Origin of the sequence: Shewanella amazonensis SB2B (genome assembly GCF_000015245.1) — a bacterium.
Taxonomy (GTDB): domain Bacteria; phylum Pseudomonadota; class Gammaproteobacteria; order Enterobacterales; family Shewanellaceae; genus Shewanella; species Shewanella amazonensis.
The window spans coordinates 2,112,471-2,170,141 of sequence record NC_008700.1; the positions used below are offsets into that span (position 1 = coordinate 2,112,471).

49 protein-coding genes and 3 tRNA genes (2 of these 52 cut by a window edge) are annotated in these 57,671 nt (G+C 51.7%); 30 read left to right on the forward strand and 22 right to left on the reverse strand.

Translation table 11 applies throughout. The features are described from left to right. The 5 genes from yfaE to ubiG form a co-directional block, all read right to left on the reverse strand. Positions 1-139 carry the beginning of a class I ribonucleotide reductase maintenance protein YfaE gene (yfaE, locus tag SAMA_RS09000; RefSeq protein WP_011759839.1) on the reverse strand. The gene continues 215 nt to the left of window position 1, outside the view, so 139 of the gene's 354 nt are visible here — the first part of the coding sequence; the start codon lies at positions 137-139; the stop codon falls past the left edge of the window. Then, positions 114-1,244, reverse strand: coding sequence for a class Ia ribonucleoside-diphosphate reductase subunit beta (gene nrdB / locus SAMA_RS09005; protein WP_041409762.1), 1,131 nt, complete (start codon positions 1,242-1,244; stop codon positions 114-116). Before nrdB ends, yfaE begins: the two co-directional genes overlap by 26 nt. A gap of 69 nt (positions 1,245-1,313) precedes the next feature. Further along, the gene (gene nrdA, locus SAMA_RS09010; RefSeq protein WP_041409764.1) at positions 1,314-3,602 is read right to left on the reverse strand and encodes a class 1a ribonucleoside-diphosphate reductase subunit alpha; all 2,289 of its coding nucleotides are present in this window, start codon (positions 3,600-3,602) and stop codon (positions 1,314-1,316) included. A gap of 415 nt (positions 3,603-4,017) precedes the next feature. Next, positions 4,018-4,659: an HAD family hydrolase gene (locus SAMA_RS09015; protein WP_011759842.1), complete on the reverse strand. Its 642-nt coding sequence runs from the start codon at positions 4,657-4,659 to the stop codon at positions 4,018-4,020. 10 nt (positions 4,660-4,669) lie between these two features. Further along, positions 4,670-5,383 carry a bifunctional 2-polyprenyl-6-hydroxyphenol methylase/3-demethylubiquinol 3-O-methyltransferase UbiG gene (gene ubiG / locus SAMA_RS09020; protein ID WP_011759843.1) on the reverse strand — a complete coding sequence of 238 codons (714 nt, stop codon included), beginning with the start codon at positions 5,381-5,383 and terminating at the stop codon, positions 4,670-4,672. A gap of 457 nt (positions 5,384-5,840) precedes the next feature. Here ubiG and gyrA point away from each other — a divergent pair, with 457 nt between their 5' ends. Beyond that, positions 5,841-8,546 (forward strand): DNA topoisomerase (ATP-hydrolyzing) subunit A, encoded by a 2,706-nt coding sequence (gene gyrA / locus SAMA_RS09025; protein ID WP_011759844.1) that lies wholly within the window; start codon positions 5,841-5,843, stop codon positions 8,544-8,546. 111 nt (positions 8,547-8,657) lie between these two features. Then, positions 8,658-9,752 carry a 3-phosphoserine/phosphohydroxythreonine transaminase gene (serC, locus tag SAMA_RS09030; protein WP_011759845.1) on the forward strand — a complete coding sequence of 365 codons (1,095 nt, stop codon included), beginning with the start codon at positions 8,658-8,660 and terminating at the stop codon, positions 9,750-9,752. A gap of 67 nt (positions 9,753-9,819) precedes the next feature. Here serC and SAMA_RS09035 read toward each other — a convergent pair whose 3' ends face one another. Beyond that, a complete protein-coding gene (locus tag SAMA_RS09035) occupies positions 9,820-11,010 on the reverse strand; it encodes an amino acid aminotransferase (protein ID WP_011759846.1) in 1,191 nt (396 codons plus the stop codon). A 470-nt stretch (positions 11,011-11,480) separates the two neighbouring features. Between SAMA_RS09035 and aroA the strand changes: the two genes are divergently transcribed. The 10 genes from aroA to SAMA_RS09085 all read left to right on the forward strand — a co-directional run bounded on the left by aroA (position 11,481) and on the right by SAMA_RS09085 (position 21,436). Next, a complete protein-coding gene (aroA, locus tag SAMA_RS09040) occupies positions 11,481-12,767 on the forward strand; it encodes a 3-phosphoshikimate 1-carboxyvinyltransferase (protein WP_011759847.1) in 1,287 nt (428 codons plus the stop codon). A gap of 151 nt (positions 12,768-12,918) precedes the next feature. Next, a complete protein-coding gene (cmk, locus tag SAMA_RS09045; RefSeq protein ID WP_011759848.1) occupies positions 12,919-13,614 on the forward strand; it encodes a (d)CMP kinase in 696 nt (231 codons plus the stop codon). Between the two features lie 100 nt (positions 13,615-13,714). Further along, on the forward strand, positions 13,715-15,382 hold the full coding sequence (gene rpsA / locus SAMA_RS09050; protein WP_011759849.1) for a 30S ribosomal protein S1: 1,668 nt from the start codon (positions 13,715-13,717) through the stop codon (positions 15,380-15,382). 76 nt (positions 15,383-15,458) lie between these two features. Beyond that, a complete protein-coding gene (gene ihfB, locus SAMA_RS09055; RefSeq protein WP_011759850.1) occupies positions 15,459-15,746 on the forward strand; it encodes an integration host factor subunit beta in 288 nt (95 codons plus the stop codon). Between the two features lie 121 nt (positions 15,747-15,867). After that, positions 15,868-16,170 (forward strand): LapA family protein, encoded by a 303-nt coding sequence (locus SAMA_RS09060; protein WP_049757992.1) that lies wholly within the window; start codon positions 15,868-15,870, stop codon positions 16,168-16,170. Position 16,171: 1 nt separating this feature from the next. Beyond that, complete coding sequence (gene lapB / locus SAMA_RS09065) at positions 16,172-17,332, forward strand: lipopolysaccharide assembly protein LapB (RefSeq protein ID WP_011759852.1); 1,161 nt, start codon at positions 16,172-16,174, stop codon at positions 17,330-17,332. Between the two features lie 27 nt (positions 17,333-17,359). Further along, a complete protein-coding gene (gene pyrF, locus SAMA_RS09070; protein ID WP_011759853.1) occupies positions 17,360-18,061 on the forward strand; it encodes an orotidine-5'-phosphate decarboxylase in 702 nt (233 codons plus the stop codon). A gap of 64 nt (positions 18,062-18,125) precedes the next feature. After that, positions 18,126-18,944 (forward strand): SDR family oxidoreductase, encoded by an 819-nt coding sequence (locus SAMA_RS09075; protein WP_011759854.1) that lies wholly within the window; start codon positions 18,126-18,128, stop codon positions 18,942-18,944. A 76-nt stretch (positions 18,945-19,020) separates the two neighbouring features. Further along, a complete protein-coding gene (locus SAMA_RS09080) occupies positions 19,021-19,566 on the forward strand; it encodes a DUF2058 domain-containing protein (protein ID WP_011759855.1) in 546 nt (181 codons plus the stop codon). 133 nt (positions 19,567-19,699) lie between these two features. Further along, the gene (locus SAMA_RS09085; RefSeq protein WP_011759856.1) at positions 19,700-21,436 is read left to right on the forward strand and encodes an acyl-CoA dehydrogenase; all 1,737 of its coding nucleotides are present in this window, start codon (positions 19,700-19,702) and stop codon (positions 21,434-21,436) included. A 148-nt stretch (positions 21,437-21,584) separates the two neighbouring features. On the opposite strand, the gene dacB is transcribed toward SAMA_RS09085, so the two are convergent. After that, positions 21,585-23,126, reverse strand: coding sequence for a D-alanyl-D-alanine carboxypeptidase/D-alanyl-D-alanine endopeptidase (dacB, locus tag SAMA_RS09090; RefSeq protein WP_198134306.1), 1,542 nt, complete (start codon positions 23,124-23,126; stop codon positions 21,585-21,587). A gap of 196 nt (positions 23,127-23,322) precedes the next feature. Continuing rightward, a complete protein-coding gene (locus tag SAMA_RS09095) occupies positions 23,323-23,508 on the reverse strand; it encodes a hypothetical protein (protein ID WP_011759858.1) in 186 nt (61 codons plus the stop codon). Positions 23,509-23,716: 208 nt separating this feature from the next. Here SAMA_RS09095 and SAMA_RS09100 point away from each other — a divergent pair, with 208 nt between their 5' ends. The 3 genes from SAMA_RS09100 (at position 23,717) to SAMA_RS09110 (ending at position 26,308) form a co-directional block, all read left to right on the forward strand. Continuing rightward, positions 23,717-24,043, forward strand: a complete 327-nt coding sequence (locus SAMA_RS09100; RefSeq protein ID WP_011759859.1) for a DUF1904 domain-containing protein — start codon at positions 23,717-23,719, stop codon at positions 24,041-24,043. Between the two features lie 11 nt (positions 24,044-24,054). Continuing rightward, positions 24,055-25,368, forward strand: a complete 1,314-nt coding sequence (pssA, locus tag SAMA_RS09105) for a CDP-diacylglycerol--serine O-phosphatidyltransferase (RefSeq protein WP_011759860.1) — start codon at positions 24,055-24,057, stop codon at positions 25,366-25,368. A gap of 181 nt (positions 25,369-25,549) precedes the next feature. Further along, the gene (locus SAMA_RS09110; RefSeq protein ID WP_011759861.1) at positions 25,550-26,308 is read left to right on the forward strand and encodes a tRNA-uridine aminocarboxypropyltransferase; all 759 of its coding nucleotides are present in this window, start codon (positions 25,550-25,552) and stop codon (positions 26,306-26,308) included. 10 nt (positions 26,309-26,318) lie between these two features. On the opposite strand, the gene SAMA_RS09115 is transcribed toward SAMA_RS09110, so the two are convergent. Together SAMA_RS09115 and SAMA_RS09120 are read right to left on the reverse strand one after the other, a co-directional pair. Beyond that, positions 26,319-26,395, reverse strand: a tRNA-Pro gene (locus SAMA_RS09115). A gap of 159 nt (positions 26,396-26,554) precedes the next feature. Next, on the reverse strand, positions 26,555-28,615 hold the full coding sequence (locus SAMA_RS09120) for a PhoX family protein (RefSeq protein ID WP_011759862.1): 2,061 nt from the start codon (positions 28,613-28,615) through the stop codon (positions 26,555-26,557). A gap of 156 nt (positions 28,616-28,771) precedes the next feature. Here SAMA_RS09120 and SAMA_RS09125 point away from each other — a divergent pair, with 156 nt between their 5' ends. Continuing rightward, entirely contained in the window at positions 28,772-29,101 is a 330-nt protein-coding gene (locus SAMA_RS09125; protein ID WP_011759863.1) for a hypothetical protein, read from the forward strand. A gap of 69 nt (positions 29,102-29,170) precedes the next feature. Here SAMA_RS09125 and SAMA_RS09130 read toward each other — a convergent pair whose 3' ends face one another. The 4 genes from SAMA_RS09130 to eco all read right to left on the reverse strand — a co-directional run bounded on the left by SAMA_RS09130 (position 29,171) and on the right by eco (position 33,627). Next, positions 29,171-30,253, reverse strand: coding sequence for a DUF3080 family protein (locus SAMA_RS09130; protein WP_083766409.1), 1,083 nt, complete (start codon positions 30,251-30,253; stop codon positions 29,171-29,173). A 252-nt stretch (positions 30,254-30,505) separates the two neighbouring features. Then, positions 30,506-32,098, reverse strand: coding sequence for a S41 family peptidase (locus SAMA_RS09135; protein ID WP_011759865.1), 1,593 nt, complete (start codon positions 32,096-32,098; stop codon positions 30,506-30,508). A 37-nt stretch (positions 32,099-32,135) separates the two neighbouring features. Further along, a complete protein-coding gene (locus SAMA_RS09140) occupies positions 32,136-32,813 on the reverse strand; it encodes a tRNA/rRNA methyltransferase (protein WP_011759866.1) in 678 nt (225 codons plus the stop codon). Between the two features lie 256 nt (positions 32,814-33,069). Further along, complete coding sequence (gene eco, locus SAMA_RS09145; RefSeq protein ID WP_011759867.1) at positions 33,070-33,627, reverse strand: serine protease inhibitor ecotin; 558 nt, start codon at positions 33,625-33,627, stop codon at positions 33,070-33,072. A 238-nt stretch (positions 33,628-33,865) separates the two neighbouring features. On the opposite strand from eco, the gene SAMA_RS09150 reads away from it, so the two are divergent. From SAMA_RS09150 to SAMA_RS09170, 5 genes are all read left to right on the forward strand, one after another. Then, the gene (locus SAMA_RS09150; RefSeq protein WP_232280530.1) at positions 33,866-34,951 is read left to right on the forward strand and encodes a cation diffusion facilitator family transporter; all 1,086 of its coding nucleotides are present in this window, start codon (positions 33,866-33,868) and stop codon (positions 34,949-34,951) included. 80 nt (positions 34,952-35,031) lie between these two features. Next, positions 35,032-35,460 (forward strand): MarR family winged helix-turn-helix transcriptional regulator, encoded by a 429-nt coding sequence (locus tag SAMA_RS09155; RefSeq protein WP_011759869.1) that lies wholly within the window; start codon positions 35,032-35,034, stop codon positions 35,458-35,460. Positions 35,461-35,605: 145 nt separating this feature from the next. After that, a complete protein-coding gene (locus SAMA_RS09160) occupies positions 35,606-37,696 on the forward strand; it encodes a prolyl oligopeptidase family serine peptidase (protein ID WP_011759870.1) in 2,091 nt (696 codons plus the stop codon). Between the two features lie 165 nt (positions 37,697-37,861). Further along, on the forward strand, positions 37,862-39,478 hold the full coding sequence (locus SAMA_RS09165; RefSeq protein WP_011759871.1) for a phosphoethanolamine transferase: 1,617 nt from the start codon (positions 37,862-37,864) through the stop codon (positions 39,476-39,478). A gap of 86 nt (positions 39,479-39,564) precedes the next feature. Next, positions 39,565-40,590: a GGDEF domain-containing protein gene (locus SAMA_RS09170; protein ID WP_041410309.1), complete on the forward strand. Its 1,026-nt coding sequence runs from the start codon at positions 39,565-39,567 to the stop codon at positions 40,588-40,590. Between the two features lie 69 nt (positions 40,591-40,659). Here the strand turns inward: SAMA_RS09170 and SAMA_RS09175 are convergent, their stop codons facing one another. The 4 genes from SAMA_RS09175 to SAMA_RS09190 form a co-directional block, all read right to left on the reverse strand. Beyond that, positions 40,660-43,395 carry an acetate--CoA ligase family protein gene (locus SAMA_RS09175; RefSeq protein WP_011759873.1) on the reverse strand — a complete coding sequence of 912 codons (2,736 nt, stop codon included), beginning with the start codon at positions 43,393-43,395 and terminating at the stop codon, positions 40,660-40,662. Positions 43,396-43,601: 206 nt separating this feature from the next. Further along, a tRNA-Val gene (locus SAMA_RS09180) sits at positions 43,602-43,678 on the reverse strand. A gap of 39 nt (positions 43,679-43,717) precedes the next feature. Further along, positions 43,718-43,794 (reverse strand) — tRNA-Val (locus SAMA_RS09185). A gap of 145 nt (positions 43,795-43,939) precedes the next feature. Further along, positions 43,940-45,301 carry an MATE family efflux transporter gene (locus SAMA_RS09190; RefSeq protein ID WP_011759874.1) on the reverse strand — a complete coding sequence of 454 codons (1,362 nt, stop codon included), beginning with the start codon at positions 45,299-45,301 and terminating at the stop codon, positions 43,940-43,942. Positions 45,302-45,326: 25 nt separating this feature from the next. Here SAMA_RS09190 and SAMA_RS09195 point away from each other — a divergent pair, with 25 nt between their 5' ends. Further along, a complete protein-coding gene (locus SAMA_RS09195; RefSeq protein WP_011759875.1) occupies positions 45,327-45,935 on the forward strand; it encodes a riboflavin synthase in 609 nt (202 codons plus the stop codon). Here SAMA_RS09195 and SAMA_RS09200 read toward each other — a convergent pair. Both SAMA_RS09200 and SAMA_RS09205 read right to left on the reverse strand, forming a co-directional pair. Beyond that, positions 45,929-46,129 (reverse strand): CPXCG motif-containing cysteine-rich protein, encoded by a 201-nt coding sequence (locus SAMA_RS09200; protein ID WP_011759876.1) that lies wholly within the window; start codon positions 46,127-46,129, stop codon positions 45,929-45,931. The two genes, SAMA_RS09195 and SAMA_RS09200, sit on opposite strands and share 7 nt — an antisense overlap. Then, positions 46,129-46,887 (reverse strand): SDR family oxidoreductase, encoded by a 759-nt coding sequence (locus tag SAMA_RS09205; RefSeq protein ID WP_011759877.1) that lies wholly within the window; start codon positions 46,885-46,887, stop codon positions 46,129-46,131. Before SAMA_RS09205 ends, SAMA_RS09200 begins: the two co-directional genes overlap by 1 nt. Positions 46,888-47,104: 217 nt before the next feature. On the opposite strand from SAMA_RS09205, the gene thrS reads away from it, so the two are divergent. The 4 genes from thrS to rplT all read left to right on the forward strand — a co-directional run bounded on the left by thrS (position 47,105) and on the right by rplT (position 50,235). After that, on the forward strand, positions 47,105-49,033 hold the full coding sequence (gene thrS / locus SAMA_RS09210) for a threonine--tRNA ligase (RefSeq protein WP_011759878.1): 1,929 nt from the start codon (positions 47,105-47,107) through the stop codon (positions 49,031-49,033). Between the two features lie 3 nt (positions 49,034-49,036). Next, on the forward strand, positions 49,037-49,576 hold the full coding sequence (gene infC, locus SAMA_RS09215) for a translation initiation factor IF-3 (RefSeq protein ID WP_041409771.1): 540 nt from the start codon (positions 49,037-49,039) through the stop codon (positions 49,574-49,576). 88 nt (positions 49,577-49,664) lie between these two features. Beyond that, a complete protein-coding gene (rpmI, locus tag SAMA_RS09220) occupies positions 49,665-49,859 on the forward strand; it encodes a 50S ribosomal protein L35 (RefSeq protein ID WP_011759880.1) in 195 nt (64 codons plus the stop codon). A gap of 16 nt (positions 49,860-49,875) precedes the next feature. Continuing rightward, the gene (rplT, locus tag SAMA_RS09225; RefSeq protein ID WP_011759881.1) at positions 49,876-50,235 is read left to right on the forward strand and encodes a 50S ribosomal protein L20; all 360 of its coding nucleotides are present in this window, start codon (positions 49,876-49,878) and stop codon (positions 50,233-50,235) included. Positions 50,236-50,365: 130 nt separating this feature from the next. Here the strand turns inward: rplT and trxB are convergent, their stop codons facing one another. Next, complete coding sequence (gene trxB / locus SAMA_RS09230) at positions 50,366-51,319, reverse strand: thioredoxin-disulfide reductase (protein ID WP_011759882.1); 954 nt, start codon at positions 51,317-51,319, stop codon at positions 50,366-50,368. A 184-nt stretch (positions 51,320-51,503) separates the two neighbouring features. Further along, positions 51,504-52,616, reverse strand: coding sequence for an alanine dehydrogenase (gene ald, locus SAMA_RS09235; RefSeq protein ID WP_011759883.1), 1,113 nt, complete (start codon positions 52,614-52,616; stop codon positions 51,504-51,506). 179 nt (positions 52,617-52,795) lie between these two features. On the opposite strand from ald, the gene lrp reads away from it, so the two are divergent. From lrp to SAMA_RS09255, 4 genes are all read left to right on the forward strand, one after another. After that, positions 52,796-53,299, forward strand: a complete 504-nt coding sequence (gene lrp / locus SAMA_RS09240) for a leucine-responsive transcriptional regulator Lrp (RefSeq protein ID WP_011759884.1) — start codon at positions 52,796-52,798, stop codon at positions 53,297-53,299. A 188-nt stretch (positions 53,300-53,487) separates the two neighbouring features. Continuing rightward, positions 53,488-56,274 carry a DNA translocase FtsK gene (locus SAMA_RS09245; RefSeq protein WP_011759885.1) on the forward strand — a complete coding sequence of 929 codons (2,787 nt, stop codon included), beginning with the start codon at positions 53,488-53,490 and terminating at the stop codon, positions 56,272-56,274. A gap of 75 nt (positions 56,275-56,349) precedes the next feature. Then, the gene (gene lolA / locus SAMA_RS09250) at positions 56,350-56,961 is read left to right on the forward strand and encodes an outer membrane lipoprotein chaperone LolA (protein WP_011759886.1); all 612 of its coding nucleotides are present in this window, start codon (positions 56,350-56,352) and stop codon (positions 56,959-56,961) included. A 62-nt stretch (positions 56,962-57,023) separates the two neighbouring features. After that, on the forward strand, positions 57,024-57,671 hold the 5' portion of the coding sequence (locus tag SAMA_RS09255) for a replication-associated recombination protein A (protein WP_049757994.1). 630 nt of this gene lie beyond the right edge of the window; the window shows 648 of its 1,278 coding nt (coding positions 1-648); it begins with the start codon at positions 57,024-57,026; the stop codon falls past the right edge of the window.

Below are 57,671 nucleotides of genomic sequence, written 5' to 3' on the forward strand. Positions count from 1 at the left end.
GACATTCTGAGAAGACACGGACTTTCTTGATCTCGAGCGCCTCCAGCAAAGACTGCTGCTGTCCATTGAACAGCAGCACAGGTTGTCCCTGAAGGCTGACGATGGGCGCCTTTTTAAAGATCAAAGTCGGAGAACTCATTTTCATCGACGGAAGCGTCAATCTGGCCTACCAGGTAAGAGGATACTTCCACTTCCTGCGGTGCCACCTGAACAGCATCGCTCTCGAGCCAGTTTTTCATCCACGGCAGCGGGTTGGTGGATTCTGGGTATGGCAGAGGCAGGTTGACCGACTTCATGCGCTGGTTTGTGATGTACTCCACGTACTGACACAGAATTTGCTCGTTCAGGCCAATCATGGAGCCATCTTTAAAGAGGTACTTGGCCCATTCTTTTTCCTGCTCGGCAGCGCGCAGGAACAGATCGTAGGCTTCCTGCTGACACTCAATGGCGATTTCTGCCATTTCTGCATCGTCCTTACCGCCCTGCATGATGTTGAGGATATGCTGAGTCGAGTTAAGGTGCAGTGCTTCATCTCGGGCGATAAGACGGATGATTTTGGCGTTGCCTTCCATCAACTTGCGCTCGGCAAAGGCGAACGAACAGGCAAAGCTGACGTAGAAACGAATGGCTTCCAGGGCGTTCACCGACATCATGCACAGGTAGAGAGCCTTTTTCAGGGCGCGTACAGTTACATCGACCACATGGCCATCCACCGTGTGGGTGCCTTCGCCGTGCAGATGGTAAATCTGGGTCAGCTTGATGAGCTCGTCATAATAGGCCGAAATATCGCCGGCACGCTTGAGGATCTCTTCATTGACGACAATATCGTCAAACACCGACGAAGGGTCGTTCACAATATTGCGAATGATATGGGTGTATGACCGTGAGTGGATAGTTTCAGAGAAAGACCAGGTTTCAATCCAGGTTTCCAGCTCTGGCAGCGACACCAAAGGCAGGAAGGCAACGTTAGGACTGCGGCCCTGAATAGAGTCAAGTAAGGTTTGGTACTTGAGATTGGAAATAAAGATGTGCCTTTCGTGATCAGGCAGCTTTCCAAAATCGATTTTGTCACGGCTTACGTCTACTTCTTCTGGTCGCCAGAAGAATGACAGCTGCTTTTCAATCAGCTTTTCAAATACTTCATAGCGCTGTTGATCGTAACGGGCAACGTTAACGGACTGGCCGAAAAACATAGGTTCGCGGGTTGCATCGTTGGGAGTTTGACAAAAAGTAGTGTAAGCCATGATTTCTCTATTCCGGTAAAAGGGGGCAAAGCCCCCTGTTAACACCAAATTTCCTTGTATTTGCCTGTGTTAAATCTTACAGGCACCACCGGCGCAGCCGTCGTCCTCTTTTTCAACCACAGCAATGTCATCATGCTGATCGGTCGCACCATCACGGGTGTTATGGTAGTAGAGGGTTTTGAGGCCCAGTTTGTATGCGGTAAGTAGATCTTTAAGCAGCAGCTGCATTGGTACCTTACGACCCTCGAACTTGGCGGGGTCATAGTTGGTGTTGGCAGAAATCGCCTGATCCACAAACTTCTGCATAATGCCAACCAATTGCAGGTAACCGTCGTTTGACGGCATTTGCCACAGCAATTCGTACGCGTTGCGCAATTCATCAAAGTCAGGCACGACTTGCTTGAGCTGACCGTCTTTACTGGCTTTCACCGAAATCAGACCACGGGGTGGCTCGATACCGTTGGTGGCATTGGAGATCTGAGAAGAAGTCTCTGACGGCATCAGTGCTGACAGGGTAGAGTTACGCAGGCCGTAGTGCTTGATATCGGCACGCAGTCCTTCCCAATCCAGATGCAGCGGCTCATCGCAAATCTTGTCCAGATCGCGCTTATAGGTGTCGATTGGCAGAATACCCTGAGAGTAAGTCGTCTCATGGAACGCCGGACAGGCGCCTTTTTCCTTTGCCAGATTCATCGAGGCTTTCAGCAGGTTGAACTGAATAGCTTCGAATGTCTTGTGGGTCAGGTTGTTGGCACTGCCATCTGAATATTTTTTGCCGTTTTTAGCCAGGTAGTTGGCAAAGTTAATCACACCAATACCCAGGGTACGACGGTTCATGGAGCCAAGCTTGGCTGCCTTGATGGGGTAGTCCTGATAGTCCAGCAGGCTATCGAGAGCACGTACCGCGAGGTCTGACAAACCTTCGAGTTCTTCAAGGTTCTCGATGGCACCCAAATTCAGTGCTGACAGAGTACAGAGTGCGATTTCACCATTGGTATCGTCCACGCTGTCCAGTGGTTTGGTTGGCAGTGCAATTTCCAGACACAGGTTTGACTGGCGGATAGGGGCAACGCTTGAGTCAAATGGGCTGTGGGTGTTGCAGTGATCCACGTTCTGCACATAGATACGACCGGTTGAGGCACGTTCCTGCATCATCAATGAGAACAGTTCAACGGCCTTAAGCGACTTTTTACGGATGCTCGGTTCTTGCTCGTACTTGGTGTACAGGCGCTCGAATTCATCCTGATTTTCAAAGAAGGCATCGTACAGGCCGGGCACGTCTGACGGGCTGAACAGGGTGATGTTCTCACCCTTGATCAGGCGCTGATACATGAGTTTGTTCAGCTGTACGCCATAGTCCAGATGCCGGATACGGTTGTCTTCAACGCCGCGGTTATTCTTCAGCACCAGCAGCGACTCTACTTCCAGGTGCCAAATTGGATAGAACAGCGTTGCCGCGCCGCCACGCACACCGCCCTGAGAGCAGGACTTCACCGCAGTCTGGAAATACTTATAGAAAGGCAGACAGCCAGTATGGAACGCTTCACCGCCACGGATTGGGCTGCCCAGGGCGCGGATACGGCCTGCATTCACGCCGATACCGGCGCGCTGACTCACGTACTTCACGATGGAAGAGGCAGTGGCGTTGATAGAATCCAGGCTGTCACCACACTCAATCAGTACGCAGGAGCTGAACTGGCGGGTAGGAGTACGTACACCGGACATGATGGGTGTAGGCAGCGAAATCTTGAAGGTAGATACTGCATCATAGAAGTCTTTTACATACTTCAGACGGGTCTCTTTTGGATAACCGGCAAACAAGCAGGCTGCAACCAGGATGTAGAGGAACTGGGCGCTCTCGTACACTTCGTGAGTGACACGGTTTTGAACCAGGTATTTGCCTTCCAGCTGCTTCACGGCGGCGTATGAGAAATTCATATCGCGCCAGTGGTCTATGTAGCTGTCTAAAACGTCCAGTTCTTCTTTGGTGTAGTCTTCGAGGATGTGGCGGTCATACTTGCCCATCTCGACCAGCTTGACCACGTGATCATACAGCTTAGGCGGCTCGAACTGGCCAAAGGCCTTCTTGCGAAGATGGAATACAGCCAAACGGGCGGCCAGGAACTGATAATCTGGAGACTCGGGAGAGATCAGATCCGCAGCAGCTTTAATAATGGTTTCGTGGATGGCTTCGGTAGGGATGCCTTCAAAAAACTGCAGGTGCGAACGCAGTTCTACTTCAGAAACGGAAACATTTTTTAAGCCCTTGGCGGCCCAGGTAACCACGCGATGGATTTTGTCGAGATCGATCTGCTCGCGTTCGCCACTGCGTTTTGTGACTGTCATGTTGCTATTCATTGAAGATAGGCCTTTATAGATTGGTATTGCCCTACATATCCATGTAAACAATCGTGCCATGCGCCCCGAACCAGCGCTTTGTACTGGCACAACAAGCGTTTCGGGGTGGACACCTCTAGTGTGTCTGATTGCTACCAATACACAAGATATGGTGCTTATTGAAAGTTAAGATACAAGATAGTGAGGTAAGAGGGCATTTGCAAGTAAGAATTCGATGAAGAACTTGTGGATATCTTGAGGAAAAAAACTAACGTTAGTGTCGACTAACTTCCTAGCTCAATTTCCGTGTGCCATGTCGTTAATATGACACTTTTTTGACCCTGTCAGTGAAACGAATCGATCGCTTATCTTGCAAGCGATCGATTCATGATCCCTTGACAGTCTCACTGCCAGCGTCCTCGGCGTCAAACCCGCCTTAAAGGTGAGCAATCAAATCCTGAGGTCGCTTCAAATGTATATCGATTGGCCAATCATGGGCTTCATCGAGTGATGAAAGATAACCCCAGGAAGCCAGCACTGAAACCATGCCGGCATTACGGGCCGCTTCCATGTCACGTTTTGCATCCCCAAGATATAAGAGGTGTTCAGTATGCCGGCCAAGATGTGACGCGCCAAGTAACATGGGAGCTGCATCGGGTTTCCCACGGGTGACCGTATCGCCACTGATAAGCGTGGAGCACTGATGTGCCAGACCGAGTCTGTCCAATAGCGGTCTTGCATAGCGGGCTGCTTTATTGGTGACTATGCCCCAGGGGATGTGCCTGCTCTCTAAATGTTCAAGTAACAGATTTATACCGGGAAAGAGCTTCGCTTCGGTGCCATTCACCTTGCCGTAGTGCGCTAAAAGCGCCTGCTGGATCTGTATGGCCACATCCTCATCAAGATCTGGCTTAGCGGCTTTTACCAAGGCAAGGCTGCCATGGGAAGCAACGGGGCGCATACTGTCCAGATCCGCCCTTGAGAAGCCAAAATCCGCCAGAGCGAGGTTGAGTGCCGCCACTAAATCAGGAGCTGTATCTACCAGGGTACCATCCAGGTCAAACAACACTCCGCCCATGGATACAGGCTCACTCAAGGGGCTTTACCGTAGCAATCATGTAGTTAACTTCAACGCTGCTGGTATAGCGGAAGGTACCCGTGATGGGATTGTAAGTCACACCTGTGGCATCTTTACAGAGAAGCTCGGTTTGGTCGACCATAGCGATAAGCTCAGACGGGCGAATGAATTTGCCATGATCGTGGGTCCCGACAGGTAACATTTTCAGCAGGTATTCGGCGCCGAGAATGGTTTCCACATAAGAGCGCAGGTTACGGTTAATGGTGGAGAAGAACACGTATCCACCCGGTTTAACCATGTCGCAACAGGCGGCTATCACCGAGAGGGGATCCGGAACGTGTTCGAGCATTTCCATGCAGGTGACCACATCATAGGCTTCTCTATTTACCTCTCTGTGCTCTTCTGCCGTGCAGCGCTCGTAATTTAGGGATACACCCGTCTCAAGGGCGTGTAATCTCGCCACTTCCAGGGGTTCATTGCCCATATCGATGCCGGTAACATTTGCACCGAGGCGGGCCATGCTTTCTGACAGAATGCCGCCGCCGCAGCCTACATCCAGCACTTTTTTGCCAAAGAGACCGCCTGAGGTTTGATCGATGTAGTTCAGTCGCAGCGGGTTAAGTTGATGAAGGGGTTTAAATTCGCCATCGGGATCCCACCAAGTGGCGGCCATCTTTTCAAATTTGGCGATTTCCTGAATATCGACGTTCAAGGCTTCTGACATAGCGTCCCCGGTAACCTTAGCTCAACCCACCAAAAAAGGCGTTTGGGCGGAATAAATCAAGTAGGTAGCGCCATTATATCCATTCCTGACAGTAAACGAAGCAGCAAGCAGTGGAGAGCATGGTTTTCGTGCAAATTTTTGAGTTTTCGCACCCTTGTTGCTGCATTTGGTCCAAAAATTAGCCAATCATGGAATAGAGCCTCAGGTGTCGTGCGGATCTTGTCTAACTACTGAGCAATCAGTTTGGTGGCTTAATCCATCTATCTAAATGAAAAATAGCGAATTATGTGGGTCGGATGTCTTGGCAACAGAGCTGCGTTGATCACAGTCTTAAGGAGATTTGGACGAGGGGGTTTCGACATTAAATTACTGTGTTAGAATGCCAAATCACGTTTGAAGGCTCGACAATGACACGGAAAACGACTTGTCAGCTAATTTTCAGGGGATCGAGCAGTTTATGACTGATTTGGCTTCATCTATTTCGCCAATTAATATCGAAGACGAACTCAAGAATTCGTACCTGGATTACGCCATGAGCGTGATCGTGGGTCGGGCACTGCCGGATGTGCGTGACGGCCTTAAGCCTGTGCATCGCCGTGTGCTGTTCGCGATGAACGAACTTAAAAACGACTGGAACAAGCCTTATAAAAAGTCGGCACGTGTGGTCGGTGACGTTATCGGTAAATACCACCCTCACGGCGACAGCGCTGTATACGACACCATAGTCCGTATGGCCCAGCCGTTCTCGTTGCGTTACACCCTGGTAGACGGTCAGGGTAACTTCGGTTCTATCGACGGCGACGCCGCAGCAGCAATGCGTTATACCGAAATCCGCATGGAAAAGCTGGCTCACGAGCTGCTCGCGGATTTGGAAAAAGAAACGGTAGACTTCGTGCCCAACTATGACGGCACAGAACAAATCCCTGCCGTTCTGCCTACCAAAATTCCCAACCTGCTGGTAAACGGTGCCTCCGGTATCGCCGTGGGTATGGCTACCAATATTCCGCCTCACAACCTGACCGAAGTGGTTAAAGGTTGTTTGGCGCTGATTGAAGAGCCTGAGCTGTCCATCGAACAGCTGATGGAGTACATTCCAGGCCCTGACTTCCCAACTGCCGCCATCATCAATGGCAAAAAGGGCATAGAAGAAGCCTATCGCACCGGTCGCGGCAAGGCCATTATGCGTGCCCGCGCCGAAGTGGAAATCGAAGACAACGGCCGTGAGCGCATTATTGTCACCGAGATCCCGTATCAGGTGAACAAAGCCCGTCTGATTGAAAAAATCGCCGAGCTGGTAAAAGACAAGAAGATTGAAGGCATCAGCGGCCTGCGTGATGAGTCCGACAAGGACGGCATGCGCATCGTGATTGAAATCAAGCGCGGTGAAGTAGGCGAAGTGGTTCTGAATAACCTTTACGCCCAAACCCAGATGCAGTCGTCGTTCGGTATCAACATGGTGGCACTGGCCAACGGTCAGCCAAAGCTGTTTAACCTCAAGGAGATGCTGGAAGCCTTTATCCTGCACCGCCGTGAAGTAGTTACCCGCCGCACCGTGTACGAACTGCGTAAAGCCCGTGACAGAGCCCATATTTTGGAAGCGTTGGCGGTTGCCCTTGCCAACATCGACCCCATCATTGCCCTTATCAAGGCCTCTGCCAGTCCTTCCGACGCCAAAGCAGGCCTGATTGCCAAGGGGTGGGAACTCGGCACTGTTAAAGCCATGCTGGAAAAGGCCGGTGACGACGCCGCCCGTCCCGAGTGGCTGGAGCCCGAGTTCGGTATTCGTGATGGTCTCTACTTTATGACCGAGCCACAGGCCCAGGCAATTCTGGACCTGCGTCTGCATAAGCTGACTGGCCTTGAGCATGAGAAGATCCTCCAGGAATACGAAGAGCTGCTGGAAATCATTGCCGGTTTGCTTCACATCCTCAGAAGCCCAGAGCGTCTGATGGAAGTCATCAAAGAAGAGCTTGAGCTGATTCTCGAACAGTTTGGCGATAACCGCCGCACTGAAATCAACGCATCTGCCGTGGATATCAGCCTCGAAGATCTGATTAACGAAGAAGACGTGGTAGTGACCCTGTCGCACCTCGGCTACGCCAAGTATCAGCCGCTGACCGACTACCAGGCCCAGCGCCGCGGTGGCAAGGGCAAAGCTGCAACCAAGGTAAAAGACGAAGATTTCGTTGAAAAGCTGCTGGTTGCCAACACCCACGACACCATCTTGTGCTTCTCCGACTTCGGTAAGCTCTACTGGCTTAAGGTTTACCAGCTGCCGCTGGCAAGCCGTCAGGCCCGTGGTCGCCCCATCGTTAACCTGCTGCCATTGCAGGAAGGTGAACGCATTACCGCGATTCTGCCGGTGCGTGAATACGAAGAAGGCAAGTATATCCTGATGGCCACCTCTCACGGTACCGTGAAGAAGACTGCCCTGACCGAGTACAGCCGTCCACGCTCCAACGGTATTATTGCTGTGAACCTCAAAGACGGTGACCAGCTGATTGGCGTTGATATTACTGATGGCAGCAGCGAAATCATGCTGTTCTCTGATGCCGGTAAAGTGGTGCGCTTCAAAGAAGGCGAAGAAGTTGCCGTAGTCGATGAAAACGGCAACCCTGTGCTGGATGAAGAAGGCAAGCCACAAATCAACTTCAAAGGCGTGCGCCCAATGGGCCGCGGTGCCACCGGAGTGCGTGGTATTGCCCTGGAAGAAGGCCAACGTGTGGTGTCGCTGATTGTACCGAAAGACGACAGCGCCATTCTGACCGTGACTGCCAACGGCTTTGGTAAGCGTACTGAGCTTGCTGAATACCCGGCCAAGAGCCGCGCCACCAAGGGCGTGGTGTCCATCAAGGTCACCGAGCGTAACGGCCCTGTGGTTGGCGCCGTACAGGTGGGCGAGAACGATGAAATCATGCTCATCAGCGACAAGGGTACCCTGGTGCGTACTCCTGCCATTGGTGTGTCCATCATCGGCCGAAACACCCAGGGTGTAACCATCATACGTACCGCTGACGATGAAACCGTGGTTGGTCTGCAGCGCATCGATGAAATACAGGATGACGGCAGCGAATATCTGGAAGAGGGTGTTGAAGGAGCCGAGGGCGACATCATCGCCGAAGCCGATACACAGCCGACAGATGATGCCAACGACGAGGCATAATTGAAGACGGGCGCCCAATGGGCGCTCGTTTTTTTTGCCAAACAGATTTTTTATTTTTCCAAACGTGTGACTACCAATGGGTATCACCGAAGGCTAGCAAGGAGATCATGAGTGAGCGCGGTTTATAATTTCTGTGCCGGACCGGCGATGTTGCCGGCTGCCGTGATGAAGAAGGCACAAGCTGAGTTACTGGACTGGAATGGGCAGGGGGTGTCTGTGATGGAGGTGAGCCACCGTGGTGCGCCTTTCATTCAACTGGCCAAAGACTCTGAAGCCGATTTGCGCGAGCTGATGAATATCCCCGACAACTACCATGTGCTCTTTATGCATGGCGGTGGTCGTGGTCAGTTTTCTGCTGTTGTGAATAATTTTTTAGGTGATAACGGCAAAGCCCTGTATCTCGTCAGCGGTCAATGGTCAAAAGCCGCTACTGAAGAAGCCAAAAAACTCGCTGGCGACAACAGTATCGATGTCATCAATGTCGTCGAAAAAGTAAATGGATTGAACAAGGTAGTGATTCCAGCGCTCAGCGGCAACGGCAGCGAGTACCGCTATTTACACTATTGCCCCAATGAGACAGTGGATGGCATCGAAATTTTTGATGACATTGACAGTCCCTGGCCAATTGTGGCGGATATGTCGTCCAACATCATGTCCCGCGAGATTGATGTCAGCCGTTTTGCGCTTATCTATGCCGGCGCTCAAAAAAACATTGGTCCATCGGGTTTGTCTATCGTGATTGTCCGTAAAGACATGCTGGAACTGCCGCAGCTGACTCAGTCTTCCATCATGGATTATCGCCTGACCGCCGAAAACGACTCGATGTACAATACGCCGCCGACCTTTGCCTGGTACCTGGCCGCCGAAGTGTTCAAGTGGCTCAAGTCTGTGGGAGGCATAAAGGGTATGGCCGAGGTAAACGCCGAAAAGGCGCGCCGTCTCTACGCCTGTATCGACAGTCTGGATTTTTACAAAAACGGGGTGGCGCCGCAAAACCGCTCGCAGATGAATGTCACCTTCCAGCTCGCCGATGAGTCGCTGGATAAAGACTTCCTTAAAGAAGCGGAAGCGCTTGGTCTTGTTGCGCTCAAAGGCCACCGTATTGTGGGCGGTATGCGCGCCAGTATCTACAACGCCATGCCATTGGAAGGGGTTGATGCACTGGTGAGCTTTATGCGCTCATTTGCTGCCAAGCACAGCAGCTAATCAGTTTTAATCGCGAATAAAAAAGGACTGCCTCGGCAGTCCTTTTTGTTATCGAGCTCTTTGTTGGTTAAAGCACGGCGATAATGGATTTGGCCAGATAATCCACGTTTTCTTCGCTTATACCGGCAATGCTTATGCGGCTAGAGCCCACCATGTAAATGCTGTAGTCCTTCATCAGGGTGTTTACCTGAGCCTCACTGATGCCAAGGAAGGAGAACATGCCTTTTTGGCGGGCGATAAAGGAAAAGTCGCGGTTGGTGCCAAGTGCGTGCAGTTTATCTACCAGCATGGCGCGGTTGCCGTTGATGCGATCGCGCATCACTTTAAGCTCATCCAGCCATTGGGCCTTGAGCTCGTTTGAGCCCAGAATGGTTTCCACAATGGCGGCGCCGTGGGCCGGTGGCATTGAGTAGATGCAGCGCACCACATACAGCAGTACCGACAGCGACACATCTGCCTGGGCACTGTCTTTACCTATGATGGAGCAGGCACCGATGCGCTCGCGGTATAGACCAAAGTTCTTCGAGCAGGAAGAGGCGAGCACCATGTTATCGACAGCAGCTGCCATGGCGCGCACCCCGTAGGCATCTTCATCCACGCCATCACCAAAGCCCTGATAAGCCATGTCGATAAAGGGCAGGAAGCCTTTGTCTTTGGCAACCTCGACCACGGCATCCCACTGGGCGGTACTTAAGTCCTGACCGGATGGGTTATGGCAGCAGGCGTGCAGCAGTACAGCGTCTTCGGCGCCAACTTGCTTAAGCGCCGCAAGCATTTCATTAAATTTCAGGCACTTGTTGTCGTAATCGTAGTAGGGATAGGTTTTGACCGTTAAGCCTGCGGCCTGAAACAGCCCTGTGTGGTTTGCCCAGGTGGGGTCACTCACCCAAATGGTGGCGCCGGGTTTACATTTGGCGATGAATTCAGCGGCTACGCGCAGGGCGCCGGTTCCGCCAGGGGTCGATACTGTGCGAATGCGGCGTGCCTGAACCACGGCATGATCTGCACCGAAAGCCAGCTCGTTCATCAATTCGTTAAAGGGCGCTGAACCGGTAGGACCGATATAGACCTTGGTGGTTTCAGTGGAAGTGCGCAGCGTCTCGGCGGTCTTCACACAATTCAGAATAGGCGTGTTTCCGGCGGGATCTTTATACACACCCACGCCCAGGTCGACTTTGTGTGGGTGGCTGTCTTCACGGTATTTGGTTAAAAGACCCAGGATAGGATCGGCAGGCAACGCCGAAAGATGCTCAAACATAATTCCATCTACCTTGTAATCGTTGTTGGTAAAGCCGCAGGGATAAGGTGTAACAGCTTGCTCGGGATCGCTGTAGCCTGGTTGATGCCAAGCCGGATGCCTGCGCCAAGCATGACCCGAATGCCCTAGCATAGCCCGAAAGGGTTGCCGGGAAAAAGAGGCTTGAGCGCAAATCCCGTCGTGATTGAAAAGGCTGTTGTCCAAATGGCAACAAATCTTGCAATCCTGAGCTGCTTTTGGGGCAGTTTTTTGCCGATTTTGTGTTGATTGAACAAAAATCAGCATCAATCCGCTATTTTTTACTGAAAAACGGTTGAATCGCGGCTGTGGATCAGTAATTTAATTACCACGAAGACTCAAAAGGGATCGTTTTTTCCTCAAACGTAACGCGGGGCTTACAGCGTTGTAGCGCAGCCTTGCCAACTTCGGCCAATCTGGCCTTCACTCGCTTTTAATGAGAAGTACGAGAAATGGACCAATTACGTCTTGAGCCCGTATCCCGGGTCAACGGGGTGGTTAACATCCCCGGTTCCAAAAGCATCTCCAACCGCGCATTGCTGTTGGCAACCCTGGCAAGTGGCGAAACCACTCTGGTAAATCTGCTGGATTCTGATGATATCCGCCATATGCTAAACGCGCTCAAAAGCCTGGGCGTTAATTTCACCTTGTCTGATGACAAGACGGTGTGTACGCTCAATGGCCTCGGTGGTCCTATCCAAACAGATAAGGCCTTTGAGCTGTTTTTAGGTAACGCCGGCACGGCGATGCGACCCCTGTGCGCCGCGCTGACTCTGGGGACCGGGGAATTTACCCTGACCGGTGAGCCGCGCATGGAAGAGCGCCCCATTGGCGATCTGGTGGATGCGCTGCGTCAGCTTGGCGCCGATATCCGTTACCTTAAAAATGATGGCTTCCCGCCACTCACCATCAATGCCACCGGGCTTGCGGGCGGCGTGGTGGAAATAGATGGTAGCCTCTCCAGCCAGTTTCTGACTGCGCTGCTCATGGTGGCACCCCTTGCCAAGGGAGCTGTGACCATTGCCGTAAAAGGTGAGCTCGTTTCCAAACCTTACATCGATATCACCCTGGATTTGATGGCCAAATTTGGGGTGACAGTCGTCAATGACAACTATCAGCGCTTCGAGATTGCATCAGGGCAACACTATGTGTCGCCCGGCAAGGTGCTGGTTGAAGGGGACGCGTCATCTGCGTCTTACTTCCTTGCGGCCGGTGCTATTGGCGGCGGTGAAGTGAAAGTCACCGGCGTTGGCCGTTTGGCGGTGCAGGGCGATGTGAAATTTGCCGATGCCCTGGCGGCTATGGGAGCAGATATTGAATGGGGCGAAGATTACATTATCGCCAGAGGCAGTAAGCTTCACGGTATCGACATGGACATGAACCACATTCCCGATGCGGCCATGACCATTGCCACCGCGGCGCTGTTTGCCGAAGGCACCACCCGGATGAGCAACATCTACAATTGGCGCATCAAGGAAACCGACCGTCTTGCCGCCATGGCGACTGAGCTTCGAAAAGTCGGCGCCAAAGTGGAAGAGGGGCACGATTACATCCAGATCACACCGCCGGTCAAACCAGTTCATGCCGAAATCGATACCTATAACGATCACCGCATGGCGATGTGTTTTTCACTGCTGGCGTTTGCCGATTGCGGGGTGACCATTAACGATCCTGGCTGTACCTCAAAAACATTTCCGGATTATTTCAATCGCTTCGCTAACTTAGCTAAGCCGGATTGAGTGCTGTAAAAATGGGCTGTCGGAGGATAGCCCATTTTTTTGACAAAAATTCCCACGGATCTTTACGCGCCTTGATGTATAATGCCGCCCGCTCATTTTCGGTGAACCCATAGCATTCATGGAAGATGATATGTCTATTGCGGAGGATTTTATGTCTGAAAGGGCTCCAGTAGTCACTATCGACGGCCCCAGTGGTGCCGGTAAGGGTACCATTGCCCATTTGCTCGCCAAACACTATGGCTGGCAGTTACTCGATAGCGGTGCCATTTATCGCGTATTGGCGTTGGCCGCGCTGCACCATAACGTTGAACTTGAAAACGAAGAAGCCATTACCTTGCTGGCCGCGCATTTGGATGTGCAGTTTCTGGCCGGAGGTGACAAAGACGCCATCAAGGTGGTGCTCGAAGGTGAGGATGTAACTGGTGCCATTCGCACCCAGGAATGCTCAAATGCGGCATCGAAAGTCGCCGCATTCCCGCGCGTGAGGGAAGCGTTGCTGCGCAGACAGCGTGCATTTTGTCAGGCGCCAGGGCTGATTGCCGACGGTCGTGACATGGGCACTGTGGTTTTTCCAACCGCACCTGCCAAACTTTATCTTACTGCATCTGCCGAAGAGCGGGCGCAAAGGCGCTATAATCAGTTGCAGGACAAGGGCTTCGATGTTAAAATCGACCGCCTTTTGGCCGAGATCCAAGAACGTGATGACCGTGATATGAATCGTCCGGTTGCCCCTTTGGTTCCTGCCGATGATGCCTTGGTGATAGACACTACAGGCATTGGCATTGACGATGTGTTTGCCCAATGTGTTGCTCACATCAATGACAAATTATCCGCTTCTGGCTTTTAAGCCGGGGGCGAATAGGAATTCGCTTCATGGAAGAGGCGGATATAACGACTGACTCCAACGTCCAGGATGGTCGCTGGTTTATTACTTAAAGTAACTTAACATGACTGAATCTTTTGCTGATCTGTTTGAACAATCCCTTCAACAACTGGAATTCCGTCCAGGTTCTATCGTTCGTGGTACTGTAGTTGCGATCGAAAACGGCCTGGTACTGGTTGACGCCGGTCTGAAGTCTGAGAGCCCAATCCCTGCCGAGCAGTTCAAGAATGCCCAAGGTGTTCTGGAAATCGCCGTTGGCGACCAGGTAGACGTAGCTCTGGACTCTGTAGAAGACGGTTTCGGTGAGACTCAACTGTCTCGCGAAAAGGCCAAGCGCCATGAAGCCTGGATCGTTCTGGAAAAAGCTTACGAAGATGCTGAGACCGTTATCGGTATCATCAATGGCAAGGTTAAAGGCGGTTTCACCGTTGAACTGAACGGTATCCGTGCGTTCCTGCCAGGCTCTCTGGTTGACGTTCGCCCTGTGCGCGACACTGCTCACCTGGAAAACAAAGAGCTGGAATTCAAAGTTATCAAGCTGGACCAGAAGCGCAACAACGTTGTTGTTTCACGTCGTGCAGTTATCGAGTCTGAGAGCAGCGCCGAGCGCGACGCTCTGCTGGAGAACCTGCAAGAAGGTCAAGCCGTTAAAGGTATCGTTAAGAACCTCACTGACTACGGTGCATTCGTTGACCTGGGCGGCGTAGACGGCCTGCTGCACATCACTGACATGGCTTGGAAGCGCGTTAAGCACCCATCTGAGATCGTGAACGTTGGTGATGAAATCAATGTGAAAGTTCTGAAGTACGATCGTGAGCGTACTCGCGTTTCTCTGGGTCTGAAGCAACTGGGTGAAGACCCATGGCTGGAAATCAGCAAGCGCTACCCAGAAAACACTCGTCTGACCGGTCGCGTAACCAACCTGACTGACTACGGCTGCTTCGTTGAAATCGAAGAAGGCGTTGAAGGTCTGGTACACGTTTCTGAAATGGATTGGACCAACAAGAACATCCACCCATCCAAGGTTGTTAACCTGGGTGACGAAGTTGAAGTTCTGGTTCTGGACATCGATGAAGAGCGTCGTCGTATTTCTCTGGGTCTCAAGCAGTGCAAGACCAACCCATGGGAAGACTTCGCCAACCGTTACAACAAGGGCGACAAGGTTTCCGGTAAGATCAAGTCTATCACTGACTTCGGTATCTTCATCGGTCTGGACGGCGGTATCGACGGTCTGGTTCACCTGTCTGACATTTCTTGGAATGCCACCGGTGAAGAAGCCGTTAGCGAGTACAAGAAAGGCGACGAAATCGAAGCCGTTGTACTGTCTGTTGACCCAGAGCGTGAGCGTATCAGCCTGGGTGTGAAGCAGACTGAAGACGATCCATTCAACGGCTACGTTGGCGACAAGAAGAAAGGTGCCATCGTTAACGGTACCGTGACTGCTGTTGACGCCAAAGGCGTAACCGTTGAGCTGGCTGAAGGCGTTGAAGGCTACATCCGTGTTGCTGACATCAGCCGTGAGCGCGTAGAAGACGCTTCTACCGTGTTCTCAGTAGGTGATGCCGTTGAAGCCAAGTTCATGGGCGTAGATCGCAAGAACCGCAACGTGAGCCTGTCTATCCGTGCGAAAGACGAAGCTGACGAAAAAGAAGTTATGGCAAACTTGAACAAGCAAGAAGACGCTGTTATTAGTAATGCTATGGCCGAAGCGTTCAAGGCCGCTCGTAAGTAATTGCCAAATATGAGGGAGTTGGGTTTCCCGCTCCCTCATCGCGGCTGTGTTTGGCTTGATAATAGGGGTAGCTAGGATGACTAAATCCGAACTGATCGAAAAACTCGCCACAAGGCAGTCGCAACTGTCGGCGAAAGAAGTAGAGAGTGCAGTCAAGGAAATGCTGGAACAGATGGCCACTACGCTGGAAAGCGGTGAGCGTATCGAGATCCGCGGCTTTGGCAGTTTCTCACTTCATTATCGTGCGCCTCGTACTGGCCGCAATCCCAAGACTGGTACGTCAGTCGAGCTGGAAGGCAAGTACGTTCCGCACTTTAAGCCCGGCAAAGAGCTGCGCGAGCGTGTTGACGCTGTTAACGTCTAAGACACGTTGATTAAAAAAGCCTCCTTATTGGAGGCTTTTTTGTTTATCCGTACCACAGACACTGGTCAGCCAAGTGAAATTCTTGGATAATCAGCCCATTGACATGCGTAAGGAGGCAGCCGTGAAAGGATTTTTTGTGGCCTTGGTCATTGCTCTGTTGTTCGTATTGGCATTACTGCTTGGCTCACGCAATGAGCAGCTTGTCACCATCAACTATTTTGTCGCCCAGGGTGAGTTTCGATTGCCCGTGGTTCTCGCCAGCGTATTTTTCGCAGGATTCCTGCTGTGCTGGTGTTTTGCTGTGTACCACATTGGCAAACTCAAGTATGCGCTGTCCCGGGCCAACCGGAAATTACAGAAACTCGAGCCACAGACCGCGACCAATCCGGCTTCTCTGGTTTCTTCGGGTGAAGTGAAGTCCTGATATGCTGGAAATTCTGTTTCTGCTGCTGCCCATTGCCGCCGGATACGGTTGGTATATGGGACGTCGCAGTTTACGTCAGAACCAGTATCACCAACGTAAAAAGCTCAGCCGCGACTATTTCACCGGCCTGAATTACCTGCTCTCCAACGAATCGGACAAAGCAGTAGACTTATTTATCAGTCTGCTGGATGTTGATGATGAAACCATAGACACCCACATGTCACTGGGCGCGTTGTTTCGTAAGCGCGGTGAGGTCGACCGCTCTATCCGTATTCATCAAAATCTGATAGCCAGGCCCAGTTTAACCACGGAGCAGCGCGATGCGGCCATGATGGAGCTCGGCAAAGACTACATGGCGGCAGGGTTCTACGACAGGGCAGAAGAAATTTTCCTGGCATTGATTAAAGAAGAAGATCACAGTGAAGACGCTGAAAATCAGCTTATTGCCATCTATCAGATCATCAAGGAATGGCAAAAGGCCATTGATATCACCAAGGGCCTCTCCAAAAAGCGCCAGCAATCCTTAAAACCCATTGTCGCCCATTTCTACTGTCAGTTAGCGGACGAAGCCAAAACCGCAGATGAAAAGCAAAAGCTTCTGAGCCAGGCGCTCAAGCAAGACCCAAACTGCGGCCGGGCGCTATTGACTCTGGCTAAACTTCATCTTGATGAAGCGCGTCTGAACGACGCTGCCGCCATGCTGACCACACTCGCAGAGGTCGATGTTTTGCTCTTTGCCGACGGAATCAAAATTGCCCGCCAGTTATACGCCGACCTCAATGATAAGGAAGGGTACCGCGAACTGCTGGCGCAAGCGCTCGCCAATGGCGGCGGCGCTTCAGTCGTGGTCGCGCTCGCCGAAGAAATGGTCGCCAGAGGTCAGATAAAGATGGCTGAAAAAATGCTGCTGGATAACCTCTATCGTCAGCCCAGTATGAAAGGCTTTTCCGAGCTGATGAAGCTGCATTTGGCCCAGGCCGAAGAAGGGCAGGCGAAAGAGAGTCTTTCTTTACTTGAACAATTGGTAGAACAACAAATAAAATTCCGTCCCGCCTATCGTTGTAAGTCCTGTGGCTTTCCGTCACACGCACTCTACTGGCATTGCCCTTCCTGTAAGTCCTGGGGCAGTATTGCCCGGGTGAAAGGATTGGACGGCGAATAACCCTAGTCCCACTGCATCGGAGATCCCATGAGAGACAAGCCCATTCTGGTTGCCCTTGATTTTGACAACAAGTATTCAGCGTTGCAGTTGGTTGATAAGCTCGATCCCGCCATGTGCCGCCTCAAGGTGGGCAAGGAGATGTTCACTCTGTTTGGGCCAGAGCTGGTAAAAGACATCCAAAATCGTGGTTTCGACTTATTCCTTGACCTTAAATTTCACGATATTCCCAACACCGTGGCCAAGGCGGTTGCCGCAGCGGCTGAGCTTGGGGTCTGGATGGTCAACGTCCACGCATCAGGTGGTTTTGCCATGATGGAAGCGGCGCGCAAAGCCTTGCTGCCATACGGCGACAATGCGCCGCTGTTGATTGCCGTGACTGTGCTTACCTCCATGAGCGATGAAGATCTTAAGCTTTTGGGAATCGACGTTGGTGCTGCTGAGCACGTGAAGCGTCTTGCCAAATTAACCCGTGACGCGGGCCTCGATGGTGTGGTGTGCTCGGCACAGGAAGCCACTATGCTTAAAGAACTGTGTGGGCGCGATTTTAAACTCATTACCCCGGGTATACGCCCTGAGGGGAGTGAGGCCGGCGATCAGCATCGCATCATGACGCCCGCTCAGGCTCTGCAAGCAGGCTCGGATTATCTGGTGATTGGTCGTCCGATCACCAAGTCCGCAGATCCACTCAAGACTCTGACGGAAATTCACCAGTCAATCCGCGGAATATAAACCACAGGGCCACAATAACCCGCACTCACGGCTGAAACGCAATTAGCGCTGACAAGGAGTTAAGATGTTCGACTTTAACGGGAAAAACATTTTGGTGGTCGGCGGTACCAGTGGCATCAACCTGGGCATCGCGCGAGCCTTTGCGAAGGCGGGCGGCCGGGTAGCGGTAGCGAGTCGCAGTCAGGACAAAGTCGATGCGGCGCTTACTCTCTTGAGTGGAGACAATCCTAAGGTAACGCCGCTGGGCGCCAGTTTCGACGTGCGTGATAATGACGCTGTGCTCTTCGGTATCGCCGCATTGCATCATCAGCTAGGCACCATAGATGTACTTATCAGCGGCGCTGCCGGTAATTTCCCGGCTCCTGCTGCCGGAATGAGTGCCAATGGTTTCAAGTCGGTTGTGGACATTGACCTCCTTGGCAGTTTTCAGGTGCTGAAAGCCTGTTACCCTTTGTTGTCACGCCCAGGTGTCATTCTGCAGATTTCAGCTCCTCAGGCCTTTGTCCCCATGCCAATGCAGGCCCATGTGTGCGCTGCCAAGGCTGGTGTTGATATGCTCACCCGAACACTTGCGATGGAATGGTCCCACGAAGGGATTCGGATTAACTCGATAGTTCCTGGTCCAATTGAAGGCACAGAAGGGTTTGACAGACTTGCTCCCGGCGATGCCCTCAAGGCACGGGTTGCGCAAAGTGTGCCCCTTGGACGAAACGGCAGTATCACAGATATCGCAAACTGCGCACTGTTTCTGGCTTCTGAGTTCGCCAGTTACATCAATGGCGTGGTTTTACCCGTGGATGGCGGCTGGTCACTTGGTGGAGCCAGCATGGCCATGACAGAGCTTGGGCAACTCATATCAAAGTCGGGCAAGGGCTCAGCTTAAGCCGGGCTACTCAAATAGGCCCGCATCAGGTTTAAAAAAGTACAACGGAATAGATTCCAATTAAAGAGAGACCATCATGGCTAACGCATTACAGGAGCAACTGCTTAAAGCGGGGCTGACCAGCAAGCAAAAGATAAAAGATGTTAAAACCAAAAAACGCCGTGACCGAAAAAGCAATGTAGACGATGGTTCAGCGGCGCTTAAACAGAGCATTGCTGAGCAAAAGGCGTCTCAGGCTGCCCAGGATAAGGCTCTTAACGAAAAGCGTTTTCAGGAAGCCGAAGCCAAGGGACAGGTGCGCAGCCTGATCACTGAGCTCAAGCGCCTTGCCATTAGTTTGCCAGAACATGCGGACGTGAAATTCAACTACACCATAGGCAGTAAAATCTACAGCGTGTACATCAACGAGAAGATCCAAAATCAGTTGCTCGGTGGGCACCTCGGCATTGTTCGCCACGAAGACAGCAGCTATCTGGTGCCCCATAAACTGGCGGAACGGGTCAATTTGCTGGTACCCGAATGGTGCGGCTATCTGTGGCAGGAAAGTGATAACCAGCCCCAAGTGGCAGAAGAGGACGATCCTTACGCCGACTATGTGATCCCCGACGATCTCATGTGGTAATCGATGTAACAAAACGAGCCCCGGTTAACAGACCGGGGCTTTTTTATGGCTATGCTTGTGGAATGGATTGAGTTTCCCGCCTTTATTCGATAGATTGAAACAACTGTTTAAATTCACCGTTTGAGAAAAGCCAATGAATCCCTACCAAGCGCCACTCGGCGAGATGCGTTTTTTGCTGGAACATGTATTTAATGCCCAAGCGACCTGGCAAGGTCTTGCGTCCCTCGACGGCATGGTTGATATGGATACCGCACTGGCGATTTTAGAAGAAGCCGCCAAACTGAACAGCGAATTGGTTCATCCTATCAACCGTGCTGGTGATGAAGAGGGCGTTGGCTTCAGTGACGGTAGGGTAACCACGCCCAAGGGTTACAAAGAGGCCTATAACGCCTTTGTTGAAGGCGGCTGGGTTGGCCTTAGCGGTGACCCGGAATATGGCGGCATGGGGATGCCCAAGATGCTCGGCGTGCTGGTCGACGAAATGGGCTACAGCGCCTGTAACGCATTTAATCTCTATGGCTCACTGACTGCAGGGGCGGCGCTGGCCATTAATGCTCATGGTACAGAAGAGCTTAAGAGCACCTATTTGCCCAAGCTCTACAGTGGTGAATGGGCTGGTGCTATGGATATGACAGAGCCACAGGCGGGTTCCGATCTTCGTCATATCCGCACTCGCGCAGAGCCCCAGGAAGACGGCAGTTATCTGATAACAGGCAGTAAAATCTTTATTACCGGTGGCGATCAGGACTTGACTGAAAACGTTATCCACTTGGTGCTGGCAAAGATTAGCGGCTCCAACACTCTGTCGCTGTTTTTGGTTCCCAAAATCGGCGTCGATGACCAGGGGAATCTGACGGAGCCCAACGGTGTTTCTGTGGGCAGCATAGAGCACAAGATGGGGCTTAAGGGCTCGGCGACCTGCGTTATGAACTTCGACAGTGCCCGTGGTTGGCTTATTGGCCGCGAAAACAAAGGGCTCGCCTGTATGTTCACCATGATGAACTATGAGCGCCTTGCCATCGGTATTCAGGGGCTTGGCAGTGCACAGGCTGCGGTGCAAATGGCATCTGACTATGCCAGGGAGCGTTTGCAGGGGAATGCCGTTGGCAGCACGGCAGCGGCCGATCCCATTTTGGTCCATGGCGATGTTCGCCGTATGCTGCTCACCACCCGGACACTTACCGATGCCGGCCGGGCACTCGCCGTACACACAGGCAAGCAATTGGATTTGGCCAAGTTCGCCGATGATGACGCCGTTAAAACCAAGGCGGGGCGTTATGTGGGACTTTTGACCCCGGTGGCAAAGGCCTTTTTAACTGACCGAGGCCTGGATATCACCATCATGGCGCAGCAGGTATTTGGTGGCCATGGTTATATCCGTGAAACCGGGATTGAGCAGCTGGTGCGTGACACCCGTATTGCCCAGATTTACGAGGGTACCAACGGCATTCAGGCCATCGACTTTTTGGGCCGTAAAGTCACAGGCGATAATCTGGCGACGGTTAAGGAGTTTATCGCCGAGCATATTGAGGTGCTCAGTGATACCTGTGACAAGGCCAATTCACTCAGAGTGGGTTTCGCAGATTTCGTCGCTGTAGCGACCTGGATTAACGATAATAAGTTAAGCCGTCCTGCGTTGATCAATTCGGTGGCAGTAGAGATGCTGGATGCTTTTGGTTATCTGCTCTATGGCTATTATCACTTGCTGATGCGTGATGCGGCCCGCGCCGCCGACAGTGAGTTTGCTGCCGCAAAAGCGGCTTACTGTGACTATTACTTTGCCAAGCTGATGCCTCGAGCAGACGCACTGCTGCGGGCCGCAAAAGCCGGTGATGAGCTTTTGATGTCACTGCCTGAAACCTGTTTCTAAGCCGTTTCCGATCAGGATTAGATGACAGCGATATAAAAAAGGGCCGCCAGAAGGCCCTTTTTACTTTGTCTTTGTCATTGATTAAACGGGCTATTGAGCTTGGGTGTGCTGCACCACCCAAAAGCAGCTCTCTGATACTCATGCTTCATCATTTTTGTGCCGACATGATCTGTGGTTCGTGCTGTAACAGGGCTTTAAGTAAGGTGGCGGCAAATCCCGGTTTACGTTTGCCGTTTTGGCTTTCAGGCTCTACCAACCCGTTCTCAAGTACCACAAAAGCGTATTCCCTATCACCACTGCGTAAAAAGCCCGCCAGGTTTGACACACCTTGCATACTGCCGGTTTTAGCCTGAACCCGGTCTTTTAACGGCAGCGAATTGAAACCGCGTTTGTAAAGCAGCGTGCCGTCTTTTCCTGACACTGGTAGCCCATCTTTGAGGGAGGCGTATGCTTCTGTGTGATGGATCAACAGAAGTGTTTGCATTAATTGGCGGGCATTAAGCAGGTTGTAGCGTGATAAGCCAGAGCCATCAACCAGATTGGCGCTGGACAGGTCAACGCCGAGCAAGGTCAAATTGGCTGCCATTTCCTTACTGCCCTGATAGAAGTCTGACTCATCCTGCCCCTTGCGCTTACCCAATTGCTTAAGGAGCGCATCGGCAATCAGGTTATCCGACTCTTTGAGCATTTCACTCAGCAAGGAGTCCATGGTCGCCGACTGATGGTCAGCAATCAGGTGGGCATTGGCAGGCAACGTATGTAAACGCTTGGGTGTGTGGGAGTTGAATCCGGCAGCTTTCAAAAGGCCTGCAACCTTTTCCTGTAACCACGCATCTGTGTCTGTCACTGCAATGGATAAGGGAAGGGCTTGTTTGCCGCTGTAGCAGCCATGGAGCAGGTAGCGGTTAGGTCCCACAACCGACAGGTGAGGGCTGCATTCTTTGAAGCTGGCCCCAGGTCGATAGTTCAGCTGATTTTCAATGGATATTGCTGCATCTTTTGCCAATCTCACGTAGGTGCCATCACCTTTTTCGGTTGGTCGCAATGATGCCTTAACGCAATTTTTATCGAGACTGAACTCGGCAACGGGTGAGGCGTAGCAAACCCCCAGGTCGTCCCAAACCCATCCGGGTGCCTTATCGCTCTTATCGACGGCAGAAACCAGATAAACCTGATTAATGGTGCGTACGCCTTGCTGTTTAAGGCTACCAAGCAGGGCGCTGAGCTCGGCGCTGGTGAGCAGTGGGTCGCCGCTAAAGCCAATATAGAGGCGCTCGAGCACAGGAGGTTTAAACCCCTGAACAAAAAGCTGGGTATGAAAGCGAAAATCCGGCCCGAGGGTATGCTGCGCCGCCAATGCCAGCAGCAACTTTTGCACACTGGCAGGCAACATGGCGCGTTCGCTGTTATCGCTGATAATGACCTGCTGGGTTTTCAGATCGACGGCAAGTACGGCGACGTTGGTTTGTTTGGGCTTGATGGCAAGGTACCAGGCAGGGGCAATATCCTTCAGCGGAGAAAGCGAACTGGCGGGCGGGATGGAAGATGGGGTATCAGCGAAAAAGGCAGGCTCTGCGCCGCGCTCCTCTTTGATAGGCGTGGGTTCTGGCAAGAGCGGCTCGACAAGCGCGTTATCGGGCACCTCAGTTGCTTCCAATGGTTGACCACTTGCTGAAGGAGACGCTGTCACCGTGCTTTCCACATCAAGGGAAAGCCAGGGAGTGGCTCCTACCCCAAATGCAAATGATATCGATAGTCCTGCCAGGGAGCGAACGAGCGCCTTTGTCATTTTGGTAGCCTGTAAACCCTTCATGCTGCATCCTTTTTGAGGTTTTATCCAAAACCCGGTGGCAGTTCTATCCATTGACTCTTGCAGATATTGGCGCTCAGCTTTGATCGCGGGGATCGTCTTTTTCCATTAATCGATAGAATCGCAGGGTAATAAAGAGCACCAGAGCGATAAACAGCGGCAGCACCAAAATGCCCAGTTCAGTTTTGTAGTGGAACAAGACAAAGGCGCCAACAAGGGCCAGTGTTACGGTGAACAGGATTTGCAGGTTAGGGCGATTCATGGTTGTTCCGTAGACAATAGCTTTGATGTGGTCACTATAGCAAAAGCCGATTAAGGGCGTAACAGCAGTAGCTGCTAAGCCGGGCGGCTGTCACCTATTGAACAAAAGTTGGTCGGAATTTTCATCAGGCATGGCTATGATGGCAAAAATGCTTGCCCCAAAGGGCGCTTATCGGTAATTTCTAGCCCTTAATCGACAAGGACCCTCTATGCCTCATCTCAGAATTCGTGGCCTTGCATCTGACGCTGTGGCCCGATTAAGCCGTGAATTGCCAGCACGACTGGCCGCCATAACGGCGACAGAGGTGTCAAGTTACACTATGGAGTGGATCCCCAGTCAATTTTTCCAACAGGGAGAGGCATGCCAACCACTGGTCATGGTGGAGGTGCTTTGGTTTCAACGGAATGAATCAACGCAGGACGACATGGAAGCCTGCATTCGTGAACACCTTTTGGCTGAAACCCAATTGAGTGTTGCCGTTATTTTTATTGGGTTGGACAAGCGGGGTTATTACCGTGATGGCCGGCACTTCTAAGGAGACAGATCTTGGTTGAAAAGCTGCAAGGCATTGCCCTTCAACCTGAGCAGCTCAAGTGGCTGCTGACCCCTCAGGATTTCAAATCTTGTCTGCTCGAGCGTATTGCATCGGCCAAACAGGTCATTTATATCGCGGCTCTCTATCTTGAAGACGACGAAGCGGGCAGGGAAGTTATGGACGCTTTGCTCGCTGCCAAAGCCGCCAATCCATCGCTGGATATCAAGGTGTTGGTCGACTTTCACCGAGCGCGTCGCGGGCTTATCGGTCATAAGGGGGACAGCGGTAATTATCTGATGTACCGCCGTGTGATGGAAAATCACCCCGGCGCCTTTGGGATTTACGGCGTGCCGGTAAAAGCCAAAGAGTTTATGGGTGTATTGCATCTCAAAGGCTTTATTATCGATGATGCCGTTATCTACAGTGGTGCCAGTCTTAATAATGTCTATTTACATCAGGCAGATAAGTATCGTTTCGACCGTTATCATCTGATTGAAAACCCCGCACTTGCCTTAAGCATGCGCTCGATGATTGATAACTATCTGCTCGCGGACCCTGCCGTCAGCCTGCTGACACAGCCGGCAGAAGACGAAGTGTTGCCGCAAAAGGTGGATGTACGCACGTTTAAACAACGTTTGTGTGAAGCGCAATATCAGTTTGAGGGCGTCTCCCGTGGCAACAGGGTAACCCCACTTGTTGGGCTTGGCAGCAAGCACAATGCCTTGAATAAGTCGGTGATTTCACTGGTTGAGAGTGCCCGCTCCGAACTCTTTATCTGTACGCCTTACTTCAATCCGCCCCGGGTGTTGGTGCGCGCGCTGGTAAAGCAGCTTAGAAACGGCGTTAAAATCGATATCGTGGTGGGGGATAAGACTGCAAACGACTTCTTTATCCCTCCGGAGAAAGAGTTCAACACCATTGGTGCGTTGCCTTATTTGTATGAGCAGTCACTGCGCAAGTTTGCCAAACGTCAGCAGTGGGCCATAGAGGCTGGATTGCTCAATATCCACCTGTGGAAACACGATAACAACAGTTATCACCTCAAGGGGATAAGCGCGGATAACCGCCGCCATCTGATCACAGGTTCAAACCTGAATCCTCGTGCCTGGGCACTGGATCTGGAAAATGGTCTGCTGGTACAGGATGAAACGGGTGTGTGGCAGCAAAGTTTTGCCCAGGAGCAGGCTCATATTCTCAATCACACACAAAGGCTGTATCACTACAGTCAGGTTGATACGCTGCATCATTATCCCGTACCGGTTAAAAAAATCATGAATCGCATCCGCAGGCTTAAGGCTGATATTTTGCTGCGTCGTATCCTGTAATTGCGATAAGTCTGTTCACGAAAAAGCCGGCTATATTGCCGGCTTTTTTATTGCACCAATTCAAACGCCATACCTCAAATACTGGGGCAAAGTAATGCGAACTCGCGTATTATGCTCCGCCCCGGTAGTGTGAGCCGGGATAGCAACTATCACCCTTGCCAGTTTCGGAGCGTCATTCACCATGGTTAATGAGAACAAGGAACACGCGGTACACAGGCTGTATCGGTATCGCAAATCCATATCATCAAAACCATTCACTGCACGGGGCAAGAATTTACGCAGATGTGAGCAATGTCTACTGGGGGAGCAGTTTTGCACTTGTGAATATCGCTCACAGCTAAATACCAATACCGCCTTTATGTTGCTGATGTACGACGATGAAGTGCTCAAGCCGACCAATAGTGGTCGCTTGATTGCCGATCTGATACCCGACACCTGGGCCTTTTTGTGGAGCCGTACCCAGGTAGATGAAGAGGTGTTGGCGCTGATAAAGCATCCCGACTTTATGCCTTTTGTCGTTTTTCCCGGGGAATATGCCTCACCTGAGCAAGTAGTACATCAGACCATTAACGACGAGATGTTAGGGGGTAAACGGCCACTCTTTATCATGCTGGATGGCTGCTGGCGGGAAGCGGTGAAGATGTTTCGAAAGAGCCCGTATTTGGCCGGCTTGCCACTGCTGTCATTCGATGCCGGTGAACTTGCGCGATACGCCCTTCGCAAAGGGCAGCGGGATTTTCAGTTTGGTACAGCAGAAGTAGCGGCCATGGTTTTGGGGGCGATGGGGGAAAGCCACAACAGTGAGCAGCTTGCCACCTGGTTTGATTTGTTTGTGGAGTCAACCCTGCTGGGACGCAACCGCAGACCCGGCGCCTGCCTCGATGAGCGCTATCGCCTGATTGCCAGATTCAGTGAGGGGCAAACCCCGGTTTCTGGCTGAGATGCTGACTTGGTCGGAGCGACAAGATTCGAACTTGCGACCCCTGCCTCCCGAAGGCAGTGCTCTACCGGACTGAGCTACGCTCCGAAACCATATAAAAAACATACCGCTGTCTCAGTGACTTCACAAGATGACAAATAAGATGGCAAATAAAGAATAAAAAACACCGGCCAAGTCCGGTGTTTTTTATTTTGGCGGGAGCGATATCCGGGGGCTCAGTTCAGACACCCGGGCTCCAATTTCTGTTTACACGCCCACTTCGGTGCCATCAACTTTTGAGATAACCACAGTGGCTGCCCTTGGCCTGATGCTAATACCGGCCGGGGTAATCTGGGTAGCATCGTCACTGTAAGGCCAGTTGCCGGGGTGCTGGATATTGGCAAACAGGCTTTGATAATCAGGGCTGAAGGCTACACCTGTCACTTCACAGTCGTTGGGACCCACGAAGAAACGGCGCAGTTCCATTTGGTTATCGGCGCGAAGTGGTTTTTGATTGCCCTCTGCGTCGAGCAACCTGGAGGGCACCACAGCCAGCATCTGGTCGTTGGTGTGTTCAGTCACTTCCTTGGCTCCGTTGTCGGTTTGTACCCACATGATGCCACGTGGGTCAAATGCCAGGCCGTCCGGGCTTGCAAACTGGTTCTCATCGGTCAGGCCACTGAGATTGGTTTCACTGTCACCGTTGGCCGGAGAACCAAAGACAAAGATATCCCAACTGAATTCGGTATCAGAGGCGCCTTCATTCCAACGAATGATGTGACCAAAGCTATTTTTCAAGCGGGGGTTGGCCGGATTGGCTTCGGTGCGTCGGGTATTGTTTGTCAGCGTCAGGTACACACTGCCGGTGAAGGGGTCGACAGCACACCATTCTGGGCGATCCATTGGGGTCGCCCCCACCAGATCGGCTGCTCCTGCAGTGTTGACTATGATGTCTGCAAGTGTCCCCAAATGCTCACCCAGGGTTTTGCCATCGGTGGTGACAGTTCCCGGCACCAATGGCAACCACTCGCCCTGGCCATCCTCATCGAAGCGTGCGACGTAGAGGGTACCGTCATTCATGTACTTATCACCGGTAGCAATGCGGTTGCTGCTGTTGGCATCGGCCTCAGACCAAAGTGCATCTGATACGTACTTGTAAAGATACTCAAAGCGGGAATCGTGCCCTGAGTAGAACACAACGGGCTTACCCTCTTCGAGTTTACCGAAGGTGCACCCTTCATGGCGGAAGCGACCCAGGGCCGTACGTTTGATACCGCGCTGATTAGGACTGTAGGGGTCGATTTCAACGATATAGCCGTGACCATTGGCTTCATTGCGGTAATCGTAGAGGGCACTTATTCCGGTTGGGGTGATGTCGAAGCGGCTGAATTCATCTGCCCGCTCTTCATCGTGGCCGGCAAAGTGGTTCCATCCGTAGCGGGTGTCCTTGGTTGCAACACCGATACGGGCGTTGGCGGCAGACATTTCGCCTTTGTTGACGAAGTATTCTGGCCAGTTTTCTTCACAGGTCAGGTAGGTGCCCCAAGGGGTTGAACCGTTACCGCAATTGTTCAGGGTACCTCGGGTCTGACTGCCATCGGGCGAGAAAGCGGTAACCAGATGATCGCTGTATGCAACAGGGCCTGACATATCAAATGTGGTAGCACCGGTAAAACGGCGGTTATGGGGATCGTTTTTAATGACTTCCCATACGCCATTGGTGCGTTTGATACGTACCACAGTCACGCCGTGAGCGTTGATTTCCTTGCGCACTTCATCAAGGATGGTGCGAAGGCCCGTGACCGGGTCAACACTAGGGCCAGTTGGATGCAGTGCATCTGGTTCAATGTATTCATGGTTGATGCACAGCAGACCATCGTCGGCGGCATCATTCAGTGGGAAAAAGTGCATACCGTCGTGGTTCTGCCCCACTGCATTGGCCTGATCGTCCGACGTATTACTGCCATCGTCTTTCCAGGGGGCAGCCTTATCATTCAACGGGGTTCCCCAGGGTGCCAGCACCTGAGCTCTGTAGCCTTGGGGAATGGAAACGCCATCGGTGAGCGAACCGGGAATGGAGTCAAAGCCCAGAGTGATGTCTGACTGGGTTGGTGGAGGGAGTGGTGTTGGTGTGGTCACTGGAGGCGTTACCGGGCTTGAATCACTGCCACAGCCTGCGAGGCCCAAACCCGCAAATGCGGTCATGGCGCCAAGGCCCAGACCGCTTTTTACAAAGTTGCGGCGAGAAAGATGACGGTCCAGCACCTCGGCAAATGGGGTATTGTTGCTTTGGTTAAAACAATTTGGATTATGGGTAGCCTTGCTCATGATCGCTCCGATAAGACATTGTAATATTGGCTTAATTCGAGACGACAAGTTAGTGGTGTTAAATGACGTTTGTGTGTATTAAGTATGACAATTGAATGAAAGAGGGGCTCTCGTTGAGCCTATACTCTTGTTATCACAATAGGTAAGGATGAACCTATGGAAGACTCGACCGTAATGTTGCAAATTCACCACCGTCTCGAACCAGGCTGCCTTGGCCCTGATGGCGTGAACCATGTGGAGGCCTTTTGTGGTTTGGCACAAAAGGCGATGCAGCAATTGTCACCGGGGATATGCCGCTGGCAATTGGAGCCCCGTTATGACAAGCGTCTTGCCGAAATGAGTTATTTCCTGGGGGCCAAACAACTCACCCGCGAACAGGCAGGCAAGTATTTGCAACTCTTTGGCGAGGATATCGAGTCTTTTGAAGAACGGTTTCACGACAGGCTCACTCAACTCATCCATCAATATCTCGCGCGCAAGCCCTGAGGTCCGGATAAATCGCATCTTTATTTGCCACAGACACTCCGGGTTGGAGCTTATACAGGCGGTGGCCTGTCATCCGGATGTGCGGCCTGCCGTACCGGGTTTTATTTCAAGCATGCAACTTTGCTGCAGCCCTTGCCAGAGACGGATATGGTGCCTTACAGCGGCTTTTATCTCTTCGCTGATGCCGCCGTCGCTGAAGTAATATTCCACTTGGGCTTGCCACTCGCTGCCTTTAAACAGCGATTGCATATGGGACGAAAGCGCAAATTGGCTCTCACTGTATACGCCAAGATAGGGCTGAATTTTACCAATAAAATATTTCGTCAAAACATTGAGAAGAATTTCCTGACGGGCGGGGTTGTGACCCGGTGTACATCGCATCAATCGATGGCCGTCCAGGCGCTGGTTAAGTCTTTGCAGAGCCCTTAAATGTGCGTCCATACCTGCCATGTAGCGCGCTAAATAATCGTTTTTGCTAAGGGACTTCACTGCTTGGCTTAAAGCCATGACGTCGACAGAGTCCACATTGTCAGCCTCCATCGCACGGCGGATCGCAACCAGAGTGTGCAGGTGCTGCTGAGTGTCGGAAAGCCCTGCATTGCCACTTGCGGTATCCAGACCAATTCCCTTCACAAACAGGTGTTGCCGTATGTCATCATCGTTTTCCAAAAACCAGATAAAAGTTTCATGCACTGTGGATTGCTTGCGCTCGAGCTCATCAGCAAGTTTGCCGCTCAGTAGGTTATCGTCCTGCAACGTTGCTATACATTCCGGTGCGGCCTGAATGAATTCAATCTCATAGACAAGCCGGATGGCAGGTTCAGCCACCTTTCCAAGACCACTGTTGTGGTTGGCGATAAGGCCGCCGAGCTTGCAATGCCCAAGTCTGCCAAGTTCCAGTAGACCAATGGCGCCACCTTGATGTAATCCGCGCTTTTGGGGCAGGGGAAATCGGGGGATTGTCGTTGCTGAAAAGGGCATTTCATCAGGTGACCCATCTCCCAGGACTCTGGCAAGACGTTGTTCATAATCTTCCCACAGGGCATCGGCGCCACTGGGAGTGCAAGCTTGCAACACACTACAAAGCACCGGGAGTAAACACAGGATCTTTAGCCTTGCAGCGCTTCGCGTAAACCTTGATAAAACGGCCACCGGACATTGCCTCTATTGAAACGGATACCATTAAACCCAGGTAAGCCTGAGTATGTTAACTATACGCACCTGGCATGATATTCGGTCAAGCACACATGAAAGAGACAGGCACTGCCTTGTGTTTCAGCTTCTGTGCTGAGCACTGAGTGGCGGATATTGAAAAGTGTCGATGGTGGCCAAAGGCACGCATCTGCAAGGTGAAATAAAAAAGGCAGTCTTAGCTGCCTTTTTCATAAAGAATGGACTGACGCTTTATTGGTTCTTGCCCTCTGGCAAGGTCATTACCCTGTTGTTACGGAATACGTTTAGCTCGCGTCCATCTGACAGTGCTTCGCCCGCAACTGTCTCCTGTGTTCCCCGTGACGGCGCATACTGAGCGACAGCGGCAGCAGGACAACTGCCATCAAGTCGATATTGCAGCGCGGCCGCCAACATGGCTTCGGCGGGATCGCCAAGCTGCTTGGTGAAATCGTCTGCCATGTTACAGCCATTCACTGGCTCGCCACTCAGGACCGGAGAGTTTCTCGGCTCAAAGCCGTCAGCATAGTCACCAAAGCCTTTGTCATTTTCACCGCGGAACTGGATGGAGAAATAAGTGGTACCGCAGTTATCTGTAGGATAAAAACCGTAGGGTTTACCACAGGTACGGTTACCAATCTGCACGACATCCAGGTCGATGCCTCTAAGTCCGTTGATAATGGCTTCGGAGGCAGAGCAGGTAGCGGCTGTTGTCAATACAAATACCCGGCCCAGTCCCAAATACGGGAGTGCTTGACCCTGACTGTAAGAAAAGCCCACGCCGGTATTAATAAAGGGCATGGGTACCAGTGCCTGGCCAGTTACTGGGTTGGTGCTGGTGTGCTTGTCGTTGAAGGTGGTGTTTTCAAATATTTTGTTTGAGGTTCTGCTCGGGCCGGCAATCATATAGCCAAGCTGGCTGGCAATGGCAAGCAAACCACCACCGTTATAACGCACGTCCAGCACCAAATCTGTTACACCTTGCGCTTTGAGTGTGTCGATTGCACTCACCAACGCCCCTTCTGCGGTGGCGATATGACTATTGAACTGCAGATAGCCAACCTTGCCTGACGTTGTCGTGATAGCTTTGACATTTTGCACCGGAACCTGAGTCACGGTATTGGCGGTCAGCGAAACGGTTTTTTCTTCACCATTCACGTCACGAATTTTAAAGGTGGATGCCTTGCCTTTTTCAGTGGGGAAAAACGCGGCGTTTAACGCATCCACATCATTGCTGTAAACCACATCGACGCCATTGGCTTCCAAAAACTCGGCGCCGCGAAGAATTCCGGCATTGGCCGCCTGGCTGCCCGGCTCGGTATAGGCAGCCACGATCTGCCGGGGAGGGGATGCCTTGAGCAGCTGGAACTCGACACCATAACCCAAAGATTCACCCGAGTTGGACAAGGCCTCCCATTCTTCGGTAGACATCGATCCATGGAACCTGTCTTTATTGGCGCCACTGGCGGTCTTTTGGGTTGTTTTCAGCTGGTCAAAATAGGCCGCTGTGGTGTAATTGTTTGGGTCATTGTCGGGAACTTCGCTGTACCAGAGGTAGGTTTCATTGGTCCAGGAACGCAGCCACATTTTCTCATGGAGGGCGGTTCCGGTTTTATCACTGGTACCGCTGCGGGGATTGGCGCAGAAATTTTTATAAACGCCGGCATCGGCAAATGTTCCCTGTACCCAGGTGATGTCGCCTGTCGTACCACCGTTATTGCCACCGGAACCATTGTCACCGGATGAAGAATCACCGCCGCCACCGGAGCAGGCTCCAAGGGTGAGCATCAGGGCAATTGCCACACTGCTTTTGCGTAGGTACAGCATATCCAAAACTCCTTTTTCGTATTAATGCCGATTAAAATCAGCCGTTTATTTTGCTCATAATATCACTTATCAGTTGATGTGCCAGCTTGCAATCCCGCTCGGACAAACGCCCTATACTGTCTTGCAGCCAAGGTCTGAGTTTATCTTGTTCCGAGAGTCCAAGTTGGTTCGCAAGTTCATTGGCCTTGTGTTTGAGCGATTGGATCTGCCGTTCATCGGCATCCCTGGTCTGCAGGCCAATCGTACGCTCAACACCGCTGAGGGCATAGGTATACACCATCACCGCCTGGCCAAGATTGAGTGATGGATAGTCACCGGCAAGGGGAACATAGCTGAAGAGATCGCACTGGGAGAGTTCCTGATTCGATAGGCCGCTGGACTCGCGCCCGAACACCAACGCCATGGATTGCGCGCCGGACTGCCCAAGAGTGATGGCAAGTTCTTCCGGGTTGAGAAAAGTGCGGGGGCTGCCTCGCTCCCTGGCGGTCGTGGCGATGAGCAAATCAAACTCTGCGCGCAGGTCATCGAAGGAGTCCAACACCCGCGCATTATCGAGTATGTCTGTTGCGCCATGGGCAACCCAGCGCGCCTCATCCTCCAGATGTGGCTGGCTGCCGATTAAGATCAGCTGCGTAAATCCCATGGTTTTCATGGCACGGGCCGCAGCGCCTACGTTTGCCGCGCGGGCGGGTTCTACAAGTACAACGGACAACATTACAACTAAACTCTCCAGTACAGCATTATCTTGTTGAGAGTATATCGGTAAAGCCGTGTTAGCCCGAGCTTTTTTAGGCAGGCGGTAAATGCGTTTATTGTGGACTTGGTGCAAAGTGAGGTTGGTCATATGGTCAATCACCGTTGCCATAACCTACGGGTATCTTTATGCCAATAAAAAAGCCGCATATGTGCGGCTTTTCGTTTATCGTGCGTGAATTGTATCTCGTCTGGCTATTGGCTAAGTCCGGCCAAAATCAGTTTTTAGAGGTGTTGAACACAGTATCAGCCCGCCATACGCGGTACTTAAGCTCAGCACCCTCAGGAATATAAAACACCATCGGCAGCTTGCTGTTGTAAGCAAACTTGTAGTCGCCAGGTATGCGCACAAAGGCTTCTGTCTTGGCTTTATCGAAACAGGCCATCATGGTGCTTGGACCCTCACCAATTTCGGTGACTTCATAGTAGTTGTAGCCCCATCCCTGAAGATCTCTGGTTTGCAGCTCGCCTCTGAGGCCATGTTTGTTACAGTCCACCAGCTTGGTTTGGCCGATTTGCACTTCCACCATGTAATTACCCTCATTTTCAAGGGCAGGCAGGGTCAGGATGTGCTGCACCATACCGGCAGCGGGGGCCGGAAACATCTTGCTGGCTTCCTGCGCCTGATAATCGGCAGAGGTAAAGTGCTGGGCGGTGATCATGTTTTGATTTACCCCGTCAGGATGCGCCGGCGAAGTGGCATGGGCAACTGACAGGGTTGCCAGTGAAAAGAGGCCGGTCAACATCAGATTTTTAACAGAAAAGGCTTTTTGCATAATAGCTCCTTGATAGGGGATATCCCCAAAAAGTCATCGGGCTTGATACCCGCTGTATTCCTGTAAACGAGGCTAATTCGAAAAAGGGTTAAAGCCCATGAAAAAAATTTATTTTCGTCTTTCGTGTTACGAATTGCTGGTTAATTCACATTTCAAATAGTTTGAAGTTCAAACTAATTTAATTCACACTGAAAACACGCTAACGTTCATCCATCAATTACTCAACATGCCATCGTCTATGAATGCCAAACCCTTTCACTCTGTTGCCCATTGGCAGCACAGTCATGACTTTTTTAAACACAACGATGCTGGTGAACGCAGTACCCGGATAGTCCTGGTGCTGACACTGGTGACCATGGTGGCCGAGATCCTCGCTGGCACCGTGTATGGCTCCATGGCCTTACTGGCGGACGGTTGGCATATGGGCACCCACGCCGCAGCTTTCCTTATCACCCTGTTTGCTTACCGCTATGCACTGAAACATAAAGATGACCCGGCATTTGCCTTCGGAACAGGCAAGGTAAGTGTGCTCGGCGGCTTTGCCAGTGCGGTTGCGCTGGGCTTAGTTGCGCTGATTATGGTGATAGAATCTGCGGTACGCCTGATATCGCCCCATCAAATTGCCTTTGATGAGGCCATACTGGTGGCGATTATTGGCCTGTCGGTCAACCTGCTCAGTGCGTTTCTATTGAAAGACCACCATCACCATCATCATCACCACCACGGGCACCATCATGAAGAGGATGACCATGAAACCCATTTGCATCATCATGAAGAAGGCAACTGCCATCATGATCACAGTCAAGTTGGTGCGGATCACCACAGCCATGAGCATCATGATCATGACCACGATCACCAGCATCATCACGGGCATCACGACCACAACCTGCGTGCTGCCTATTTGCACGTACTGGCCGATGCATTGACGTCCGTGCTCGCCATTGGTGCCTTGCTTGCGGGTAAATTCTTTGGTCTGGGCTGGCTCGACCCGCTAATCGGGATACTCGGCGCCATCATCATCGGCCGCTGGGCAGTAGGGCTTGTTAAAGACACGGGCCCCTTGCTGCTCGACGCTGACAACAACGAGAAATTACGGAAAAACGTGATTCGTCTGGTGGCAAGCGTGCCGGATCACGGGGTGTCCGATCTGCATCTGTGGCGTATCAGTGCCGATCATCGTGCCTGTATCCTGGGTGTTGTGAGCCATCAACCCAAGTCCAGTGACTACTTCGTAAAAAGGCTCAAGGACGAGTTGGGTCTGCACCATGTCACTGTTGAAGTACATTGCTGTGACTGCGAAGTCAGGCCCTCATCGCAGGACTGAAACCGAACCAGAACGTATGGTGCCGCGCCCACTATCAAGATTTCGGCGCAGCGCCGTGACAAGAAGGAAGCCTTAACCACATGGATATCAATCAGGATTTAAATCGGGCTCTGGTGGAGTTCTTTGAAGGCATGGCGGCCTGGGAGCATCAATTGGTGGAAGGCAGTGGTTTGTTGCTGCCGGTCATGCATACGCTGGAGCTACTGGGTCTTTACGGCCCCATGAGAATGACGGATTTGGCGCATAAGCTCAGCATCAGTACCGGCACTCTCACCGCCCGCATCGATCGCATGGAGAAAGAGGGGCTTGTTACCCGGATTGCCAATCCCGAAGACAGGCGCTCGCTGCTGATTGCGCTCACAGAGCAGGGCCTGGCGCACTTTTCTACCCACGATGAGGCACATCTTCATCTGACTGAAGATCTGATTGCGGCATTCAGTCCTGAAGATAAGCAAAACTTACTGGGCATGCTCGAGAAAATGAACCACCATTTCCGAAAGCCAGAATAGTTGCACAGTTTCGATTCGACATACTGGCTGCATCAGGTAAAACATCTGTAACAGACGCTTACACTTCATTCACAGGTAAAGTTGCCAAGCGGCGGAAAATCGCTAGTTTAGTGTCCTTGAAAACGTTAGTAACCAAGGACTCAATATGAATAAACGGATACTGCTTCTTGGCGCAGCCTCATTGCTGGCTTTCAATGCTGTAGCACAAGGGGACCCCTTCATTTGGCTGGAAGATGTCGAGGGTGAAAAAGCGCTTGCCTGGGTCAAAACCCAAAACGATCGCTCTCTTGCAGAGCTTAAAGCCGTCCCAGGTTATAACGCGTTGGTGGACAATGCACTGGATATCCTTAATGACAAGGCGCGTATCCCGTACGCGAGTCGCATTGGTGACCATCTCTATAACTTCTGGAAAGACGAAGCCAATCCCCGCGGCATTTACCGACGCACCACCATGGCGGAATACGTTAAAGACGCGCCTAAATGGGAAACCGTGCTCGATATCGATGCACTTGGTAAATCCGAAGGGGTGAACTGGGTATTCAAGGGCATGGACTGTCAGTATCCAAAGAATATACGTTGCCTGGTGTCCCTTTCCCGAGGCGGTGCCGATGCAGTGGAAATCCGCGAATTTGACCTCTCAACCTTAAGTTTCGTGCCTGCCGACAAGCAGGGTTTTTTCTTGCCGGAGGCCAAGTCCAGCACAAGTTGGATTGATGAAAACACCCTGTTTGTGGGTACCGATTTCGACGAAGGTGACGCCTGGACTGACTCTGGCTACCCGCGCAAGGTAAAGGTTTGGAAGCGGGGCACTGATCTGAAAGACGCCAAAGAAATTTATGCAGGCAACAAGGCATCGGTGGCGGCATCCGGTTACGTCATGTGGGATGATAAAACGCCACTGCAATTGGTATCTGAAGCCGAAACCTTCTACGAAGCCAGTTACAAGGCGCTCCTTGATGGCAAGCTGGTAGAGCTGCCGCTTCCCAAAGATGCCGAGCTCAAGGGCTTCTTCAAGGGCGATATTTTTGTTGAGCTTAAGAGTAAGCTCGAGCAGGGCAACAACAGTTTCCCACAGGGCGCCATTGTCTACACCAAGGCAGACAAGCTGCTGGCCGGAACGCCTGAGTTCGCACTCTTTGTAAAACCCGACGCCAATTCTTCCATCAGTCAGGTGACCTTTAGCCGCAACGCGGTACTGGTGAACTGGCTCGAAGACGTGAAGAGCAAATTGGTGCGTTATCATAAAGATGCCAAAGGCCAGTGGCAGGGCGAAGACGTTGGTTTCCCAAGCAATGGCAGCATCAGTGTGTTCGACAGCAGCCGCGACAGAGATGATCTGTTCGTAACCTATACCAGCTTCCTCGAACCTTCGACCCTGTACAGCGTTAACGCCGAAACCCTCAAGCGAGACTCGCTCAAGGCGATGCCTGCCCAGTTTGATGCGTCAAAGTTTGAGGCCAAGCAGTACTTTGCCACCAGTAAAGACGGTACCAAGGTGCCTTACTTTGCGGTGATGGCCAAGGACATCAAACTCGACAGCACCAACCCAACCCTGCTGTATGGCTACGGTGGTTTTGAGGTATCGCTGCGTCCTTTCTATTCTGCAACCACAGGTAAAAACTGGCTGGAGCAGGGCGGCGTTTATGTACTTGCCAACATTCGCGGCGGCGGTGAATACGGTCCCGGCTGGCACCAGGCTGCATTGAAGGAAAACCGTCATAAAGCCTACGAAGACTTTGAAGCCATTGCTGAAGATCTGATTAAGCGCAAAATCACTTCCCCGAAGCATCTGGGTATTCAGGGTGGCAGTAATGGTGGCCTGCTGATGGGGGCTGCCTTTACCCGCAGACCCGATTTGTACAATGCCGTGGTATGTCAGGTACCGCTTCTGGATATGAAGCGTTACAACAAACTGTTGGCAGGCGCCAGCTGGATGGGCGAGTACGGCAACCCGGATATCGCCGCCGAATGGGATTACATTAAAACCTTCTCCCCATACCATAACCTTAAAAAAGACGTCGAATATCCCAAAGTATTTTTCACCACATCCACCCGCGATGACCGTGTGCACCCAGGCCATGCCCGTAAAATGGTGGCCAAGATGGAAGACATGGGCATTGAGGTGCTGTACTTCGAAAACATGGAAGGCGGCCATGCCGGCGCGGCAGATAATAAACAAACTGCGGAACTAAATAGCCTGGCATATGCCTACTTATTGAAGCAGCTTAAGTTGTAACAGCCAAAATCCGGCTGAGACTTTAACAAAACCACCGAGGCTGCTGCCGGTCCGGTGGTTTTTCTATTGGGCATTTGCCCTATAGACTGAGACTTTTGTTTTATTTTCTAATGCCACGTTTACAATAAGCATACTTTTAAAGGGCTTTTTTGGGGGAAAGTTAGTTTGAAGTCCATTGGTTTGAATCGGTTCACTTTTTTTATAGCCCTGTATTACGCAGCGATCCTGAACATTCCCCTGTATATCAGGGCGGCAGAAGGGCTGAAGTCATTGTCACACATCGATTGGTTGTTTGTAGCAAGCTTACCTGTACTGCTGACATCCTTACTGGCACTCATCTTCTCGCTTTTCAGTGTTAAGTACCTCGTAAAACCTTTTTTTATCCTGCTGACGTTGGTTTCGGCGTTGGTCGTCTTTGGCATGTATAAATACGGTATCGTGTTTGACCGTGCCATGATGGAAAACATCTTTGAAACCCACAGCGCCGAAGCGTTCATGTATCTCAATACAGAGTCCGTGGTTGGCTTTTTACTGCTTGGGATACTGCCGGCGTTTCTTATTGCCAAAGTTAAAATTGAATATCGGGTCTGGTGGAAAGAGCTGCTGGTTAAGTCTGGCTTCATGCTGGGAATGGTATCGATTGCCGGTGGTGTGCTTGCCGGTTACTACCAGGACTATGTCGCCTTTGGGCGAAATAATGATGATATGAAACAACTGGTTGTACCTACCTATTACATAGGCGCGGCGGCAGGGTTCGTGAATCAGCGTTATATTGAAACGCCGTTGGAATATCAGCCCCTTGGGACAGATGCCAACAACCAAACCCGGGACAGCAATCAAAAACCCCTGTTAACCGTGCTGTTGGTCGGGGAAACCGCCCGTTCAATGAATTATCAGTATTATGGCTATCAAAAAGATACCAATGCGTTTACCAAGCCCCACAATCCCATTGTACTGAGCGCGACCCGGTCATGTGGTACCGCAACAGCACAATCCTTACCCTGTATGTTCTCCCGTATGGGCAGGGAAGACTACAATGCGAGAAAAGCCAGAGCCCAGGATACCGTAATCGATGTACTCGATCATGCCGGTGTGACTGTGTATTGGATTGATAGTGACAGTGGTTGTAAGGGTGTTTGTGATCGGGTAATCAACGAAACAGTCAAGCTGGATGAGGATCCCGCTCTGTGTGATGGCGAGTCTTGTCTGGATCAAGTCCTTTTGAATCGTCTCGATAACATACTGGCGAGTCCCATTGAAAAAGACACCCTATTGGTGCTGCATATTATGGGCAGCCATGGACCTACGTACTTCCAGCGCTATCCGGACGAACATAAAGCCTTCACGCCAGATTGCCCACGCAGTGATATTCAAAACTGCAGTAACGAGGCGCTCGTAAATACCTACGACAACACCATCCGTTACAGTGACTACATCATGGCGGAGGTGATTAATAGACTGAAACAGCAAGAGCCAGTGGCCGATACTGCGATGATGTATATCTCAGATCATGGAGAGTCTCTGGGCGAAAAGGGCTTGTACCTGCATGGTGCGCCCTATGCATTTGCACCCATCGAGCAAATCAGTGTGCCCTGGCTGTTGTGGCTATCTGACGGTTTTAAAGAAGAAAACCGCCTGGATGAAAGCTGTTTAAGGAGCTTGCAGGGCGAATGGTCCCATGACAATCTATTTGATAGCTTGTTGGGGTGGATGAATATTCACACCAGCATATATCGCAAGGAGCTGGATATTTTCAGTCGCTGTCGACTTCCGGCGGTATAACCAGCGCAATTAGCGTGACTTAACCCAAGATTCAGGCAAACCCCGTGGTCAACGAGCCACGGGCAGTTAAGGATGAAGTATTTGCCATGACACTCGCAGCTCACAAACCCAAAGAAAAAGATGAGTCGGCCGGGATATTGAGAAAGGCCGTACCCCAAATGTCGGCACTCGGCATTCCCGTAACACCCGACAATTATGCCGTTTGGTATGCCTACTATCAGGGGGCCGATTTGGCGCTTGTCAGGGCTATCAATGGTTTGATGGAAAATCAGGTCTCTTTTTCTGCGGAGGTGTGCCGGGGACTCTACAGCAGTTTTATCCAGAATAATGCACCCGAAGTATTGGAAAACGTGCACCTGGAAACCCAGTTGCTGATCAATGGGCTACTCAGCAAAATCAGTCTGTTGACCTCAGGTTCTGAGACATTTCAGCTCGCCATAGAAAGTTTTGGCCAGCAATTGCGGCTTCCTCAGGAAGCGGAATCGCTGCATCGATTGGTGGAGGGCGTGTTGGTTGAGGTGGACAAGGTGGTAAGTGAGAACGCGGATATCCACTCAAGTCTCAAGTCGATGGATCAGGAACTCAATCATCTACGAGCTGAAATAACCGAGTTGTCGGTGATATCCCTTACCGATAAATTAACCGGGCTGAATAATCGCCGTGCATTTGAATCTCGTTTGGCGCAGGAGTTTTTACCATCAACGCCAAAATGTTCGCTGTTGGTTATCGATATTGATCACTTTAAGCAGTTTAACGATACATGGGGCCACAATGCCGGAGACAAGGTGTTGGTGTATGTGGCGCAGAATCTGAAACAGGCCGTAAAGGGCGAGGATTTGGTTGCCCGCTACGGAGGCGAAGAATTTGTCATTGTGTTGAAGGATACCAGCGCTGAGGATGCAGCCAACATTGCGGAAAAGCTGCGCGACCGTATCGCCAACAAAAAATTGACCTTGAAGAAAGACAATTTGGATTTGGGTAAGGTATCCGTATCCATCGGCGTCGCCAAGGCCTATGCCAATGAAACCCCTGAACAGTTTTTTGAGAGGGCGGACGGCGCGCTTTACCGCGCCAAAGGCACTGGCCGGAACCGGGTTTGCCTCGCTGACTAGCGACCGTTATCGGTCGCTGGTCGTTCCCCTGTGATCAGATGACTGTATTCGGAACGCGGTTTTCAGCAGTCAGGTTGCATGCAGGTCGTTATCAACACCATTCTTGGGTGAGATTGCCTTAAGATCCATGTGCATCTTAATCAGGTGCTCTTCCATATCAAAAGTCACCGTAAAACCGAGGGTACGTGCCAGATTCGCCATGTTACGGTTTTCAATCATGGTAAAGCCCGTCAATACCTGAGTTTCATTGGCCTGATAGTAGCGGATAAGCTTTTCCAGCAATAACTTACCAAGGCCCAGCCCCTGGTGATCGCTTCGCACGGCCATGGCAAATTCCGCTTCAGTGTTATCCGGGTCAATCGATGCCCGCACTGCGCCCAAGGTGTAATCCTCGCCGTTGGCATCCTGAGCTGTGGCGATAAAGGCCATCTCCCTCGCGTAATCGATTTGGGTCAGCACCGCCATTTCTTCGTGGGTCATGCGCTGACGGGCGCCAAAATAGCGCTTGTACCTGTCTTCATCGGTAAGCGAATTATCGAAGGCAAGGTGTTTGGGCTCATCTTCAGGGAGGATGGGCCTTAACATCACTTGAATGCCGTTACGCAGCACAGCCTGCTCTTCGAGCTCCTTGGGATAGGGCATGATGGCGAGGCGATTAGTGTTATCGCTGCACTGCGGGTCGAGCCTCAGATTAATGTCCAGCAGGGTTATCTTGTCACCGGCCGCCAGCACGGGATTAAGGTCCAGTGCCTGAATTTGTGGGCAATCAATCACCAGATGGCTGAGCTGTGTCAGCATCAGACACAGGGCGTGCATGTCCAGGCCCTGAGGCAGGTGGCGGTCGCGCAACTTACCTGTCTTCAATGCCTGGATCACCATGTAGCGCGCCAACGCCATATTAAGCGGGGGCAGGGCAACGGCGGCATCCCGGGTGGGTTGCCATTCTGAGCCGCCTTCACCCAAGCAAATGGCAGGCCCGAATACTGGGTCGCTTATCACGGCCAGTCGAAGTTCCTGCGCGCCTGCTGTCAGCGCCATCCGCTGCACTATCAAGCCTTCAATTTTCGCCTCGGGGTTTGACTGATGAACCCGCTGCATCATCGCCATCGCAGCATGGTGGATTTCATCCGCGCTGGTAAGGTTTAAGGTCACTCCATAAACATCGGATTTATGCAGAATATCCGGCGATTGTATTTTAAGCGCTATCGGATAACCCACTTGTTCTGCGATATCCGCAGCCTCGGCGGCATCTTTGGCAAACCAGGTATCTATGGTGTTGAGGCCATAAGCACCCAAAATCGCACTGGCATCGTAGGTTTCCAATACGGTTTTCCCCTTTGCCAGCGCTGCCTGCATGACTTCGCGGGCTTTACCGGCATCGTGGGGCACCTTGTCGGTGATGGATTGCGGCACTTCCTGGAGCAACTTTTGGTTACGGCGGTACTCCACCATATGCATAAAGGCACCCACAGCGCCTTCAGGTGTCCGGTAGGTGGCAACCCCCGCTTTGGTGAAGCGTTTTCTGGCCTTATAGGCCGAATTTTCGCCGCTCCAGTTGGTTAAGATGTTCAGTTTACTGCGATGGGGGTGCTTTTTAATGGCATCGGCAACTGCCTCGGCAATCAGTTCGCTTTCGCCCAGGGCCGACGGCGAGTGCAGCACTAAAATGGCGTCGGCGTCGTCACTGTCCATCAGGATATTCAGTGCATCCACATAACGCTTGGCATCTGCATCCCCGATGATGTCGATAGGGTTTTGTGCCGACCAGGTCTTGGGCAACACGGTATCGAGTTTTCGGCAGGTATCCTCTGACAGCTCGGCCAGCTTCCCCCCCCTGCTGATAAGCTCATCCACAGCCAGTACCGCTGGGCCGCCGCCATTACTGATGATCCCCAGACGCTCACCTTTCAGATCGTTACCGTGGTTGAGGCTCTCCAGTGCTGCGAACATCTCAACCAGGTCATTCACCCTCAGCATACCTGCTCGTCTGAACGCGGCCTCATAGACGGCGTCACTGCCACTGACTCCACCGGTATGCAGTTTGGCCGCCCGTGCGCCTTCCTGGCTACGACCAGACTTAATCACCAGTATGGGCTTATTGCGGGCGGCAGCTCGTGCCGCCGAGAGAAAGTGGCGCTTTTCGTTGATGGCGTCCATATAGAGCATGATGGCGCTGGTACGGCCATCGCGTCCAAGAAAGTCCAGCAGTTCGTCAAAGTCGATGTCGGTGGCGTCGCCAAGTGAAATAAACGATGAAAAGCCAATGCCTTTGTTATTGGCCCAGTCCAGTACTGTGGTGCATACGGCAGCAGACTGACTGACAAAGGCAATTTTGCCTGGCTGTGCGGAAGTGTGGGCCAGGCTGGCATTGAGTCCGAGATTAGGCAACATCATGCCTAAACTGTTAGGCCCCAGAATGCGCATGCCATAGCGTTTGGCGTTGGCGAGGGTGGTGGCGAGCAGCGATTGTCCTTCGCCGTCCATCTCATTTGCCATCCCTGACGCCATAATAATGGCGACCTTACAGCCAAACTGGGCGAGGGTTTCAACGATCCCCGGCACACGGCTGGCGCGGGTACAGATAATGGCAAGGTCGGGCTTTATGGGCAGCGCTTCTATGCTTGGGTAGGCAAGAACACCCATCACCGCCTGATATTTGGGCGTGACCGGCATGATGGGACCTGAGAAACCGCCGGCAAGCAGATTTTTCATCACCACATTACCGGCGCGCCTTGGCCCATTGGAGGCACCGATAATGGCAATTGACGAAGGTTTAAACAGGGTGTTGAGGGTGCGCTGACTCATGAAGACTCCATCCTTTGACGCATGAGAAACAGTCTACATGAACCACAGGCAGGCATCACTTGAGAAATATCATGAATTTATAATGTTAATACGAATTATTGGCGGAATACGCAGTGCTATTGGCAGGGGAGAAGACGGCAGAGGGGCTGTTGCCGGGAAAGGTAAAGAATAACAGGTACAAAAAAACCTGCGTATGCAGGCTTGAATGGTACACCCGAGTGGACTCGAACCACCGACCCCTACCATGTCAAGGTAGTGCTCTAACCAGCTGAGCTACGGGTGTATTGTATGAATTTCACTTTTTTAGACTCTGTGAAAAGAGTGGTACACCCGAGTGGACTCGAACCACCGACCCCTACCATGTCAAGGTAGTGCTCTAACCAACTGAGCTACGGGTGCATTGTCGCATTGCAGCGAACGAGCGCTATATTAAGTGCGGCCAATGCTGACATGCAAGTAAAAATATCTGCTGTCCACCTCAAATGGTGATTTGCTGCGCAACTCCTCCCGAAAAACTCAGTGAGGAGTTGGCTTGATGAGAAGCTTATTGGACAAAGTGAAAGCTCGGCGCTGTTTTTTGAATGTATCTCAAACGGATCGCAAAGAGAGCTGCGGCCGTGGTGAGCCCAGCAATGAGTCCGGTCCAGAACCCGTGTGCCCCCATGGCCGGTACCAGCCAATCGGTGTAGGCGAGGGTATAGCCCAGCGTCATACCAATGGCCCAGTAGGAGATCAGGGTAATGTAAAACGCGCTGCGGGTATCTTTATAACCACGCAGGGCACCAGCGGCCACGACCTGTACTGAATCAGACAGTTGATAGAGCGCCGCCATCAGCATCAGACTGGAGGCCAGTGCGACCACGTTGGGGTCGGTGTTGTAGAGTCTGGCAATTTCAACCCTGAATACCACGGTAATAACTGCAGTAATGGAGGCTAAAAACAGGGCCAGGCCCAGGCCGACCTTTGCTACCAGTGCAGCCACGTCAGCTTTCTCACGGCCGAGATAATAACCGATGCGAATTGACACAGCCAATCCAATAGAAAGCGGCAGCATAAACACAATGGATGAAAAATTGAGCGCTATTTGATGACCGGCCACCACATTCGCCCCTAATGGCGCCAGTAGCAGGGCGATGATGGCAAACAGGCTGACTTCAAAAAACAGCGCCATGGCGATTGGAAACCCCAGCTTGGTCATGCGCCACATGGTGGATATCTTGGGCTGCTCAAATGCCTTAAAGGGGGAAACGAGGGCAAACTTTTTGTGAAATGCCATATAAATCAACATGGCTATTAACATGGCCCAAAATACCAGCGCCGTGGCAACACCGCAGCCCGCGCCGCCCATGGCTGGCATGCCGAAGTGGCCGTAGATGAAGATGTAGTTGGCCGGAATATTGACCGCCAGTCCCACAAATCCAATGACCATGGTGGGCAAGGTATAGGAAATCCCTTCGCTCATACCCCTTAGCACCTGATACATCACAAAGGCGGGAACACCCCAGAGAAACCCAAAAAGATATCCCTCCGACAGCTGGCGAAGGTCGGTTTCAAGATCCATCCGGGTCAGAATTTCTGACGAAAGTCCGAGAAACAGCATCACAGCGAAAGCGCCAATTATGGCAATATAAGCGGCCTGGTATGCCAGTGGTCGTATAGAGGCTTCGTCATCAGCGCCATGAAGCTGGGAAAACACCGGAGTAAACGCCATCAACAGCCCCTGCACAAACAGCAGGGCAGGCAACCATAGACTGGTGCCCACAGCCACAGCGGCCATATCAACGGCGCTGACACGACCGGCCATCAGGGTGTCAATAAATCCCATCATGGTTTGGGTAACCTGTGCTATCAGCACCGGCAAGGCCAATTGAATGAGTTTTTTGGCTTGAAAGCCCACGTTGAGCATAAAAAACGCCTTAAAGGAAAAATGAATGTTTACTGGTATCGTGCAAGCCACCTGCGAGTTGGTGGCACTGGAAAAGCGCCGGGGAATGCACACCCTGGCGGTGAGTCTGCCAGCTGAATTAAGAGAAGGGCTCACCCTGGGGGCAAGTGTCGCGAACAATGGCGTTTGTTTGACAGTTACCCGAGTCGAGGATGATAGGGTCTTTTTTGACGTAATGGAAGAAACCCTTACATTAACCAACCTGGGTACGATAGCGCCGGGTGACCAAATTAATATTGAACGCTCTTTAACCTTTGGTAAGGAAATCGGTGGTCATCTGCTTTCCGGCCATGTGCATTGTCAGGCGGTAGTGGAGCGAGTGACCGACGTGGGGGAGCAGAGAGATTTGCACTTACGTCTGCCGAATGAATGGATGAAATACGTTCTTTACAAGGGGTTTGTCGCCGTCAATGGATGCAGTCTGACGGTGGGAGAGGTGTTTGATGATGGCTTTATGCTGCACCTCATTCCGGAAACGCTGAGGCTAACAAATCTCAAAGACGCAGTCGCCGGCACTCAACTGAATATTGAAATCGACAGTCAGACACAAACCATTGTGGAGACCGTCGAGCGGGTACTGGCAGCTCGTCAGTAAAGCTGCTCGTCATCCCCATCAACCCATAGCTCGATTTTACGATTGGCATCATCCACATGCAGTCGCATGTGGATAGGGTTGCAACATACCCGGCAATCATCATAGAACTCCTGATCGCCGCCGGATGCATCAAGCTCAATGCGTTGGTGATGTCCGCAATGTGGGCAACAAATGGTTTGTGTCTTGAGTTTCATCAGCCTGCTCCCAGATAGCCGGTCGCACTACGCCCCCCGTCAACAGCAATGATTTGACCGCTGATGTAGTCAGCGTTGGCAAGATAGCTGACCAGGTTGGCGATATCCGAAGGCGCACCGGCACGGGCGAGGGGGATTTCGGCAAGAACCTTGTTTGGCTTGGCCCCCGCGGTTTCTGGCCAGAGTATGGCTCCCGGGGCAATGCCATTGACCCGCACCGCGGGCGCCAGTTCCTGTGCCAATGACAACGTCGCCATGGCAAGTGCAGCCTTTGATATTGAGTATAATCCATGCTGGCGAAGAGGCCGCTGGCCGTGGATATCGCAAAGATTAATCACACTGCCCTGCGCTGACGCCAAAAGTGGCGCCAGGGCAAATGCAAGTAGATAAGGTTGCAGGCAGTTTACGCCCATCAGGGTTTGTGCGTGCGCAAGGGTTGGGTTTGCCGGGTCTTTGTCAAACCGTGACGCATTATTCACCAACAGTGCAAGTGACGCGCCGCTTCGCACTATCTGATGCCTTATATGCGTGGTGCTGTCTGCTTGTACGAGGTCTGCACAAATGACTTGGGCTGAGCCAGCGCGCTTTTGACATAACACATCAGCAAGTCGCTGGGCTTCATCAACAGAGTGGTGGCAGTGGATAAACACATTCCAGCCCTCCTGATGGAGTTTGGTTGCAATGGCGGCACCAATACGTTTGGCTGCACCTGTGATAAGTGCCCAGCGAGGGGGCGTGTCTGTGTAAGATTCTGTCATTCCCTGTCTCTTTCAGGCTATTTGGCACTAGGGTAGCCCGGCAAATTGACGGGGCAAAGCAAAAGGCGATTTCTTGTATCAAAAACCTCAATGGAATACACTATTTGGCCGCGCTGGATGAGGCTCAAGGCTCCTGTACTGTCTTACCCTCCGCGCGTTTCTTTTTATTTATGCCAAGTGGCCCTTGGTGTGGGTCACCACTGGATAAGGAAATATCATGCCTGTAATTACGCTTCCTGACGGCAGCCAACGTGTGTTTGCCAATCCCGTCTCCACTATGGACGTCGCTGCCGATATCGGCCCTGGGCTTGCCAAGGCCTGTATTGCCGGCCGTGTAAACGGTGAGCTGAAAGATGCCTGCGACCTCATCCATGAAGACGCCAGCCTGTCTATCATCACTGCCCGTGATGAAGAAGGCTTGGAAATTCTGCGTCACTCCTGTGCACACTTGCTTGGTCATGCCATCAAGCAGCTTTGGCCACAAACCAAAATGGCCATTGGTCCGGTTATCGATAACGGCTTCTACTACGATGTGGATCTTGAGCACAAGCTGACTGCCGATGACATCGCTGCGCTGGAAAAGCGCATGCTGGAGCTGGCCAAAACCGATTATGACGTGGTGAAACGCGTTGTGAGCTGGCAGGAAGCCCGCGATACCTTTGAAGGTCGCGGAGAAAGCTACAAGATGGCGATTCTTGATGAAAACATTGCCAAGGACGCCACCCCGGCGTTGTATCATCACGAAGAATACACTGACATGTGTCGTGGCCCACACGTGCCCAACATGCGTTTTTGCCATCACTTCAAACTGATGAGCGTTGCCGGTGCCTACTGGCGTGGTGATTCCAACAACAAGATGCTGCAGCGCATCTACGGTACTGCCTGGGGTGATAAGAAAGCCCTGAATACCCACCTGGCGCGTCTCGAAGAAGCCGCCAAGCGTGACCACCGTAAAATAGGCAAGCAACTCGACCTGTATCATATGCAGGAAGAAGCGCCAGGTATGGTGTTCTGGCATAACGATGGCTGGAGCATCTTCCGTGAGCTGGAAACCTTTATCCGCCACAAGCTGTCTGAGTACGATTATCAGGAAGTGAAAGGTCCATTCATGATGGACCGCGTATTGTGGGAACGCTCAGGTCATTGGGATAAGTACGCCGATGCCATGTTCACCACGGCCAGTGAAAACCGTGAATACGCTATCAAACCGATGAACTGCCCAGGTCACGTGCAAATCTTCAACCAGGGCCTCAAGTCGTATCGCGATTTGCCACTGCGTATGGCCGAGTTCGGTTGCTGTCACCGTAATGAGCCATCGGGTTCGCTGCATGGCCTGATGCGCGTACGCGGCTTTACCCAGGACGATGCCCATATCTTCTGTACCGAAGAACAGGTACAGGAAGAGGTAAGTGCATGTATCAGAATGGTGTATGACACATACTCGACCTTCGGTTTCGAAAATATTGTGGTGAAGCTGTCTACCCGACCCGAGAAGCGTATCGGTGACGACGACATGTGGGACCGCGCAGAATCCGCTCTGATTGAAGCCCTGAATGCCAACGGCATTGCCTTTGAAATTCTGCCTGGCGAAGGTGCCTTTTACGGTCCGAAAATTGAGTTCACCCTGCATGACTGTCTCGACCGTGCATGGCAGTGCGGAACCGTTCAGCTCGACTACGCCTTGCCTGGCCGTTTGGGTGCGACCTATGTGGCCGAAGATAACGCCCGTCAGACCCCGGTGATGATCCACCGCGCCATTTTGGGCTCTTTGGAGCGTTTCATCGGTATTCTTATTGAAGAATACGCCGGACGCTTCCCCGCATGGCTGGCTCCAGTGCAGGCTGTCGTGATGAACATCACCGACAAACAGGCTGATTATGTTGAAGAATTAGTCAAATTCTTCAAAGAACAAGGTATTCGCGCTTCTCAAGACTTGAGGAATGAGAAAATTGGCTTTAAAATACGCGAGCACACCTTAAGGCGTGTCCCTTATCTATTGGTTGTTGGCGACCAGGAAATGGAGAACAGGGAAATCGCGGTGCGTACCCGTGACGGTAAAGATTTGGGCAAGATGTCCATCGATGCTTTCGTTGCGAGCGTAAAAGAACAAATTTCGCACCGTAGTCTAAAACTGTTGGAGGAATAGGTCATAAAGATCAAGAAAGCAGGGCGTCAGCCGGCCCCAAACCGTATCAACGATGAAATCACCGGTGTTCCACAGGTACGTTTAACCGGATTGGATGGAGAATCCATCGGTATTGTCAGTATCCGTGAAGCTCAGGAGTTGGCCGATGAAGCCGGCGTTGATCTCGTAGAGATCAGCCCCAATGCCGAGCCTCCCGTATGTCGTATAATGGACTACGGTAAATTCCTGTTCGACAAGGCTAAAGCCCAGAAAGAACAGAAGAAAAAGCAAAAACAGGTTCAGGTTAAGGAAATCAAATTCCGTCCTGGAACTGATGAAAACGACTATCAGGTAAAACTACGCAACCTGATTCGTTTCCTTGAAGACGGTGACAAAGCGAAAGTTACGCTGCGTTTCCGGGGTCGCGAAATGGCACACCAAAACCTGGGTATGGATCTGATGAACCGTATCAAGGCTGATTTGGAAGAGTATGCGGTTGTCGAATCCTTCCCGAAAATGGAAGGTCGTCAAGCAATTATGGTGCTGGCACCCAAAAAGAAATAGTAGGGCTTTTGAAAGTAACGGCCGCCCTGCAAAGAGCGGCCGTTCGCCTTACGTTTTTTAATAAACCCCCAATGCGGAGTTAGAAGTAATGCCAAAAATGAAAACTGACCGTGGCGTTGCGAAGCGTTTTAAGAAAACCGCCAATGGTTTCAAGCGCAAGCAAGCCCACCTGCGTCACATCCTGACCAAGAAGAGCACCAAGCGTAAGCGTCATCTGCGCGCTAAATGTCTGGTTGCCAAGGTCGACGTTCCAGCAATCGCGCGTCAACTGCCATACGCTTAATTGAGGAGATTGAACAATGCCAAGAGTTAAGCGTGGTGTAACCGCTCGTGCCCGTCACAAGAAGATTCTGAAACTCGCCAAAGGCTACTACGGTGCCCGTTCACGTACTTACCGCGTAGCGGTACAGGCTGTGATCAAAGCCGGTCAGTATGCTTACCGTGACCGTCGTCAGAAGAAACGTCAATTCCGTCAACTGTGGATTGCACGTATCAACGCCGCTTCTCGTCAGAATGGTCTGTCTTACAGCCGTTTCATCAACGGTCTGAAGAAGGCTTCTATCGAGATCGATCGTAAGATCCTGGCCGACATCGCTGTATTCGACAAGGTTGTATTTGCAACTCTCGTTGAAAAAGCAAAAGAAGCTCTGACCAAGTAATTGTTCTGAGCAAATAGAAGGGGACCTTAGGGTCCCTTTTTTTGTGGGTCTGATTTATGTTGTTTAATCATTAATAACACCCGCAATAAAAAGCCGGCATGTAGCCGGCTTTTTATTTTTAAGGAACCTATCAGTGCTTGGCGTCCAAATAACGCTCGGCATCCAGTGCAGCCATACAGCCGGTACCGGCTGAGGTAATGGCCTGACGATAGTGTTGGTCCATCACATCACCGGCAGCAAATACGCCCTCGATGCTGGTTTGGGTTGCATTGCCGTTCAGACCGCTTTGCACCTTGATGTAACCATTGTTCATCTCCAGCTGACCCTCGAAGATGCCGGTATTGGGGCTGTGACCAATAGCGACGAAAACACCCGCAACATCAAATGCTTCAGTAGAGTCATCTTTGGTGGATTTCAGCTTAACACCGGTCACACCCATATTGTCGCCCACCACTTCATCCAGCGTCTTGTCCAAATGCAGAATGATGTTGCCGTTTGCAACCTTGTCCATCAGACGGTCAATCAGAATTTTCTCTGAGCGGAAGCTGTCACGACGGTGGATGAGGTGAACTTCAGAGGCGATGTTGGACAGATACAGGGCCTCTTCCACCGCGGTGTTACCACCACCGATTACTGCGACCTTTTGATTGCGATAGAAAAAACCATCACAGGTAGCGCAGGCTGAAACGCCGCGACCTTTAAAAGCATCTTCAGAAGGCAGCCCCAGGTACTTGGCCGATGCGCCGGTGGCAATGATAAGCGCATCACAGGTGTACTCGCCATTATCACCTTTCAAGCGGAAAGGACGTTCAGTGAGGGTCACTTCGTTAATATGGTCGAAGATAATTTCGGTGTTGAACTTTTCGGCATGCTCCTGCATACGGGCCATCAGGCCTGGTCCGGTCAAACCTTCGGCATCACCTGGCCAGTTTTCAACTTCGGTCGTGGTAGTCAGCTGACCACCTTGTTGGAGACCTGTGATCATCACTGGGTTCAGGTTTGCACGTGCAGCGTAGACGGCGGCAGTGTAGCCAGCTGGGCCCGATCCGAGGATCAGCAGTTGGCTGTGTTTGGCTTGGCTCATTTTATTCTCCGTGCCTTGGCAAATTGCTGGGATTGTAGGGAATTTACGTGTAAGGGTAAAGGCCATCGAGCGTGAAGTCTTAGATGATCCTAATCTATCTTGTCTATTAGGGTTTCCAGTGCATGGCCCGGGAAACGAAAAAGGGGAGCCAAGCTCCCCTTTTATTAACCCTTATCTGGGTAAATTACAGCAATTCAGAAGCTGGAACGTAAGACAGGTTATGGGCTTCGGCCACCTCTTTACAGGTGATCTTGCCGTGCATCACGTTGAGGCCGTTCAGCAGGTGCTTATCGGCCAGCAGTGCAGCCTTGTAGCCCTTGTCTGCCAGCTTGATGATGTAGGGCAGGGTGGCGTTGTTCAGCGCAAAGGTAGAAGTACGGGCAACGGCACCTGGCATGTTGGCTACACAGTAGTGAACCACGTCGTCAACAATATAGGTTGGGTCTTGGTGGGTGGTAGCATGAGAAGTTTCTACACAACCGCCCTGGTCGATAGCTACGTCAACGATAGCAGCGCCAGCTTTCATGCGCTTGATCATATCAGCAGTAACCAGCTTGGGCGCAGCAGCACCAGGGATAAGTACGCCGCCGATAACCAGATCAGCTTCCAGTACGTGACGCTCGATGGCATCAGCGGTTGAGTATACGGCTTTCACAGATGAGCCGAACTGTACATTCAAACGACGCAGTGCATCGATAGAGCGATCAAGAACGACTACATCGGCGCCCATACCTACGGCCATTTGAGCTGCGTTGGTACCTACCATACCGCCACCGATGATAACCACTTTGGCAGGTTCAACACCCGGTACGCCACCCAGCAGCATACCGCGGCCGCCGGCAGACTTTTCCAGCGCCATGGCACCGGCTTGAATAGACATGCGACCGGCTACTTCAGACATTGGTGCCAGCAGTGGCAGACCACCACGGTCGTCAGTCACAGTTTCATAAGCAATACAAACAGCGCCTGAGCTTACCAGCTCTTCAGTTTGAGGCAGATCCGGAGCAAGGTGCAGGTAGGTGAAGAGGATTTGGTCGTGACGCAGCATAGCGCGCTCTACGGCCTGAGGCTCTTTCACTTTCACAATCATATCGGCTTTGGCAAAGACTTCTTCTGCTGTGCCCAGAATAGTGGCACCGGCGTCGATATAGTCTTGATCTGTAAAGCCAATACCGCTACCGGCAGTGGCCTCTACGAACACCGCATGGCCACGCAGGGTCAGTTCACGCACGCTGGAGGGAACCATACCAACGCGATATTCATGGTTTTTGATTTCCTTTGGTACACCAATTATCATCTTCGAGCCTCAATTGCATAAATACCCGCTTTTCGCAGGCAAATTTGTTATTTTGTCGTGACCTGAACGTGATTATTTCAGGGATATCTAGTATAGTATTGCCTCTGCAGTTTATGCTGCTGAACTTTCGACATACGTAAAATTAAATGTTGTTTTAGTAATAAAACAAGGTCAAATATATGGCATATAATAAAAAGAATCCGGTTAAAGACCTGGATCGCATCGATCGCAATATCCTTAATGAACTGCAAATTGATGGAAGAATTTCAAATGTTGAGCTGTCCAAACGGGTAGGGCTGAGTCCAACCCCTTGTTTGGAAAGGGTTAAACGCTTAGAAAAGCAAGGGTATATCAATGGCTACACCGCCTTGGTAAACCCACATTACTTGGGCGCCTCGCTGCTGGTTTTTGTTGAGATCACCCTGAACCGGGACACACCAGAGGTGTTTGATCGCTTCAATCGTGCCGTGCAGCTACTGGACGATATTCAGGAATGTCACCTGGTTTCCGGTGATTTCGACTATTTGCTCAAGACCCGCGTTTCTGACATGTCTGCCTACCGTAAGCTCTTGGGCGAAACCTTGCTGAAATTGCCTTCTGTGTCCGACACCCGTACCTACGTCGTGATGGAAGAAGTTAAGCAGACCAATAAGGTCGCGGTAAACAACATCTCTGACAAGTAACTAAGTCTCTGTCGGCGATATAAAAAGGGAGCTAAGCTCCCTTTTTTGTTTCCGGCCTTAACCCGCGCATGAATTTTTGCTCACAAATGGGTGCGACTGCCCATAAAACCCCCAATTTAGCTCCACTTTCAACAGGATTCTGGTATCTTAATTTCACCTGTTTTTAATGTTGCTATGGATCCTTTCGTTTGTCTCAGGGAAATCGCGTTCATTCGCTAAGCGGACTGCAACGGCTACTTGAAGGTGGCCTCATTATTTGTTCCATGCTGGCCATCTATGTGTTGCTGGCACTGACCAGTTTCAGTGCATCAGACCCAGGTTGGAGCCAGAGTAACTATCAGGGCCAGATTGAGAATCTCGGTGGGGCAGTGGGTGCCTGGATTGCCGATGTGCTGCTGTACTTCTTTGGCTACAGTGCCTTTCTTACCCCCTTCGTGATTGCCGGTACCGGATGGTTGTTGTTCAAGCAGTCCCATAGGTTGCTGGAAATAGATTACTTTTCAGTCTCGATGCGATTACTGGGATTCATCCTTATTGTGTTTGGCGTGTCTACTCTCGCTAGCATGAATGGCAATGATATTTATGAATTTTCGGCCGGCGGCGTAACAGGTGACGTCATCGCCAATGCTATGCTGCCCTATTTCAATTCCCTTGGCACGACGCTACTACTACTGTGTAGTATTGCCACTGGCTTTACACTGCTGACCGGCATCAGTCTGATTGCCCTGGTGGAGCTCACCGGCAGAGCAACCATTGGTGTATTTCAGAGCCTATATCAACTGCCGTCCAGACTGGCTAATTCACGCGAAACAGAAGACACCCAGGGTTTTATGTCCATTGCCGCGGGGTTCAAACGCAAGCAGAAGGAACCACTGCTTGCAGGCGTAAATGAAGACGATTTAACTGAGGTAGCCAATACCGCTTCGGCTGGCAATGAATCACTCGGCACGGCAGCAGAAAACACTGAAGTAAGCCATAAAGAAAGACGTAAGCTCTTTTCAATTTTCAGCCGCAGTAAAACAGAGTCAGATGTAGATGTAGCGTCGGTGACAGCAGATGCTCAGGATGAGGTTGACGCTCTCAAGTCATTTAGCGCGAATATTGACAATGAATATTCAACGTCAGGTGTAGCCGCTGCTAATGAAGCAAGATCCAGGTTCGCCAGGGTTGAGCCTGCCTTTTCCGATGTCGTATCAGATCAGGGTGCCATCACAGCAGATGAGGCGCACGCTGCCAGTTCTAACATGAATACGGCCTTTTCGGCATCAGGTGCATCCATTGATACATTCGACAATGACGAATATGGCCATCCTTCAGACGAGCTCCCCCCGTGGGAAGACATTGGCTTTGATGATGCCATCTCGGACGGTGCGCTTGCCAAGGCGCCAAAGCCTCAGCCCAAAAAAGTGGAAGGTGCAAAAATTGTCGATGGCATAGTGGTATTGCCAGGGCAGGACAACACGCCAACCAAGCCCATGGCGCCGCTGCCAAGTATTGACCTGCTGAATGTGCCTAACCGCAAAGAAAACCCCATCAGTGAAGAAGAGCTGGATCAGGTGGCGCGTTTGGTTGAATCCAAACTGGCGGACTTTAACATCACCGCTAATGTGGTAGGTGTATATCCGGGCCCGGTTATCACCCGTTTTGAGCTGGAGCTCGCGCCTGGCGTTAAGGCATCCAAAATCTCCAATCTCGCCAGCGACCTCGCACGGTCTTTGCTGGCAGAGCGGGTGAGGGTGGTCGAAGTCATTCCAGGTAAGGCCTATGTAGGGCTTGAGCTGCCAAATAAGTTCCGCGAAACCGTGTACATGCGTGATGTGCTGGACTGCGACAAATTTAAAGCGAATCCCAGTAATCTCGCTATGGTGCTGGGTCAGGATATCGCTGGGGAGCCTGTGGTGGTGGATTTGGCTAAAATGCCTCACCTCCTGGTTGCCGGTACTACGGGTTCGGGTAAATCTGTCGGTGTCAACGTGATGATCACCAGTCTGTTGTACAAGTCCGGCCCTGACGATGTCCGCTTTATCATGATTGACCCCAAGATGTTGGAACTTTCTGTCTATGAAGGCATTCCGCACCTTTTGTGTGAAGTGGTCACCGACATGAAAGAGGCATCCAACGCACTGAGGTGGTGCGTAGGTGAAATGGAGCGCCGCTATAAACTCATGTCTGCACTGGGTGTGCGTAATCTGAAAGGCTATAACGCCAAGATTGCTGACGCCAAAGCCAGCGGCGAACCCATTTTGGACCCTCTGTGGAAGTCCAGCGAAAGCTTTGATGAGCAAGCCCCTGAGCTGGATAAGTTGCCCTCTATCGTGGTAGTGGTAGATGAGTTTGCCGACATGATGATGATTGTGGGTAAAAAGGTGGAAGAGCTTATCGCCCGTATCGCTCAAAAAGCCCGTGCGGCAGGTATTCACCTGATTTTGGCAACTCAGCGCCCATCTGTGGATGTGATTACCGGCTTGATTAAAGCCAACATCCCAACACGTATGGCATTTCAGGTTTCATCCCGTATCGACTCCCGTACCATTTTGGACCAACAGGGCGCGGAAACACTGCTCGGTATGGGAGACATGTTGTATCTGCCACCCGGCACAGGTGTGCCAATCCGGGTACACGGCGCCTTTATTGATGACCATGAAGTTCACAGAGTCGTGGCAGACTGGCATGCCCGTGGCAAGCCACAATATATCGATGAGATCCTCCAGGGTTCCAGCGATGGCGAGCAGGTATTGTTGCCAGGCGAAGCGTCTGAAGAAGGCGATGAAGATTACGATCCGCTTTACGATGAAGCCGTTGCCTTTGTTACAGAGTCCCGTCGCGGCTCCATTTCAAGTGTGCAGCGCAAGTTTAAAATTGGCTACAACCGTGCCGCCCGCATTATAGAACAGATGGAAATGGCCGGGGTGGTCAGTGCCCAGGGGCACAACGGTAACCGTGAGGTATTGGCACCACCACCGCCACGAAACTAAGCCAGCCCTGACCCGGTGTTGTTCTGAAGTGAATTTACCGGGTTTGAAATCGTTTAACGTTGATGAGGTTAGTATTTGAAAAAGTCGATTGTAGTGCTCTTTTCTGCCGTGCTGCCTTTTGCGGTCTTCGCAGATGATGCCAAAGAACTGGTATCCAAATTGGATGTGATGCAGGGCATTAAGGCCAACTTCAGCCAGAAAGTAACAGATCAGAATGGCAAACTCATCCAGGAAGGCAGTGGTGTGATTGCCATGCATCAACCCGATGCATTTTACTGGCATCTCACAGCCCCCGACGAATCTCTGATAGTGGCCAAAGACAATAGTGTCTGGGTGTATAACCCCTTTGCCGAAGAAGTCAGTATCCTGGATATGGAGGATATTCTTAAGGCTTCACCCATGGCGCTGTTGGTGCATCGTGATGAAAAACGCTGGAATGAATATCAGATTGATAGAAAAGGCAGTTGCTTTGATATCACGCCACGTCAGGGCGTTGAAAGTGCCGTCGATACTGTCTCTGTCTGTTTTGCAAATAATACGCTCTCTGACATTCGCCTGACGGATGCCCAGGGCAGCACCAGCCACTTTTCGCTGTCTGAGCAAGCGGCAGTGACCGATGCCGACGAGAGCCTATTTCAGTTTCAGATCCCCGATGGCGTCAGCATTGACGATCAGCGTCGTCAGTAAAAGGATGCGCTGTGTCGTTGAGTTTTGATTTCAGCCCCGACTTCAACCCACTGGCTGCCCGTATGCGTCCGGCCAGTGTTGAGGAGTATATAGGTCAGTCACACCTCCTCGGAGAGGGTAAGCCACTGCGGCAGGCATTGCTTGCCGGTAAGGTGCACTCGATGCTGCTTTGGGGGCCACCAGGCACTGGCAAAACCACGCTTGCCGAACTCGTCGCACGCTACGCCAATGCCCATGTTGAGCGTATCTCTGCTGTCACGTCCGGGGTCAAGGAAATCAGGGCCGCTATTGAACAGGCGAAAAACGTGGCTCAGTCCCGTGGACAGCGAACCTTGCTGTTTGTGGACGAGGTCCATCGTTTTAATAAGAGTCAACAGGATGCCTTTCTGCCGTTTATCGAAGACGGTACAGTGATTTTTATCGGCGCCACTACCGAAAACCCGTCCTTTGAAGTCAATAATGCGCTGCTGTCGCGCTGCCGCGTGTATCTCATCAAACGGCTTGAGGATGATGCGATTGGGCAGATCCTGGCACAGGCCAACAGCGATGAGGCGAGGGGACTTGGCAAACGCGGTCTGTTGCTAAAGGCAGAACTCAAATCTGCCATCGCCAGGCTTTGCGACGGCGATGCCCGCAAGGCCCTCAATTTACTTGAACTCATGTCTGACTTACTGCCAGATGGCGGTGAGTACAATCTTGAACTTTTATCC

Excerpts from the sequence above, each read along its gene's own strand:
- nrdB (WP_041409762.1), bottom strand. The coding sequence starts at position 1,244 with ATGGCTTACACTACTTTTTGTCAAACTCCCAACGATGCAACCCGCGAA.
- nrdA (WP_041409764.1), bottom strand. The coding sequence starts at position 3,602 with ATGAATAGCAACATGACAGTCACAAAACGCAGTGGCGAACGCGAGCAG.
- SAMA_RS09015 (WP_011759842.1), bottom strand. The coding sequence starts at position 4,659 with ATGGGCGGAGTGTTGTTTGACCTGGATGGTACCCTGGTAGATACAGCT.
- ubiG (WP_011759843.1), bottom strand. The coding sequence starts at position 5,383 with ATGTCAGAAGCCTTGAACGTCGATATTCAGGAAATCGCCAAATTTGAA.
- gyrA (WP_011759844.1), top strand. The coding sequence starts at position 5,841 with ATGACTGATTTGGCTTCATCTATTTCGCCAATTAATATCGAAGACGAA.
- SAMA_RS09035 (WP_011759846.1), bottom strand. The coding sequence starts at position 11,010 with ATGTTTGAGCATCTTTCGGCGTTGCCTGCCGATCCTATCCTGGGTCTT.
- aroA (WP_011759847.1), top strand. The coding sequence starts at position 11,481 with ATGGACCAATTACGTCTTGAGCCCGTATCCCGGGTCAACGGGGTGGTT.
- cmk (WP_011759848.1), top strand. The coding sequence starts at position 12,919 with ATGTCTGAAAGGGCTCCAGTAGTCACTATCGACGGCCCCAGTGGTGCC.
- rpsA (WP_011759849.1), top strand. The coding sequence starts at position 13,715 with ATGACTGAATCTTTTGCTGATCTGTTTGAACAATCCCTTCAACAACTG.
- ihfB (WP_011759850.1), top strand. The coding sequence starts at position 15,459 with ATGACTAAATCCGAACTGATCGAAAAACTCGCCACAAGGCAGTCGCAA.
- lapB (WP_011759852.1), top strand. The coding sequence starts at position 16,172 with ATGCTGGAAATTCTGTTTCTGCTGCTGCCCATTGCCGCCGGATACGGT.
- pyrF (WP_011759853.1), top strand. The coding sequence starts at position 17,360 with ATGAGAGACAAGCCCATTCTGGTTGCCCTTGATTTTGACAACAAGTAT.
- SAMA_RS09075 (WP_011759854.1), top strand. The coding sequence starts at position 18,126 with ATGTTCGACTTTAACGGGAAAAACATTTTGGTGGTCGGCGGTACCAGT.
- SAMA_RS09080 (WP_011759855.1), top strand. The coding sequence starts at position 19,021 with ATGGCTAACGCATTACAGGAGCAACTGCTTAAAGCGGGGCTGACCAGC.
- SAMA_RS09085 (WP_011759856.1), top strand. The coding sequence starts at position 19,700 with ATGAATCCCTACCAAGCGCCACTCGGCGAGATGCGTTTTTTGCTGGAA.
- SAMA_RS09095 (WP_011759858.1), bottom strand. The coding sequence starts at position 23,508 with ATGAATCGCCCTAACCTGCAAATCCTGTTCACCGTAACACTGGCCCTT.
- SAMA_RS09100 (WP_011759859.1), top strand. The coding sequence starts at position 23,717 with ATGCCTCATCTCAGAATTCGTGGCCTTGCATCTGACGCTGTGGCCCGA.
- SAMA_RS09110 (WP_011759861.1), top strand. The coding sequence starts at position 25,550 with ATGGTTAATGAGAACAAGGAACACGCGGTACACAGGCTGTATCGGTAT.
- SAMA_RS09120 (WP_011759862.1), bottom strand. The coding sequence starts at position 28,615 with ATGAGCAAGGCTACCCATAATCCAAATTGTTTTAACCAAAGCAACAAT.
- SAMA_RS09125 (WP_011759863.1), top strand. The coding sequence starts at position 28,772 with ATGGAAGACTCGACCGTAATGTTGCAAATTCACCACCGTCTCGAACCA.
- SAMA_RS09135 (WP_011759865.1), bottom strand. The coding sequence starts at position 32,098 with ATGCTGTACCTACGCAAAAGCAGTGTGGCAATTGCCCTGATGCTCACC.
- SAMA_RS09140 (WP_011759866.1), bottom strand. The coding sequence starts at position 32,813 with ATGTTGTCCGTTGTACTTGTAGAACCCGCCCGCGCGGCAAACGTAGGC.
- eco (WP_011759867.1), bottom strand. The coding sequence starts at position 33,627 with ATGCAAAAAGCCTTTTCTGTTAAAAATCTGATGTTGACCGGCCTCTTT.
- SAMA_RS09150 (WP_232280530.1), top strand. The coding sequence starts at position 33,866 with ATGAATGCCAAACCCTTTCACTCTGTTGCCCATTGGCAGCACAGTCAT.
- SAMA_RS09155 (WP_011759869.1), top strand. The coding sequence starts at position 35,032 with ATGGATATCAATCAGGATTTAAATCGGGCTCTGGTGGAGTTCTTTGAA.
- SAMA_RS09160 (WP_011759870.1), top strand. The coding sequence starts at position 35,606 with ATGAATAAACGGATACTGCTTCTTGGCGCAGCCTCATTGCTGGCTTTC.
- SAMA_RS09170 (WP_041410309.1), top strand. The coding sequence starts at position 39,565 with ATGACACTCGCAGCTCACAAACCCAAAGAAAAAGATGAGTCGGCCGGG.
- SAMA_RS09175 (WP_011759873.1), bottom strand. The coding sequence starts at position 43,395 with ATGAGTCAGCGCACCCTCAACACCCTGTTTAAACCTTCGTCAATTGCC.
- SAMA_RS09190 (WP_011759874.1), bottom strand. The coding sequence starts at position 45,301 with ATGCTCAACGTGGGCTTTCAAGCCAAAAAACTCATTCAATTGGCCTTG.
- SAMA_RS09195 (WP_011759875.1), top strand. The coding sequence starts at position 45,327 with ATGTTTACTGGTATCGTGCAAGCCACCTGCGAGTTGGTGGCACTGGAA.
- SAMA_RS09200 (WP_011759876.1), bottom strand. The coding sequence starts at position 46,129 with ATGAAACTCAAGACACAAACCATTTGTTGCCCACATTGCGGACATCAC.
- SAMA_RS09205 (WP_011759877.1), bottom strand. The coding sequence starts at position 46,887 with ATGACAGAATCTTACACAGACACGCCCCCTCGCTGGGCACTTATCACA.
- thrS (WP_011759878.1), top strand. The coding sequence starts at position 47,105 with ATGCCTGTAATTACGCTTCCTGACGGCAGCCAACGTGTGTTTGCCAAT.
- rpmI (WP_011759880.1), top strand. The coding sequence starts at position 49,665 with ATGCCAAAAATGAAAACTGACCGTGGCGTTGCGAAGCGTTTTAAGAAA.
- rplT (WP_011759881.1), top strand. The coding sequence starts at position 49,876 with ATGCCAAGAGTTAAGCGTGGTGTAACCGCTCGTGCCCGTCACAAGAAG.
- trxB (WP_011759882.1), bottom strand. The coding sequence starts at position 51,319 with ATGAGCCAAGCCAAACACAGCCAACTGCTGATCCTCGGATCGGGCCCA.
- ald (WP_011759883.1), bottom strand. The coding sequence starts at position 52,616 with ATGATAATTGGTGTACCAAAGGAAATCAAAAACCATGAATATCGCGTT.
- lrp (WP_011759884.1), top strand. The coding sequence starts at position 52,796 with ATGGCATATAATAAAAAGAATCCGGTTAAAGACCTGGATCGCATCGAT.